Origin of the sequence: Caulobacter sp. UNC279MFTsu5.1 (assembly GCF_900114015.1) — a bacterium.
Classification (GTDB): Bacteria; Pseudomonadota; Alphaproteobacteria; order Caulobacterales; family Caulobacteraceae; genus Caulobacter.
Genome location: NZ_FORN01000007.1, coordinates 108,997 through 162,278, shown reverse-complemented (window position 1 = coordinate 162,278; position 53,282 = coordinate 108,997). Strand labels below are relative to the sequence as shown.

The 53,282-nt window shown below is 70.0% G+C and carries 63 protein-coding genes and 1 pseudogene (2 of these 64 only partly in view); 22 read left to right on the top strand and 42 right to left on the bottom strand.

All coding sequences use genetic code 11. From position 1 onward, the window contains the following. From tilS to BM066_RS06385, 14 genes are all read right to left on the bottom strand, one after another. Positions 1–1,010, bottom strand: the 5' portion of a protein-coding gene (gene tilS / locus BM066_RS06450; RefSeq protein ID WP_089925544.1) for a tRNA lysidine(34) synthetase TilS. Its footprint begins 391 nt before the window's first position; the window shows 1,010 of its 1,401 coding nt (coding positions 1–1,010); the start codon lies at positions 1,008–1,010; the stop codon falls past the left edge of the window. Between the two features lie 124 nt (positions 1,011–1,134). Continuing rightward, a complete protein-coding gene (gene ybgF, locus BM066_RS06445; RefSeq protein WP_089925541.1) occupies positions 1,135–1,980 on the bottom strand; it encodes a tol-pal system protein YbgF in 846 nt (281 codons plus the stop codon). Between the two features lie 239 nt (positions 1,981–2,219). After that, the gene (gene pal, locus BM066_RS06440) at positions 2,220–2,792 is read right to left on the bottom strand and encodes a peptidoglycan-associated lipoprotein Pal (RefSeq protein WP_089925588.1); all 573 of its coding nucleotides are present in this window, start codon (positions 2,790–2,792) and stop codon (positions 2,220–2,222) included. A gap of 189 nt (positions 2,793–2,981) precedes the next feature. Then, complete coding sequence (gene tolB, locus BM066_RS06435; RefSeq protein WP_369823228.1) at positions 2,982–4,238, bottom strand: Tol-Pal system beta propeller repeat protein TolB; 1,257 nt, start codon at positions 4,236–4,238, stop codon at positions 2,982–2,984. An 82-nt stretch (positions 4,239–4,320) separates the two neighbouring features. Then, the gene (locus BM066_RS06430; protein ID WP_089925536.1) at positions 4,321–5,130 is read right to left on the bottom strand and encodes a cell envelope biogenesis protein TolA; all 810 of its coding nucleotides are present in this window, start codon (positions 5,128–5,130) and stop codon (positions 4,321–4,323) included. A 170-nt stretch (positions 5,131–5,300) separates the two neighbouring features. Next, positions 5,301–5,822, bottom strand: coding sequence for an ExbD/TolR family protein (locus tag BM066_RS06425; protein WP_089925533.1), 522 nt, complete (start codon positions 5,820–5,822; stop codon positions 5,301–5,303). 4 nt (positions 5,823–5,826) lie between these two features. Then, a complete protein-coding gene (tolQ, locus tag BM066_RS06420; RefSeq protein WP_089925529.1) occupies positions 5,827–6,525 on the bottom strand; it encodes a protein TolQ in 699 nt (232 codons plus the stop codon). A gap of 453 nt (positions 6,526–6,978) precedes the next feature. Next, the gene (locus BM066_RS06415) at positions 6,979–7,422 is read right to left on the bottom strand and encodes a YbgC/FadM family acyl-CoA thioesterase (protein ID WP_089925586.1); all 444 of its coding nucleotides are present in this window, start codon (positions 7,420–7,422) and stop codon (positions 6,979–6,981) included. Positions 7,423–7,553: 131 nt separating this feature from the next. Beyond that, positions 7,554–8,600, bottom strand: a complete 1,047-nt coding sequence (gene ruvB / locus BM066_RS06410) for a Holliday junction branch migration DNA helicase RuvB (protein ID WP_089925526.1) — start codon at positions 8,598–8,600, stop codon at positions 7,554–7,556. 127 nt (positions 8,601–8,727) lie between these two features. Beyond that, the gene (gene ruvA, locus BM066_RS06405) at positions 8,728–9,342 is read right to left on the bottom strand and encodes a Holliday junction branch migration protein RuvA (protein ID WP_089925523.1); all 615 of its coding nucleotides are present in this window, start codon (positions 9,340–9,342) and stop codon (positions 8,728–8,730) included. Between the two features lie 13 nt (positions 9,343–9,355). Continuing rightward, positions 9,356–9,877, bottom strand: a complete 522-nt coding sequence (gene ruvC / locus BM066_RS06400) for a crossover junction endodeoxyribonuclease RuvC (protein WP_177218396.1) — start codon at positions 9,875–9,877, stop codon at positions 9,356–9,358. 256 nt (positions 9,878–10,133) lie between these two features. Then, on the bottom strand, positions 10,134–11,069 hold the full coding sequence (locus tag BM066_RS06395) for a nucleoside hydrolase (protein WP_089925516.1): 936 nt from the start codon (positions 11,067–11,069) through the stop codon (positions 10,134–10,136). A 124-nt stretch (positions 11,070–11,193) separates the two neighbouring features. Beyond that, positions 11,194–11,883, bottom strand: coding sequence for an MgtC/SapB family protein (locus BM066_RS06390; protein WP_089925513.1), 690 nt, complete (start codon positions 11,881–11,883; stop codon positions 11,194–11,196). 203 nt (positions 11,884–12,086) lie between these two features. Next, entirely contained in the window at positions 12,087–12,842 is a 756-nt protein-coding gene (locus BM066_RS06385) for a YebC/PmpR family DNA-binding transcriptional regulator (protein ID WP_089925510.1), read from the bottom strand. Between the two features lie 108 nt (positions 12,843–12,950). Here BM066_RS06385 and BM066_RS06380 point away from each other — a divergent pair, with 108 nt between their 5' ends. Beyond that, on the top strand, positions 12,951–13,262 hold the full coding sequence (locus BM066_RS06380) for a hypothetical protein (protein WP_089925508.1): 312 nt from the start codon (positions 12,951–12,953) through the stop codon (positions 13,260–13,262). A gap of 129 nt (positions 13,263–13,391) precedes the next feature. On the opposite strand, the gene BM066_RS06375 is transcribed toward BM066_RS06380, so the two are convergent. Then, on the bottom strand, positions 13,392–13,805 hold the full coding sequence (locus tag BM066_RS06375) for an organic hydroperoxide resistance protein (RefSeq protein ID WP_089925503.1): 414 nt from the start codon (positions 13,803–13,805) through the stop codon (positions 13,392–13,394). On the opposite strand from BM066_RS06375, the gene BM066_RS06370 reads away from it, so the two are divergent. Then, positions 13,792–14,304, top strand: coding sequence for a hypothetical protein (locus tag BM066_RS06370; RefSeq protein WP_143093665.1), 513 nt, complete (start codon positions 13,792–13,794; stop codon positions 14,302–14,304). The genes BM066_RS06375 and BM066_RS06370 overlap by 14 nt on opposite strands. Here BM066_RS06370 and BM066_RS06365 read toward each other — a convergent pair. From BM066_RS06365 to BM066_RS06355, 3 genes are all read right to left on the bottom strand, one after another. After that, positions 14,301–15,122, bottom strand: a complete 822-nt coding sequence (locus BM066_RS06365) for a TIGR00282 family metallophosphoesterase (protein ID WP_089925497.1) — start codon at positions 15,120–15,122, stop codon at positions 14,301–14,303. The genes BM066_RS06370 and BM066_RS06365 overlap by 4 nt on opposite strands. A 5-nt stretch (positions 15,123–15,127) precedes the next feature. Beyond that, a complete protein-coding gene (locus tag BM066_RS06360; RefSeq protein WP_089925494.1) occupies positions 15,128–15,751 on the bottom strand; it encodes a 5-formyltetrahydrofolate cyclo-ligase in 624 nt (207 codons plus the stop codon). 355 nt (positions 15,752–16,106) lie between these two features. Continuing rightward, positions 16,107–16,547 (bottom strand): MarR family winged helix-turn-helix transcriptional regulator, encoded by a 441-nt coding sequence (locus BM066_RS06355; RefSeq protein ID WP_089925491.1) that lies wholly within the window; start codon positions 16,545–16,547, stop codon positions 16,107–16,109. A gap of 72 nt (positions 16,548–16,619) precedes the next feature. Here BM066_RS06355 and BM066_RS06350 point away from each other — a divergent pair, with 72 nt between their 5' ends. Next, entirely contained in the window at positions 16,620–17,783 is a 1,164-nt protein-coding gene (locus BM066_RS06350) for an aminotransferase-like domain-containing protein (protein ID WP_089925488.1), read from the top strand. A 137-nt stretch (positions 17,784–17,920) separates the two neighbouring features. Further along, positions 17,921–18,262, top strand: coding sequence for an endonuclease domain-containing protein (locus tag BM066_RS06345; RefSeq protein ID WP_089925485.1), 342 nt, complete (start codon positions 17,921–17,923; stop codon positions 18,260–18,262). A gap of 66 nt (positions 18,263–18,328) precedes the next feature. Here BM066_RS06345 and BM066_RS06340 read toward each other — a convergent pair whose 3' ends face one another. Together BM066_RS06340 and BM066_RS06335 are read right to left on the bottom strand one after the other, a co-directional pair. Further along, on the bottom strand, positions 18,329–18,655 hold the full coding sequence (locus BM066_RS06340) for a cell division protein ZapA (protein WP_012284839.1): 327 nt from the start codon (positions 18,653–18,655) through the stop codon (positions 18,329–18,331). Between the two features lie 3 nt (positions 18,656–18,658). Further along, positions 18,659–19,111: a DUF4164 family protein gene (locus tag BM066_RS06335; protein ID WP_089925481.1), complete on the bottom strand. Its 453-nt coding sequence runs from the start codon at positions 19,109–19,111 to the stop codon at positions 18,659–18,661. Between the two features lie 229 nt (positions 19,112–19,340). On the opposite strand from BM066_RS06335, the gene gap reads away from it, so the two are divergent. From gap to fba, 4 genes are all read left to right on the top strand, one after another. After that, positions 19,341–20,348 (top strand): type I glyceraldehyde-3-phosphate dehydrogenase, encoded by a 1,008-nt coding sequence (gene gap / locus BM066_RS06330; protein WP_089925477.1) that lies wholly within the window; start codon positions 19,341–19,343, stop codon positions 20,346–20,348. Between the two features lie 34 nt (positions 20,349–20,382). Then, the gene (locus BM066_RS06325; RefSeq protein ID WP_089925474.1) at positions 20,383–20,661 is read left to right on the top strand and encodes a hypothetical protein; all 279 of its coding nucleotides are present in this window, start codon (positions 20,383–20,385) and stop codon (positions 20,659–20,661) included. Between the two features lie 38 nt (positions 20,662–20,699). Continuing rightward, entirely contained in the window at positions 20,700–21,890 is a 1,191-nt protein-coding gene (gene pgk, locus BM066_RS06320) for a phosphoglycerate kinase (protein ID WP_089925470.1), read from the top strand. Between the two features lie 222 nt (positions 21,891–22,112). After that, entirely contained in the window at positions 22,113–23,204 is a 1,092-nt protein-coding gene (gene fba, locus BM066_RS06315) for a class II fructose-bisphosphate aldolase (RefSeq protein ID WP_089925583.1), read from the top strand. A gap of 71 nt (positions 23,205–23,275) precedes the next feature. On the opposite strand, the gene BM066_RS06310 is transcribed toward fba, so the two are convergent. The 3 genes from BM066_RS06310 to BM066_RS06300 all read right to left on the bottom strand — a co-directional run bounded on the left by BM066_RS06310 (position 23,276) and on the right by BM066_RS06300 (position 28,094). After that, on the bottom strand, positions 23,276–26,413 hold the full coding sequence (locus BM066_RS06310; protein WP_089925467.1) for a PD40 domain-containing protein: 3,138 nt from the start codon (positions 26,411–26,413) through the stop codon (positions 23,276–23,278). Between the two features lie 158 nt (positions 26,414–26,571). After that, on the bottom strand, positions 26,572–27,621 hold the full coding sequence (locus tag BM066_RS06305) for a lysine-2,3-aminomutase-like protein (protein ID WP_089925465.1): 1,050 nt from the start codon (positions 27,619–27,621) through the stop codon (positions 26,572–26,574). Positions 27,622–27,668: 47 nt separating this feature from the next. After that, a complete protein-coding gene (locus BM066_RS06300; RefSeq protein ID WP_255367496.1) occupies positions 27,669–28,094 on the bottom strand; it encodes a helix-turn-helix domain-containing protein in 426 nt (141 codons plus the stop codon). A gap of 65 nt (positions 28,095–28,159) precedes the next feature. On the opposite strand from BM066_RS06300, the gene BM066_RS06295 reads away from it, so the two are divergent. After that, a complete protein-coding gene (locus tag BM066_RS06295; protein ID WP_089925461.1) occupies positions 28,160–29,002 on the top strand; it encodes a class I SAM-dependent methyltransferase in 843 nt (280 codons plus the stop codon). Here BM066_RS06295 and BM066_RS06290 read toward each other — a convergent pair. Further along, a complete protein-coding gene (locus tag BM066_RS06290; protein WP_143093664.1) occupies positions 28,999–29,556 on the bottom strand; it encodes a hypothetical protein in 558 nt (185 codons plus the stop codon). The genes BM066_RS06295 and BM066_RS06290 overlap by 4 nt on opposite strands. A gap of 146 nt (positions 29,557–29,702) precedes the next feature. Here BM066_RS06290 and BM066_RS06285 point away from each other — a divergent pair, with 146 nt between their 5' ends. Then, a complete protein-coding gene (locus BM066_RS06285; protein ID WP_089925455.1) occupies positions 29,703–30,806 on the top strand; it encodes a lactonase family protein in 1,104 nt (367 codons plus the stop codon). Between the two features lie 17 nt (positions 30,807–30,823). On the opposite strand, the gene epmA is transcribed toward BM066_RS06285, so the two are convergent. Continuing rightward, positions 30,824–31,873, bottom strand: coding sequence for an EF-P lysine aminoacylase EpmA (epmA, locus tag BM066_RS06280; RefSeq protein WP_089925452.1), 1,050 nt, complete (start codon positions 31,871–31,873; stop codon positions 30,824–30,826). A gap of 109 nt (positions 31,874–31,982) precedes the next feature. Here epmA and efp point away from each other — a divergent pair, with 109 nt between their 5' ends. After that, positions 31,983–32,552 carry an elongation factor P gene (gene efp, locus BM066_RS06275; protein WP_089925450.1) on the top strand — a complete coding sequence of 190 codons (570 nt, stop codon included), beginning with the start codon at positions 31,983–31,985 and terminating at the stop codon, positions 32,550–32,552. 157 nt (positions 32,553–32,709) lie between these two features. On the opposite strand, the gene BM066_RS06270 is transcribed toward efp, so the two are convergent. Both BM066_RS06270 and BM066_RS06265 read right to left on the bottom strand, forming a co-directional pair. After that, complete coding sequence (locus BM066_RS06270) at positions 32,710–33,351, bottom strand: NrsF family protein (protein WP_089925448.1); 642 nt, start codon at positions 33,349–33,351, stop codon at positions 32,710–32,712. Then, positions 33,338–33,880 (bottom strand): sigma-70 family RNA polymerase sigma factor, encoded by a 543-nt coding sequence (locus tag BM066_RS06265; RefSeq protein ID WP_089925445.1) that lies wholly within the window; start codon positions 33,878–33,880, stop codon positions 33,338–33,340. The genes BM066_RS06270 and BM066_RS06265 overlap by 14 nt, the downstream gene beginning before the upstream one ends. A 225-nt stretch (positions 33,881–34,105) precedes the next feature. Here BM066_RS06265 and BM066_RS06260 point away from each other — a divergent pair, with 225 nt between their 5' ends. The 4 genes from BM066_RS06260 (at position 34,106) to BM066_RS06245 (ending at position 36,608) form a co-directional block, all read left to right on the top strand. Beyond that, complete coding sequence (locus tag BM066_RS06260) at positions 34,106–34,384, top strand: BufA1 family periplasmic bufferin-type metallophore (RefSeq protein ID WP_089925440.1); 279 nt, start codon at positions 34,106–34,108, stop codon at positions 34,382–34,384. A 141-nt stretch (positions 34,385–34,525) separates the two neighbouring features. After that, positions 34,526–35,386, top strand: coding sequence for an MNIO family bufferin maturase (locus tag BM066_RS06255; protein WP_089925435.1), 861 nt, complete (start codon positions 34,526–34,528; stop codon positions 35,384–35,386). Next, a complete protein-coding gene (locus BM066_RS06250) occupies positions 35,383–36,165 on the top strand; it encodes an HvfC/BufC N-terminal domain-containing protein (protein ID WP_089925431.1) in 783 nt (260 codons plus the stop codon). Before BM066_RS06255 ends, BM066_RS06250 begins: the two co-directional genes overlap by 4 nt. Then, positions 36,162–36,608: a DoxX family protein gene (locus tag BM066_RS06245; protein ID WP_089925428.1), complete on the top strand. Its 447-nt coding sequence runs from the start codon at positions 36,162–36,164 to the stop codon at positions 36,606–36,608. Before BM066_RS06250 ends, BM066_RS06245 begins: the two co-directional genes overlap by 4 nt. A gap of 128 nt (positions 36,609–36,736) precedes the next feature. On the opposite strand, the gene BM066_RS06240 is transcribed toward BM066_RS06245, so the two are convergent. The 4 genes from BM066_RS06240 to BM066_RS06225 all read right to left on the bottom strand — a co-directional run bounded on the left by BM066_RS06240 (position 36,737) and on the right by BM066_RS06225 (position 39,140). Next, entirely contained in the window at positions 36,737–37,375 is a 639-nt protein-coding gene (locus BM066_RS06240; protein WP_089925426.1) for a DUF2799 domain-containing protein, read from the bottom strand. 88 nt (positions 37,376–37,463) lie between these two features. Then, a complete protein-coding gene (locus tag BM066_RS06235) occupies positions 37,464–38,054 on the bottom strand; it encodes a tryptophan-rich sensory protein (protein ID WP_089925421.1) in 591 nt (196 codons plus the stop codon). 265 nt (positions 38,055–38,319) lie between these two features. Beyond that, positions 38,320–38,799, bottom strand: a complete 480-nt coding sequence (gene bfr, locus BM066_RS06230) for a bacterioferritin (protein ID WP_089925417.1) — start codon at positions 38,797–38,799, stop codon at positions 38,320–38,322. A 155-nt stretch (positions 38,800–38,954) separates the two neighbouring features. Next, the gene (locus BM066_RS06225) at positions 38,955–39,140 is read right to left on the bottom strand and encodes a (2Fe-2S)-binding protein (protein ID WP_089925414.1); all 186 of its coding nucleotides are present in this window, start codon (positions 39,138–39,140) and stop codon (positions 38,955–38,957) included. 137 nt (positions 39,141–39,277) lie between these two features. On the opposite strand from BM066_RS06225, the gene thiE reads away from it, so the two are divergent. Together thiE and BM066_RS06215 are read left to right on the top strand one after the other, a co-directional pair. After that, entirely contained in the window at positions 39,278–39,937 is a 660-nt protein-coding gene (gene thiE, locus BM066_RS06220) for a thiamine phosphate synthase (protein ID WP_089925410.1), read from the top strand. Between the two features lie 77 nt (positions 39,938–40,014). Beyond that, a complete protein-coding gene (locus BM066_RS06215; protein ID WP_089925408.1) occupies positions 40,015–40,434 on the top strand; it encodes a hypothetical protein in 420 nt (139 codons plus the stop codon). 59 nt (positions 40,435–40,493) lie between these two features. On the opposite strand, the gene BM066_RS06210 is transcribed toward BM066_RS06215, so the two are convergent. From BM066_RS06210 to BM066_RS06200, 3 genes are all read right to left on the bottom strand, one after another. Next, positions 40,494–40,832 (bottom strand): endonuclease domain-containing protein, encoded by a 339-nt coding sequence (locus BM066_RS06210; protein WP_089925404.1) that lies wholly within the window; start codon positions 40,830–40,832, stop codon positions 40,494–40,496. A gap of 138 nt (positions 40,833–40,970) precedes the next feature. Beyond that, the gene (locus BM066_RS06205) at positions 40,971–41,825 is read right to left on the bottom strand and encodes a sigma-70 family RNA polymerase sigma factor (protein WP_089925401.1); all 855 of its coding nucleotides are present in this window, start codon (positions 41,823–41,825) and stop codon (positions 40,971–40,973) included. Continuing rightward, positions 41,822–42,214 carry a hypothetical protein gene (locus BM066_RS06200; protein ID WP_089925574.1) on the bottom strand — a complete coding sequence of 131 codons (393 nt, stop codon included), beginning with the start codon at positions 42,212–42,214 and terminating at the stop codon, positions 41,822–41,824. The genes BM066_RS06205 and BM066_RS06200 overlap by 4 nt, the downstream gene beginning before the upstream one ends. Positions 42,215–42,483: 269 nt before the next feature. Between BM066_RS06200 and BM066_RS06195 the strand changes: the two genes are divergently transcribed. After that, a complete protein-coding gene (locus tag BM066_RS06195) occupies positions 42,484–43,284 on the top strand; it encodes an inositol monophosphatase family protein (protein WP_177218392.1) in 801 nt (266 codons plus the stop codon). Between the two features lie 82 nt (positions 43,285–43,366). Here BM066_RS06195 and BM066_RS06190 read toward each other — a convergent pair whose 3' ends face one another. Continuing rightward, the gene (locus tag BM066_RS06190) at positions 43,367–43,786 is read right to left on the bottom strand and encodes a hypothetical protein (protein WP_089925398.1); all 420 of its coding nucleotides are present in this window, start codon (positions 43,784–43,786) and stop codon (positions 43,367–43,369) included. Positions 43,787–44,007: 221 nt separating this feature from the next. Between BM066_RS06190 and BM066_RS06185 the strand changes: the two genes are divergently transcribed. The 4 genes and pseudogenes from BM066_RS06185 (at position 44,008) to BM066_RS06175 (ending at position 46,958) form a co-directional block, all read left to right on the top strand. Continuing rightward, complete coding sequence (locus BM066_RS06185) at positions 44,008–44,478, top strand: chemotaxis protein CheW (RefSeq protein WP_089925395.1); 471 nt, start codon at positions 44,008–44,010, stop codon at positions 44,476–44,478. Positions 44,479–44,488: 10 nt separating this feature from the next. Further along, positions 44,489–44,577 (top strand): annotated as a pseudogene (locus tag BM066_RS27330) (hypothetical protein); the annotation flags it as partial. A 91-nt stretch (positions 44,578–44,668) separates the two neighbouring features. Further along, on the top strand, positions 44,669–45,766 hold the full coding sequence (locus BM066_RS06180) for a Zn-dependent alcohol dehydrogenase (protein WP_089925392.1): 1,098 nt from the start codon (positions 44,669–44,671) through the stop codon (positions 45,764–45,766). A gap of 172 nt (positions 45,767–45,938) precedes the next feature. Next, positions 45,939–46,958, top strand: a complete 1,020-nt coding sequence (locus tag BM066_RS06175) for a beta-eliminating lyase-related protein (RefSeq protein WP_089925389.1) — start codon at positions 45,939–45,941, stop codon at positions 46,956–46,958. A gap of 165 nt (positions 46,959–47,123) precedes the next feature. Here BM066_RS06175 and BM066_RS06170 read toward each other — a convergent pair whose 3' ends face one another. The 7 genes from BM066_RS06170 to BM066_RS06140 form a co-directional block, all read right to left on the bottom strand. Next, positions 47,124–47,672, bottom strand: a complete 549-nt coding sequence (locus BM066_RS06170) for a DUF1579 family protein (RefSeq protein WP_177218391.1) — start codon at positions 47,670–47,672, stop codon at positions 47,124–47,126. A gap of 92 nt (positions 47,673–47,764) precedes the next feature. Further along, positions 47,765–48,601, bottom strand: a complete 837-nt coding sequence (locus tag BM066_RS06165; RefSeq protein ID WP_089925384.1) for a helix-turn-helix domain-containing protein — start codon at positions 48,599–48,601, stop codon at positions 47,765–47,767. A gap of 11 nt (positions 48,602–48,612) precedes the next feature. Further along, positions 48,613–49,074, bottom strand: coding sequence for a recombinase family protein (locus tag BM066_RS06160; RefSeq protein WP_177218390.1), 462 nt, complete (start codon positions 49,072–49,074; stop codon positions 48,613–48,615). A gap of 168 nt (positions 49,075–49,242) precedes the next feature. Next, positions 49,243–51,462 (bottom strand): putative bifunctional diguanylate cyclase/phosphodiesterase, encoded by a 2,220-nt coding sequence (locus BM066_RS06155; RefSeq protein ID WP_089925377.1) that lies wholly within the window; start codon positions 51,460–51,462, stop codon positions 49,243–49,245. Positions 51,463–51,749: 287 nt separating this feature from the next. Beyond that, positions 51,750–52,184, bottom strand: coding sequence for a carboxymuconolactone decarboxylase family protein (locus BM066_RS06150; protein WP_089925374.1), 435 nt, complete (start codon positions 52,182–52,184; stop codon positions 51,750–51,752). A gap of 70 nt (positions 52,185–52,254) precedes the next feature. Beyond that, positions 52,255–52,464, bottom strand: a complete 210-nt coding sequence (locus BM066_RS06145; protein WP_089925371.1) for a hypothetical protein — start codon at positions 52,462–52,464, stop codon at positions 52,255–52,257. A gap of 2 nt (positions 52,465–52,466) precedes the next feature. Next, positions 52,467–53,282, bottom strand: the 3' portion of a protein-coding gene (locus BM066_RS06140; RefSeq protein ID WP_089925369.1) for an acetyl-CoA carboxylase carboxyltransferase subunit alpha. It continues 147 nt past the right edge of the window; the window shows 816 of its 963 coding nt (coding positions 148–963); the start codon falls outside the window, past its right edge; its stop codon occupies positions 52,467–52,469.

Sequence of the window (53,282 nt, the reverse complement as noted above, 5' to 3'; positions counted from 1 at the left end):
TCCCCCAGAGGGCGAGGATCTTTGCGCCGCGTCTCGCCGGGTTCGCGGAAGAAGCTCACCCCCTCGCCCGCCGCCTCGATTCGCGCGCCCGCCAGGGTGGCGGTGAAGGTCTCGCCGGCCCGGATCCGGTCCACCAGCCGCCGCAGCCGCTCGCCGCGCGGCGGCTGCGAGGTGCCGGCCGCGCACAGGCAGGCGGCGGCGACGTGGGCGGCGGGGGCGGTGCGGGGGAGGACGAGGTAGCCCTCTCCTCCCCCGTGGAACGGGGGAGGCGGCACGGCGCCGGCGGGCGACGTGACGGAGGGGGCGTCCGGCGCCGGCGGGACGCGGCTGGACGCCCCCTCCGTCGGCTTCGCCGCCTCCTCCCCCGTTCCGCTGCGCTTCCCGGGGGAGGAGAGCCGCGCCCGCGCCCTCGCCCGCGCCGACTTCGGATCGTCGTTGGCGGGATCGTCCAGCCAGGTCTCGCCCCGCGCCGCCAGCCAGTCCCGCAGCGCGCCGCGCCGCGCCGCCAGCAGCGGCCGCAGCACGAACAGGCCCCGGCCCTGCGGCCAGGCGGGCGAGGGCGACCAGTCGCGGGGGTCGGGCACGGTCGAGCCCCCGGCCCGCATCAGGGCGGCCTCGGCCAGGTCGTCGGCGGTGTGGCCCAGCAGCAGGACCCGCGCTCCAGCCTCCCGGGCGGCGTCGGCCAGCAGGGCGTGGCGGGCGGCGCGGGCGGCGGCCGACAGGCCCGAGCCGGGCTTGGGTCCGGTCCAGGCCAGGGCGCGGGCCTGGGCGCCCAGGGCGCGGGCCTTGGCGACCGCCTGGGCGGTCCAGGCGGCGCTGGCGGGGTTCAGCTGGTGGTCGACGGTCAGGGCGACCACGGCGCGGCCGTGGGCCCGGGCCCAGTCCAGGGTCAGGATCAGCAGGGCCAGGCTGTCGCCGCCGCCGGAGAAACCCACGGCCAAGGGCGCGGCGGCGGCGGGGCGCAGGCGGCGGTCGAGGGCGGCGGCGACGGCGGGGAAGGTTGTGATCATGCGGCTGCCGCCCTAGCCTCCTCCGGCCCTTCGGGCCACCTTCCCCAGAGGGGGAGGATCTGATCGCGCTAGTCGCTCCCCCCTTGGGGGAGCTGTCGCGGAGCGACCGAGGGGGCCTTCCGCCCTAGGCCGCGCACTTGGCCTGAACCCGCGTCGTCGCCGCCTTGGAGGTGATCGCCGACGGCGCCTTGGGATAGCGCCGGGCCAGTTCGTCCAGGGTCTTGCAGGCGTCGGCGGGCTTCTTCAGGGCCACCAGCGAGCGCGACAGCTTCAGCACCGCGTCGGGCGCCCAGCTGGTCTGCGGCCAGCCGCGCACCGCGCCCAGATAGTTGCCGGCGGCGTCGCCATAGGCCTCGCGCACGAACTGGGTCTCGGCCAGCCAGTAGCGGGCTTCCGGGGCCTTGGCGCTGTCGGGGAAGGTCGCGACATAGCCGGCGAAGGCCTGTTCGGCGCCGCCGTAGTCGCCGTCCAGCAGCATCTGGCGGGCCGACTTGAAGGCCGCGGCCGGGTCGGTCGGGGCCGGGGCGGCCGCGGCGGCGACCGGGGCGGCGGCGGCGGCCGCCGCCGCGGCGGCCTCCTGGTCGGCGAGGCGCTTTTCCAAGGCGGCCAGGCGCTGGTCCAGCGCGTCGGCCCGGGCCTTTTCGGCGTCGTTGGCCCGGCGCGCCTCGTCCAGGTCGTGGGTCAGGCCTTCGTTCTGGCCGTTCAGCTTGGTCAGGGTCTGTTCGAGGTCGCGCATCCGGTCGGACATCGCCGCGATCTGGGCGTCGGTCTCGGCCGCCTGGACGACGACCGGCTTGCCGGTGTCGCGGCCCTGGAAGACGATCGACCGCAGTTCGCGGACCACCTTCTCCATCTTGTCCAGCCGCTTGGCCGAGCGGTCGTCCAGCGGGTCGGGCATGGGAGTCTGGGCCACGGCCGGGACCGTGGTGAGCGCCAGGACGGAGGCGAGCAGAGCGGCTTTCAGCTTCATGTCGGCGATTATGCCCCGGTTGCGGACAAAAGTGCGGCCAAGAGCCAAGGCGTCACGATGAAACGCGCTGGCGGCCTCTCAAAACGTTGTCATCCCGGAAGCGCGCAGCGCTGTCCGGGACCCAGGGGAGCCGCACCACATCAGCCCGGTCACCTGGATCCCGGACCGCCTCTGCGAGGCTTCCGGGATGACACCTGGCATGGACTCCCCTCCCCCATCGAGGGGAAGGGAGCTTTCGATTACCGCGCGCCGTCGGTGATGGCGGTGCGGGCGTTGCGGTTCTTGGCCCAGGCGTCTTCGCCCGTGCCTGGATCGATCGGCCGTTCCTTGCCGTAGGACAGGGTCTCGATGCGCGAGCCCGAGACGCCCTGGCCGACCAGGAATTCGCGGACGGCGTTGGCGCGGCGGGCGCCCAGGGCCAGGTTGTACTCGCGGGTGCCGCGTTCGTCGGCGTTGCCCTCGATGCGCACGCGCACGGCCGGATAGCGGTTCAGCCACTGGGCCTGGGCGGTCAGGGTCGGCTGGGCGTCGCTGCGGATGTCGTACTGGTCGGTGTCGAAATAGACCCGCTCGCCGATGTTGATCACGAAATCCTGCACCGTGCCGGGCAGCGGACCTTGATTGACCGGCGACTCCGGCGTGGCCGGCGCCGTGTAGGGCGGGGCCGTGGGTTGCGAGGGCGCCGGGGTCGGGGCCTGCGGGCCCGCCGGCTTCGGCCGCGAAGCACAGGCGGCGAGCGAGGCGGCCGCCAGACCGATCATCGCCAGTCTAGCGACGCGTTGGGTGTCGAAGCTCATCCAGTTTCTCCTCAAGTCCACGGCCAAGGTTGATAGTTGTAGCGCGTGTAGCCTTCGTGGCGCCGCGCCAAATCGTACCTTGCACCTCACAATGGCGTCAGAATGTCGCACCATTCACCTGGTTTCACCCGCCGCGTGAACGCCGGATGAACGACTCCAGCGCAACGCGCCGTTACGGCGGAGGTTGCCTGAATCTGGTGTGGATCAATCCAGCAGCGGCGACCAGGCGGGGTCCGACGCGGCGCCCTGGTAGGCGGCCGGACGCAGGATCCGGCCGGTGATGTCCACCGTCCACAGCCGCGAATTGCCGTTGGCGCTCTCGCGCGAGAACATCAGCACCCGGCCGTTGGGCGCCCAGGTCGGGCCTTCGTCCAGGTAGCTGGTGGTCAGCAGCCGCTCGTCGCCGCCGTCGGCCCGCATGACGCCGATGTGGAACTCGCCGCCGGTCTGCTTGGTGAAGGCGATGAAGTCGCCGCGCGGGCTCCACACCGGGGTGGTGTAGCGGCCGCCGCCGTACGAGATGCGGCGCACGCCGCTGCCGTCGACGTTCATGATGTAGAGCTGGGCCTGGCCGCCGCGGTCGGAGTTGAACACGATCTTGCTGCCGTCCGGCGAGAACGAGGGCGAGGTGTCGATGGCCGGGTCGGTGGTGATCCGCGTCGACTGGCGGCTGCGCAGGTCCATCACATAGATGTCGGAATTGCCGCCCTTCTCGACCGAGAAGGCCACCTTGCTGCCGTCCGGCGAGAAGCGCGGGGCGAAGACCATGCCCGGGAACTTGCCGATGGTCTCGGTGCGGGCCGTCTCCAGGTTGGTCAGGTAGATGCTCGACCCCGTGGGCCGCAGCGCCATGTAGGTGATCTCCTGGCTGGTCGAGGAGAAGCGCGGGGTCATGACGATGTACGAGCCGTCGGTCAGGTACTGCGGGTTGGCGCCGTCCTGGTCCATGATCGCCAGCTTCTTGACCCGGGCCAGCTTGGAGCCGCTCTCGGCGACGAACACCACCCGGGTGTCGAAATAGCCCTTCTCGCCGGTCAGCCGCTCATAGACCGCGTCGCTGATCTTGTGGGCCACGCGCCGCCAGTTCTCGGCGGTCGAGGTGAACTGCAGACCCAGCAGCTGCTGCTGGCTGAAGGTGTCCCACAGGCGAAAGTCGACGCGCAGGGTGCCGTCGGCGCCGACCGTGACCTGGCCGTTGATCAGGGCCTGGGCCCCGGTGGCCTGCCAATCGGGAAAGCGCGGCTGGACGTTCACGTCGGTCAGCTTGTCGGCGACGTTGGCGACGTTCAGCGGCTGGAACAGGCCCGAGCGCTCGAGATTGCCGCTGATGACCTGCGAGATGTCGGCCCCGCGCCCGCCGCCCGAGAAGGCGGGGATGGCCACCGGCAGCGGCTTGACCGCGCCCTTGTCGATGTCGACCTCGATCTGGGCGCGGGCGACGGTCGGCGCGAAGGCGGCCATGGACAGGGCCAGGACGGCGGCGCCGGCCCAAGCGGCCAGGGGGCCTTTGAAGACGGACTTGAGGGTCATGCTGGGCGTCCTCCTATCGCGCCGCGCAAGCGTCGCGCGCCTTGAAGTTCAAATTGAGTTGCTGGCCGTAGTAGTCGGGCGGCAGGCCCTCGAAGGGCGCCGACTGGTAGACCGCGCGGATGGCCCGGTCGGCGGCGGCCTTGACCACCGGGTCGGCCGAACGCTCGGCGTCGCCGGCCGTCACCTGGCCGACGATGCGCCCGCCGGTGGCCAGCTTGAAGCTGACCTTGACCTGCACGGCCGCGCCGCCCTCGACCTCGCAGTTGGGGTTCCAGCGGCGCTGGATCTCGTCCTTCATGCCGTTGATCGCCGCAGCCTGCAGACCGGTCATCGCGCCGGCGCCCGGACGGGCCTGGGTGGCGGTCTCCGGACGGGTCGGCCCCTTGGGCGCGTTGGCGATCGGCTTGCCGGCGGCCTTGGGGGTCTTGGCCAGGGTCTTTTCCAGCGAGGCGAAGAAGTCGGGCTCGGGCTTGGCCGGGGCCGGCTTGGTCGGGGTCGGCTTGGGCGTCGGGGCCGGGGCGGCGGTCTTTGGCGGGGCGGGGGCCGGGGTCGGGACCGGGGCGGGCACGGGGGCCGGCGGCTGCGGCTGGGCCTCGGGCGTCGGCTCCTCGGTCTGGGCCGTCTGGTCGACGACGTCCTCGATGGCCGGGCGGACATTGGTCGGCCCCTCGGTGACGATGGTCACCGGCACGCTTTCGCCGATGATCACCGGCTTGGACGGCTTCCACGGCCCGATCAGGATCGCGGCGACCACCAGCACGTGGAGGCCGATCGACCCGACCAAGGCGGGCGAGAAGTTGGTGCGCTCGTCGCGGGGGGTCATGCGAGCCACCCCACGATCCGCTCATCCCGGCGAACGCCGGGACCCAGATGGAACGGCTTCGAGGCTGACGCCAGATAGCGCCGAGCTCCTCCAGTCATCCACACCGCCTTGGGATCTGGGTCCCGGCGTTCGCCGGGATGAGCGGACGTAAGGACCATGGGCGCCAACCGTCACTGCGCCGGACGCAGGGCGCCCGCGTCCGCGGCGCCCGCCGGCTTCGCCGCCGCGCCCGAGGACGGGCCGCCGGTGTCGGTCAGCAGGTTGATCTTGGCGAAGCCGGCGTTCGACAGCGCCGCCATCACCTGGGCCACGGTGGCGTAGTTGGCCTTGCCGTCGGCGCGCACGAAGATCGGCTTGTCGTAGCCCTCGCCGGCGATCGACGAGATGCGCGGAGCCAGCTCGTTGAAGGGCACCTCGCCCTCGCCGATGAACACCGCGCCGCCGGCCTTGATCGAGACGGTGATCGGCTCCTGCTGGTTCTGCAGGGCGGCGGCCTCGGTCTTGGGCAGCTCCAGCGGCACGCCGGCGGTCAGCAGCGGGGCGCTGATCATGAAGATGATCAGCAGCACCAGCATCACGTCGACCAGCGGGGTGACGTTGATCTCGGACAGGGCGCCCTTGCCCCGGCGTCGGCCGCGGCGACGGCCGCGACGGCCGCCGGTGGCGAAGGCGTCGTTGGCGGACATGGCCATGGGGTCAGACCCGCTCGCTGAGGCGGCGCTGGATGGCCGTCGACAGGTCGTCGGCGAAGTTCTCCAGCCGGCCGGCGTACTTGCCCGCGTCGGTCGAGAACTTGTTGTAGGCGATATAGGCCGGGATGGCGGCGATCAGGCCGACGGCGGTGGCGAACAGCGCCTCGGCGATCGACGGGGCCACCACGGCCAGCGAGGTGTTCTTCGAGATCGCGATGTTCTGGAAGGCGTGCATGATGCCCCAGACCGTGCCGAACAGGCCGATGAACGGCGAGGCGGTGGCGACGATGGCCAGGCTGCCCAGCCCGTCCTCGGCCTTGCTGCTCTCGCGGGCGATCAGGGTGTCCATCATCCGGTCGATGCGCTGGATCAGGAAGGCGGCCTGAGCCTCGCCGACCGGCCCCTTGGCCTTGGCGTCGCGCCACTCCTTCAGGGCGGCCTGCAGCATGCGCGGCAGCGGGTGGCGCGGATTGGGGCCGGCCTGGGCGGCCACCTCCTCCAGCCCCTGGCCCGAGCCGACCTGGTCCTCGAATCGGTTGGCGGCGCCGTTCAGCGCGGCGAAGCGGAACAGCTTGTCGATGATCACCGCCCACGAGCCCAGCGAGGCCAGGATCAGCCCGATCATCACCGCCTTGACCACCCAGTCGGCCTGGAGGAACAGCGAAATGAAGGAAAAGCTCTGGGGGCCTGCGGCGGCGTCCATGCGGGGTCCTGCTCCGTTGGGGCGTCAGTATCGTGGAAGGTGAATAGCGCACCTCCCGGGGTTCCGTTGCGCCTTACTGACATGAAGCGGGGCAATGGTGAAACTATGACGATCGGTTGAGAGGCGGGTTTTTGTGCGGCGCCCAATGCCCGTCATCCTCGGACCTGTTCCGCTCCCTGGACGGAAGAACCCCAAACTCCGCTCATCCCGACGAAAGTCGGGACCCAGATGGAATGGCGATGTGGCTGACGCCATGAGCGCTGAGCCCGTCCAATCCGCCGCCCAGCTATGGGATCTGGGTCCCGGCGTTCGCCGGGATGAGCGGATACAAGGGGGATAAACATCAAGGCCGTGCGTGGTCCTCGTCCTTCGCCAGGCTCAGGATGAGGACCATTGACAGGCTCGTCAGTCGAAAACCTCATCCTGAGCTCGTCGAAGGACGAGGTTTCCGCCCTATCCCTCCAGCCACGGCGCCAGCTGGGCCAGCATCTCCGCCGTCGGCTTGCGCGGGCGGCCGTCCAGGGTGATGCAGACCGCCTCGCCGGCCGCCTGGACGATCAGCTCGTCGCCGCGGGTGATCCGCTGGCTGACATAGAGGCGCGGGCCCTTGACCCGGTCGTAGGTGGTGCGCACCAGAAGGGCGTCGTCGATCCGGGCCGAGCGCTTGAAGTCCAGCTCCATGCGGATGATCGCGAACGCCGTGTCGGCCTTGTGCAGCTCGGTGTGCGAGATCCCGATCCTCCGGAAGAAGTCGCTCCGCCCCCGCTCGAAATAGCGCAGGTAGTTGGCGTGGTAGACGATGCCGGAGAAGTCGGTGTCCTCATAATAGATCCGCACGGGCAACTGGTGCTCGCGGCCGTCGAAGACGCCGGCGGTGGGGGTGGAAAGATCGGTCATCGGCTCGCTCATCGTCACTTGCCCCCTACTGGCCTTCGGCCGTCTTCCCCCATAGGGGGAAGAGCCGCGCCGTGAAGGCTCCGCCCCCTATGGGGGCGGACAGGCGGCGAAGCCGCCAGGTGGGGGCAAGCCTATTCATCCCCAAACAGCCCGCCCTGCACGATCTTCGGGGCCGAGACCGGCTCCGCCAGGCCCAGGTGCAGATAGGCCTTGCCGCAGGCCATCCGGCCGCGCGGCGTGCGCTGGATGAAGCCCTGCTGCATCAGGTAGGGCTCGATCACGTCCTCGACCGCGTCGCGGGCCTCGGCGATGGCGTAGGCGATGGTCTCCACGCCCACCGGGCCGCCGCCGTAGTTGTCGATCATGGCGCGCAGGTACCGGCGGTCCAGGCTGTCCAGCCCGCTCTCGTCGACCTCGAGCCGGGCCAGGGCCAGGCCGGCGGCCTTGCGGTCGATCACGGTCGCCCCGTCGGCGGCGGCGAAGTCGCGGACCCGGCGCAGCAGGCGGCCGGCGACGCGCGGCGTGCCCCGGGCCCGCTTGGCGATCTCGTCGGCCCCGTCGTCCGACAGCGGCGCGCCCATCTTGCGGGCGGCGTGCAGCAGCACGTGGCGCAGCTCGGCCGGGGTGTAGAACTCCAGGCGGATCGGGATGCCGAAGCGGTCACGCAGGGGCGTGGCCAGCATGCCCGCCCGGGTGGTGGCCGCCACCAGGGTGAAGGGGGCCAGGTCGATGCGGATCGAGCGCGCCGAGGGCCCCTCGCCGATCACCAGGTCCAGCACGTGGTCCTCCATGGCCGGATAGAGGATCTCCTCCACGGTCGACGGCAGGCGATGGATCTCGTCGATGAACAGGACGTCGTTGGCTTCCAGGTTTGTCAGGATCGCCGCCAGGTCGCCGGCCTTGTTCAGCACCGGGCCGGAGGTGGCGCGGAAGTTCACGCCCAGCTCGCGGGCGACGATCTGGGCCAGGGTGGTCTTGCCCAGGCCCGGCGGGCCGAACAGCAGCACATGGTCCAGGGCCTCGCCCCGGCCCTTGGCCGCCTCGATGAAGATCCGCAGGTTGCCCTTGGCCTGCTCCTGGCCGACGAACTCGGCCAGGGTCTGGGGGCGCAGGGCGCGGTCGGAGGCGGTGGGGACGGCCTCGCCGTGCTGGGCCTCGCCGGAGATGATGCGGGTCATGGGTGGAAGACCCCCTCAGTCGGCTTCGCCGACAGCTCCCCCGGAGGGGGAGCAGCTGCGCCGCGCTCCAAGATCCTCCCCCCTTGGGGGAGGTGGCCCGGAGGGCCGGAGGGGGTCCGCACGGCGCTCACCGTCCCAACTCCTGCAGACCCGCCTTGATCAACGCCTGCACCGTCGCCTCGTCGCCCAGCTTGGCGGCGGCGGCTTCGACCACCCGCCGCGCATTGACCTCGGCCACGCCCAGGCCCATCAGCGCCGCCACGGCGTCGCCGGTCGGGGCCGGCTTGGCGGGAGCCGCCGCGACGGCGGCCGGCGCGCCCAGGAACACCGGACCGTCGGTGATCGGCTTGTCCTTCAGCTCGGTGACGATCCGCAGCGCCAGCTTCGGCCCCACGCCCGAGGCCCGTCCGACGGCGGCCTTGTCCTCGCGGGCCACGGCGCTGGCCAGCTCGGCCGGCGACAGCACGTCCAGCACCGCCATGGCCGCCTTGGGGCCCACGCCCTGGATGGCCTGCAGCAGCACGAAGGCCTTGCGGTCCTCGCGCGTGCCGAAGCCGTAGAGGCGCAGGCCGGCGCTCTCGCTCCACTGGCTCTCGATATGCAGCAGGGCCTCCTCGCCCAGGGCCGGCAGGCGCTGCAGGGTCCGCGAGCCGCAGCGCACGACATAGCCGACGCCCATCACGTCGATCAGCGCCTCTTCCTCGCCGACCTCGGCGACGGCCCCGCGAAGACGACCGATCATAGTTTTTTGGCGATCATGCCACTCTCCGGTTGGCGACGCGCAGGTTGGCGTGGGTGACGGCGACGGCCAGGGCGTCGGCGCAATCGGCCGTGGTCTTGCCGGCCGTCGGCAGCAGGCGGGCGATCATGAAGCCGATCTGGGCCTTGTCGGCCGCCCCGGTGCCGACCACCGCCTTCTTGACCAGGCGAGTCGAATATTCGGCCACCAGCAGGCCGGCGCGGGCGGGGGCGATCAGGGCGGCGGCCCGGGCGTGGCCCAGCTTCAGGGTCGACTGGGCGTTGGTGTTGAGGAACACCTCCTCGACCGCCGCCTCGTCGGGCCGATGCTCGTCGATCACCGCGCAGATCCCCTCGAACAGGGTCAGCAGTCGGGCGGCGAAGTCGGCCTTCTCATCGGGCGCGATCACCCCGTGGGCGACGTGGCTCATGCGCGAGCCCTCGACGCTGAGCACGCCCCAGCCGGTGCGGCGCAGGCCGGGGTCGAGCCCCAGGATCCGGATCGGGATGCGATTCGCGTTCATCATGTGTTCTCGCACCATCGCCCGGTTCTCGTCGGAAGAAAAGGTGAAGGGCGCCATCCAGCAAAACACGCGACTTGCCTAACGAAAGCTTAAACTCGCCCTCCTCATCGCCGCTCATCCCGGCGAACGCCGGGACCCAGATCCTAAAGCGGGATGGCTGATTGGAAGGGCTCAACGCCCTTGGCGTCAGCCACACCGCCACGCCATCTGGGTCCCGGCATTCGCCGGGATGAGCGGATTTTGAAGGAGTTATAGAGCGAAAATCCGCGCGTTAAGCCACGTTCAAGGCCGGCGCGCGGAACAGCCGGGCCAGCAACAGGGCCTCGACGGCCCGCGCGTCGACCGACACGCAGAGCTCGGCGTTGGGCTCGCCCTCGATCCGCTCGATGCGGCCCAGGTGCTCGCCGTCGGTCAGCACCCGCAGGCGCACGGGCTCGAAGGCGAACAGCGCCGGGGTCACCAGGCTGGCGGCGACCACCGCGTCGTGCGGATGGCAGCCGGCCTCCACGCCCCAGGCCCGGCGATGGAAGGCCATATAGGGGCCCATCGCCTTGTTCAGCCGCACCGACAGGGGCGTGCCGCAGGCGGCCGAGCCCTCGGCCATGGCCTGGGCGGTCAGGGTGACCTGGGAACTGACGTCCAACGGCACGACGCGCGGCAGCACCCCGCGCTCCAGCACCCGGGCCAGGGCCTCGGCGTCGCTCCAGCTGTTGAAGTCGGCCCCGCCGCTGGCCTTGCCCTCGACGGCGAAGGCCCCGGCCATGATCGTCGGCCGCCAGCCGCGGAAGGCGCCGGGATCCTCCAGCAGCCCCTGGGCCAGGTTGGTCAGGGGTCCGAGGAACAGGCCCGCCACCTTGGCCCGGGCCCGGAAGGCCAAGAGGCTGCCGCCCTGGCCCCGGTCCAGCTCGGGCAGCTTCCAGCGCTGGGAGAAGCCCGCGCCGTTCAGGCCGTCGACGCCGTGGGCCGGGCGCATCCGCTCGACGCGCCGCTTGGCCACCCCCGAGCCGGCGCCGATATAGACCTCGGCCGGACAGCCAGCCAGGCGCAGCACGCCGCGGGCGTTGGCGGCGGCCTGGTCGACATAGGTGTTGCCGAACACCGCCGAGACCGAGACGATCTCCACCGCGTCGCGCGAACGCGCCAGCATGGCCAGGGCCAGGGCGTCGTCCACGCCGCAGTCGGTATCGATGTGCAGGCGCAACGGCATCGACGGCAGTATAGCGCGGCCGCCCGGTCGCCGGGAAGCGGATCCGCCCTGCCGGGCCTGGGATTTCAGCCCAGCTCAAGCGCAGAGGCGCCCTGGGCCGCGCCCAGGCGACACCCCGGGATCTTCAGTCCTTGCGCGGCCGGATGGTGAATTCCAGCACGCGCGAGTCGGCGCGCAGGGCGGCCGACAGCGCGTCCAGGCGCAGCGCGCCCCGGCCCGAGAACGGCCCCGACAGCTCGAACACCGCCCCGCCCTCGGCCAGGGCCTGGCAGACCCGGGCGCCTTCCAGGTCGAAGGCTTGCAGCATCCGCCGCAGCTCGGGCTCGTCGATCACCGCCTCGCGGCGCGAGCGCACGGTGATCTCGGCGAAGTTCTTCTGCGGCATGTGGCGGTCCAGCCAGCGGGCGGCGCTCAGCACCACCAGCGACAGCGCCGTCCCGCCGACCGCCAGCTCGTACAGGCCCACCCCGAACAGGGTGCCGATCGCCGAGGTGATCCACAGCGACGCCGCCGTCGTCAGGCCGTGCACCGAGGCCCCCTGCTGGAAGATCACCCCGCCGCACAGGAAGCCGACGCCAGTCAGGATGCCGTGGGCCATGCGGACCGGATCGATGCGCACCACCTCGTTCGGCGCGCCCTCCAGCCAGGTGATCTGGTGCACGGCCCCCAGCATCAGCAGGGCCGAGGCCAGGGCCACCAGCATGTGGGTGCGCAGTCCCGCCGGCCGGGCCCGATACTCCCGCTCGAACCCGATCGCCCCGCCGGCGGCCAGGGCGCCGAGGATCGGGAGGGCCAGCTGCAGGGGCGCGTCCATGGAGGGGTGAACGGATGAAGTTCCGTGGTGATCCCTCTCCCCTTGCGGAAGAGGGCGGCCTCGCGGAACGAGGTCGGGTGAGGGGCGATAAACGTAAACGCCGCGTCCAGCGGTCAGGCTGGGCGCGGCGTTCGATGTTTGAGAGACCCCTCATCCGTCGGCTTCGCCGACACCTTCTCCCGCAAGGGGAGAAGGAAAATGACCTAGCCCAGCTTCGCGGCGTCCTCGTCGCTGATCTCTTCGTTGGAATAGACGTCCTGGACGTCGTCGTCCTCGTTCAGGGCGTCGAGCAGCTTCATCAGGGTGGCCACGGCGTCGCCGGTGACCGGGACCTGGCTCTTGGGGCGCCAGGCGATCTTGGTGTTGGCGGCCGGGCCGAACTTGGCCTCCAGGGCGGCGGCCACCTCGTTGAGGTCCTCGAAGGCGGTGTAGACCGTGTGGCCCTCGCCCTCCTCGTCCATGTCCGACACCACGTCGTCGGCGCCGGCCTCGATGGCGGCCTCCATCATCGCGTCTTCCGACGCGGCCTTGGCCGGATAGCTGATCTGGCCGACGCGGTCGTAGTTGAAGGTCACCGAGCCGGTGGCCCCCATGTTGCCGCCCATCTTGGTGAAATAGGAGCGGACATTGGCGGCGGCGCGGTTCTTGTTGTCGGTCAGCACCTCGACGATGATCCCGACGCCGCCGGCCGCGACGCCCTCGTAGCGGATCTCGGTGTAGTCGGCCGCGTCGCCCATCTGCGACTTCTTGATCGCGCGGTCGATGACGTCCTTGGGCAGGCTCTCGGCCTTGGCGTTGTTGACGGCCAGGCGCAGGCGCGGGTTCATGTTCGGGTCGGGCAGGCCCGCCTTGGCCGCCACGGTGATCTCCCGCGACAGCTTGGAGAACAGCTTGGAGCGCGCGGCGTCGGCGCGGCCCTTGCGGTGCATGATGTTCTTGAATTTCGAGTGGCCGGCCATTCGGAGGCTCTTCTCTGGTCTGCGATGTGAAAGGTAGGGCGCGCTTCTAGCGCCTGGCGCCCCATATTGTCATCCTCCAAGCTTGGAAGACCGCGCTGGAGACGCTCGATGACCCCGTCCGATTTCCTGTCCGAACCGTTCGACCCGGCCCGCATCGGGGCGCTCGAAGCGCAGGACCAGGACGCGATCCATGCGGCCGGCAGGCCTCCCGCGATGGCGACGAGCGCCGCGACGGCCGGGGCGCTATCGACGGGCGCGGCCGCGCTGGGCGGCATGGCGGTGGGCGCTCTAGTGGTGGGAGCCTTGGCCATCGGCGCCCTGGCCATCGGGCGTCTGTCCGTCGGCAAGGCCCGCTTCCGCCGGCTGGAGATCGACGAGCTGATCGTCCATCGCGTGTCGGAGGGGAATCGGCGGCGCTAGGGAGCGCGGGAAAAACCTCGTCCTTCGACAAGCTCAGGATGAGGTTTTTCGACTGCCAGGTCCGGAAAATAGTCCTCGTCCTGAGCTTGTCGAAGGACGAGGACCACGCACGGCGTTGACCGCTAGGACTCAGGCCACCTTCAGCTCGACATCCACGTTGCCCCGCGTGGCCTTCGAGTATGGGCAGACCTCGTGGGCCGCGTGCAGCAGCTTCTCGGCCGTCTCACGGTCCAGCTCCGGGGCGTTCAGCGTCAGGCGCACGCCGATGTGGAAGCTGGTGTCGTCCTTGATCAGGTCGACCTCGCTGTCCAGGCTGTGCTCGCCCAGCTTGACGCCCTGGTTGCGGGCCACCAGCCCCAGGGCGCCCAGGAAGCAGGCGCTGTAGCCGGCCGCGAACAGCTGCTCGGGATTGGTCCCGTTCCCGTCGCCGCCCATCGACTTGGGGAAGGCCAGCTTGACGTCCAGATGGCCGTCGTCGGACTTGGCCGTGCCCTGGCGGCCGCCGACGGCGTGGGCGTGGGCGGTGTAGATGGCGTCGGTCATGGGAGGGCTCCTTCGGAACGATGAGATCATCGGCGTGAACCTTGCGACCCGATATGTGACAGGCGCAAGCGGCGAACATCTGCAGGTTGACCACGCGACCATGGCGTTCGAAGCTTGGCCGATGTTCGCGATCGACCAGCATGCCAACCCGATATGCCTTCGCGCGACGCTCATCGCCTTGGCGCTGACGACGGCCGGCTGCGCGTCGACCGGAACTTTCGCCTTGTCGGACCGACAATTGGCCGACGCCGAAAGCCGAGCTCAATTCCTGGAAAGCATGGCTCTAGAGGCCGAGGGAATTCACGGGACCTTCCTGCCGTCGCACTGGCGTGGCGGCCGCTGCCGTTGGAGCGACCAGCCCGACATCGCCGTCTGCGCCGTCCAGTACCGCCACTATCGCACGGGCCCATTGCTCCACGCCACAGTGCGCTATGAACGCGACGAGGACGGCGGCTGGCGGTGGCTCGGACCGGTTTCCGAGAAGACCCCCGTCCCCTAGACCTCCGGCACCGTCTCCTTCAGCCTTCCCCCCACGCGGATCGGCTCGACGCGGACCGCCAGGCCGGTGCGGTCGTCGGTCTCGACGAACACGCCGCAGACCGTGGCCGGGCCCGAGGCCGGCGTATAGCGGCCGCCGCTGATCTTGGTGGTGAAGCGGCGCAGGGGCTCGTCCTTCTGGTTGCCGATCACGCTGTCATAGTCGGCGCAGGCCCCGGCGTCGGTCTGGTAGGCGGTGCCGCCGGGCAGGATCTGGGCGTCGGCGGTCGGCACGTGGGTGTGGGTCCCCACGACGAGCGACGCGCGGCCGTCGCAATAGTGGCCCATGGCCATCTTCTCGGAGGTGGCCTCGCAGTGCATGTCGACCACCACCGCGTCGGCCACCTGGCCTAGCGGGGCCTTGTCCAGCTCGCGGTCGGCGGCGGCGAACGGGTCGTCCATGGCGTCCATGTGCACCCGGCCCAGCAGGTTGATGACCATGATGGTCCGGCCGCCCTCGGTCTGGAACAGGTGGCTGCCGCGGCCCGGGGCGTCCGACAGGATCGGATAGTTGGCCGGGCGGATCAGCCGCGGCTCGCGCACGATGTAGGTCAGGGCCTCGCGCTGGTCCCAGCTGTGGTTGCCCAGGGTCAGGCAGTCGGCCCCGGCCTCGAACAGCTCGCGGGCGGTGTTCTCGGTGATGCCGAAGCCGGCGGCGGCGTTCTCGGCGTTGATGATCACGAACTCCAGCTGGAGCTGGCGGCGCAGGGCGGGAAGGTGGTCGGCCAGGCCGTCGCGGCCCGACTTGCCCACGACGTCGCCGAAGAAAGCAAAACGCATGAATCTCAGTCCTCTTGGACGGCGATATACTCGCTTTCCGTCAGGATGGCGTCCAATCGTTGGTCATGCGGCTCATCGGGCAGGCCGTGTGTCTCCTGGCCCACATAGGCCAGGCCCAGCACGAAGACGCGCTTGCGGGCGCGCAGGGCCTCCAGCGCCCGGTCGTAATAGCCGCCGCCCTGGCCCAGGCGGCGGCCCTGACGGTCGAATCCCAGCAGCGGCGCGACCACCAGGTCGGGCTCGACGATCGGGTTTTCCGGGGCGGGAGCGATCAGGCCGATGGCGTCGCGGACCAGGGTCTCGCCGGGCCTCCAGCGGCGGAACACCATGCGGCCGGCGGGACCGTCGGGGTCATCGGGGTCGGCGCCCTCGACGCTGGGCAGGGCCAGGGTCCAGCCGGCCTCGGCCAGCCAGTCGGCCAGGGCCAGGGCGGAAAGCTCCGAGCCCAGGCCGTGATAGACGGCCGCGACCTTGCCGCGCGGATCGGGGAACCGCGCCGTCAGCGGCCCGCGGGCCACGTCGACGAGCTTCCAGTCCGCCTCGGGATGCTGGCGCGCCAGCTCCCGCCGGCGATTGCGGACCAACATCCGCAAGGCGGTCTTGGCGGCGGCGAGGTCTTTGAGGGCCATGACCGCTATATGGGGGAAAGGTGGCGGCGCCGTGAAGAACCGTGAAGACGTTTCAATCCGCTCGAACCTGTTTGATACAGGTGGGCTCCGTGTTCCCGCAGCCACGGCCACGGGAGGGAACAGATCCCGATAGAGAGATTAAGGTCCCTGGGAATAGAAATCTTCGACGAGGGCCACAGCTGACCCGCCGCTGAGGAAGATAGGCGTTCGAGGGCTCGGGCGCCAGTGGGGCGTTGTCGCACTTGCCCCTACGGGTCGCCGCGCGACCGTCTTCCCCCAGAGGGGGAAGAGCGCTCCGCCCCCTATGGGGGCGGACAGACCGCGCAGCGGTCAGGTGAGGGCAAGCGGGTGAGCCTCACCCCTTCACCATCTCCCCCATCACCGCGCTCCATCCCCGCTGGGCCTCGGCCCCCGCCCGGTCGAAGGCCGCGCGCAGGTGGCGGGTCTGGGCTTCGGTCAGTTCGGCTTCCAGCCGGCGGCCGGCGGGCGTCAGGCCCAGCCGCTTGACTCGGCGATCGTCCGGCGAGGCCTCGGCGCGGACCAGGCCCATCTCCATCAGCTGGCGCAGCGGCGCGTTCAGGGCCTGCTTGCTGACGGCCAGCAGGTCCAGCAGGCCGCGCACCGAAACGTCGGGCCGGCGGCCGATGAAATAGAGGATGCGGTGGTGCACGCGACCCAGGCCCCGCCGCTCCAGAATGCGGTCGGGCCGATCGGTAAAGCCGCGATAGGCGAAATAGAATTGCTCGATCGCGGCGTGCAGATCGTCCGACGGGGCAGGATCATCCAGGTCAACCATATTGACACAATAGGTCGGACGCGTTCATCGTGTCGATAGGTCAAGATCATTGACACTGTTGAGAGGTGAGCCATGGCGCGGCTGTCGATGCGCAGTTCGGACATCAAGCCCTCGCCGGTCCGCGAGATGCTGAACGTGTCGCAGCGCCCGGGCATGATCTCGTTCGCCGGCGGCCTGCCCTCGCCCGAGACCTTCGCCGGCCTGGACCTGCCCCCGCCGCCGCGCGATCTCTTGCAATACGGCCCCACCGAAGGCGAGCCGGCCCTGCGCGCCCGCATCGCCGAGGACCTGGCCGCCCTGGGCCTGGACACCGCGCCCGACCGGGTGATGGTGCTGTCGGGCTCGCAGCAGGGCATCGACCTGGCCGCCAAGCTGGTGGTCGACGCCGGCACGACCCTGGCCGTGGAGTCGCCGGCCTACCTGGCCGCCCTGCAGGTGTTCCGCTTCTACGGCGCGCGGTTCGAGATCATCGACCGGGGCGCCCCTGGGGCCGGCTGGGCCGACGCGCCGCCGTCGATGGCCCCGCCTTCAATGGCTTATGTCATCCCGACCTTCCAGAACCCCAGCGGCCATTGCTGGACCGCCGACGAGCGCGCGGCGATGGCGGCGGCCTGCCAGGCCCACGAGGTGATCCTGTTCGAGGACGATCCCTATCGCGACCTGGTCTACGAGCCCTGCGAGCGCCGGCCGGTCTGCGCCGGCCTGACGAGCGGCTCGTGGATCTACCAGGGCTCGTTCTCCAAGACCGTCGCCCCCGGCCTGCGCCTGGGCTACCTGACGGCCTCGCCGGACCTGTTCCCGCTGCTGGTCCAGCTGAAGCAGGCGGCCGACCTGCACACCAACCGGCTCAGCCAGTGGATGGTGCTGCAATATCTGAACGACCCTGGCCGCGCCGCGCGGATGGACCAGGTCGCGGCCCTCTATCGCACGAAGCGCGACGCGTTCGCCGACGCCCTGACCCGGCATCTGGGCAACAAGGCGTCCTGGGCGCTGCCGCCGGGCGGGCTGTTCTTCTGGCTGACCCTGGCCGACGGGGTCGACGTCGAGGCGTTGCTGAAGCGCTGCGTCGAGCGCGGCGTGCTGTTCACCCCTGGCAGCCACTTCCTGGCCGAGGGCGGGGCGAGTCCCACCATCCGCCTGAACTTCAGCCTGGCCGAACCGGAGGCGGCGGAGCGCGGGCTGGCGGTGATCGGAGAGGCGCTGGGGGAGATGGCGAGAGCCGATGAGCGGACGTAGCGACCACGACCCCTCTCTCTTGGAGAGAGGGAGGGGCCCGCCGCGAAGCGGTGGGAGGGTGAGAGGTTTCACCGCTGGCCGGAAAATCTCGATTCCTTCGGTTGCCCCGTCCCGAAGGGCGCGCTCAAGCTGACGCCATGGATGCGACCGCCAACGCTCGCCGCCTTCGCCAGAACCAGACCCTGGCCGAGAAGGCGCTCTGGAAATTGGTGCGCAATCGCCAGCTGGGCGGCTTCAAGTTCCTGCGGCAGGTCTCGATAGACCGCTACTTCGCCGACTTCGTCTGCGAGGCGGGCAAGCTGATCGTCGAGCTGGATGGCGCCGCCCATGAGGGGCGTGAGGACTATGACGAGCGCCGCACCCAGACGCTGGAGCTGTTCGGATACATGGTCCTAAGGTTTCCCAACGATCGGGTCCTGGCCGATCTCGGTGGAGTCGGCGACGACATCCTGACCGTGCTCCGTTCGGACAGGGTGTAACCTCTCACCCTCCCACCGCCTTCGGCGGCGGGCCCCTCCCTCTCTCTTAGAGAGAGGGATTCAACTCTACCCCTGGACCAGCGCCTCGATCTTCTCGGAGGCGGCGTCCAGGGCCTTTATGGCGCGGATCTCGACGCGGGTCTGTTCGGTCTGCAGGCGGGCCAGTTCCGACTGGGCGTGGGCCAGGCGCAGCTTCAGGTCCGACAGCTCGTCGGCCAGCAGCAGGGCCCCCATCAGGAACAGCCGCGTCTCGCCCAACTGGCCGACGTCCTGGCTGACCTGGCGGACCTGACGGTCGAACAGGCGGGCGATCTCCAAGAGGTGGGCCTCCTGCCCGTCCTCGCAGCCGACGGTGTAGGGCCGGCCGTTCACCTGGATGGTCAGTTGGGCCATGGCTCAGGCCTCCCTTTCCGTGACGCCGTCGTCGTCGTCGAGGCCGCCGAACAGGTCGCCGGCGTCAGCGCCCTCGTCCCCGCCGTCCTCGTCGTCGTCATGGACGCCTTCGGTGATCAGGCTCTCGTCTCCCAGGGCGGCGCGGATCTCGGCGATGGCGCGGCCCAGGGCCTCGGAGGCCTGCTCGCCGGCCTCCTCCAGCGCTTTCTCGCGAGCCCGGGCGGCCTCGAGGTCGAGGGCCAGGCGCGCGGCCTTGGACTCCGCCAGGGCCTGGGCGTCGGCGTCGAACAGGCCCGGGTCGTCGGACGCAGGCCCCGACGACGCCGCGGCGGCGGCGGCCGAAAACGCGGCCAGGCGCGCGGTGCGCTCGGCCGTGATCTTCTGCTCCAGCTGGCTGACGGCGCGCTCCAGGCGTCGCGCGGCCAGTTCGAGGGCGTTCCCTTCGCCCGGGGTCATCGGCATCGTCCAACGGTCATGCAGCGCAACATATAGACTGCGGCCTGCTTCGCCACCTGCCATGGCGACAATTGGGCGACGAAACCGCGCGGATAACAATAGGTCATCCAATGTGAGCGCTCGCACAGGTTTCTTGGGGTTGACTTCCCCGCCCCGCACCGCAAAACGCGCTGCAAAATCAAGGTAACGCCGGCTGCCTCGGCCGGACGCTCGTTAGGAGAAAGACCTCATGGCTCTTCGCGTCGCCATCAACGGCTTCGGCCGGATCGGACGTCTCGTCCTGCGTTCCATCGCCGAGCACGCGCGCCGCGACATCGAGGTCGTCGCCATCAACGACCTCGGGCCCGTCGAGACCAACGCCCACCTGCTGCGCTACGACAGCGTCCACGGCCGGTTCCCGGGCGTCGTCACCTCGGGCGAGGACTGGATCGACGTCGGCCTGGGCAAGATCAAGGTCACGGCCATCCGCAATCCGGAAGAGCTGCCGCACAAGGACCTGGGCGTCGACATCGCCTTCGAGTGCACCGGCATCTTCACCGCCCGCGACAAGGCCGCCCTGCACCTGAAGGCCGGCGCCAAGCGCGTGCTGGTCTCGGCCCCGGCCGACGGCGCCGACAAGACCATCGTCTACAAGGTCAACCACGAGACCCTGACCGCCGACGACATCGTCGTCTCCAACGGCTCGTGCACCACCAACGCCCTGGCCCCGGTGGCCAAGGTGCTGCACGACCTGGTCGGCATCGAGCGCGGCTACATGACCACGATCCACAGCTACACCGGCGACCAGCCGACGCTGGACACCATGCACAAGGACCTCTACCGCGCCCGCGCCGCGGCCCTGAGCATGATCCCGACCTCCACCGGCGCCGCCAAGGCCCTGGGCCTGGTGCTGCCGGCCCTGAAGGGCAAGCTGGACGGCAGCTCAATCCGCGTGCCGACCCCGAACGTCTCGGTCATCGACCTGAAGGTCGTGCCGTCGCGCGACACCACGGTCGACGAGGTCAACACCGCCCTGAAGGCCGCCGCCGACGGCGAGATGAACGGCGTGCTGTTCACCACCACCGACCCGCTGGTCTCCTCCGACCTGAACCACATCGCCGCCAGCTCGACGGCCGCCCTGCCCCAGACCCAGGTCATCGAGGGCAAGCTGGTCCGCGTGCTCAGCTGGTACGACAACGAATGGGGCTTCGCGACCCGCATGAGCGACACGGCTCTGGAAATGGCGAAGTTCCTCTAAAGCCGAAACGAACAGGAGGTCGCGAGCGCCCCGAATGCCCTGGTTCAAGTGCTTCATCGAAGGCGAGAACTTTCCGGGCGTTCTGCTCGACAGCGACACTCCAGTCGGCTTCTACGCAACGCGTTGGGTTGAGGCCTCGTCTTCGGACGAGGCCGAACTCGCCGCGCTTGACGCCTTGCGCCGCGAGCCCGTGTTCCAGGTCGCGGCCGACCAGAAATCCAAGGACGCCCGCGTCCATTTCACTGAAATCGTCGAAGTCAGCGCACCCGAGGGTCCCCATTCGGGCGCCTCTTGGTACGTGATGGGCACCTAGACGACCATCCAAGCAGCCCGGCTCAAGGACCTATCCGCATGCCCTTCCGCACCCTCGACACCGCCGATCTCGCCGGCAAGCGCGCCCTGGTCCGGGTGGACTTCAACGTGCCCGTCGACGGCGGGGCGATCACCGACGACACCCGGCTGCGCGCGGCCCTGCCGACCATCCGCTACCTGTCGACCAAGGGCGCCAAGGTCGTCCTGCTGGCCCACTTCGACCGCCCCAAGGGCAAGGTCGTGCCCGAGATGAGCCTGGCCTTCGTGGCCGAGCCGCTGGGCAAGCTCCTGGAACAGGAAGTGGCCTTCGCCAGCGACAGCGTCGGTCCAGCGGCCAAGGCGGTGGTCGACGGCCTGGAGAACGGCGGCGTGGCCCTGCTGGAGAATGTCCGCTTCCACGCCGGCGAGGAGAAGAACGACCCCGCCTTCGCCGCCCAGCTGGCCGAAAACGGCGACCTCTATGTCGACGACGCCTTCAGCGCCGCCCACCGCGCCCACGCCTCAACCGAGGGCCTGGCCCGGCTGCTGCCGGCCTATCCGGGCCTGGCCATGCAGCGCGAGCTGGACGCCCTGGACGCCGCCCTGGGCAACCCGAAGAAGCCGGTGCTGGGCATCGTCGGCGGCTCCAAGGTCTCGACCAAGCTGGACCTGCTCAACAACCTGGTGGCCAAGCTGGACCGGCTGGCGATCGGCGGCGGCATGGCCAACACCTTCCTGTTCGCCCAGGGCCACGACGTCGGCGGCAGCCTCTGCGAGAAGGACCTGGCCGACACCGCCCGCCAGATCATCGCCACGGCGGAAAAGAGCGGCTGCCAGCTGCTGCTGCCGATCGACGTGGTGGTGGCCAAGAAGGTCGCGCCGGGCGTCGACGCCGAGACCCGCGAACTGTCCGAAGTCCAGGCCGACGACCTGATCCTGGACGCCGGCCCCAAGAGCGCCCAGCGGCTGATCGAAGCCATGGATTCGAGCCAGACGCTGATCTGGAACGGCCCTTTGGGCGTTTTCGAGGTGCCGCCGTTCGACGAAGCGACCGTTTCGGCGGCAAAACACGCCGCCAAACTCGCGAAAGCGGGTAAGATCGTCGCGGTCGCCGGTGGAGGTGATACCGTGGCGGCCCTGAACCACGCCGGTGTCTCGGCGGACTTCACGTTCGTCTCGACCGCCGGCGGCGCGTTCCTGGAATGGATGGAGGGCAAGACGCTTCCGGGCGTCGCGGCCCTCGAGGTCTAGAAACGGGCTCCCCGGCGAAGGCCGGGGAAACCGGCATGGGAGACCGGAGCCAATCCGGCAAAACATCATTCGACCACCGGGGCCGAGGAAACCCGGGATAAGCTTCCACCGTTGGGACCGGAGGAAACCCGACGTGATCGACCGGGCAAAGAACGCAAAAGCGTCAAAGCCCCAAAAACAAGAAACCACCCCGACACTTCACGCTTGCAGGAGAACAATCACGTGGCGAGGATCACGCTAAGACAGTTGCTGGATCATGCGGCGGAGCATGACTATGCGCTGCCGGCCTTCAACATCAACAACATGGAACAGGGCCTGGCGATCATGGAGGCGGCGGAAGCCGTCAACTCCCCGGTCATCATCCAGGCCTCGCGCGGGGCGCGGAACTACGCCAACGACATCATGCTGGCCCGGATGATCGACGCCCTGGCCGAGATCTATCCCAACATCCCGGTGTGCATGCACCAGGACCACGGCAACGGCCCGGCCACCTGCGCCACGGCGATCCAGTACGGCTTCACCTCGGTGATGATGGATGGCTCGCTGATGGAGGACGCCAAGACCCCCGCCACCTACGAGTACAATGTCGAGGTCACCCGCAAGGTGGTCGAGATGGCCCACGCCTGCGGCGTGTCGGTCGAGGGCGAGCTGGGCGTGCTGGGCTCGCTGGAGAGCGGCATGGGCGAGGCCGAGGACGGCCACGGCTTCGAGGGCGTGCTCAGCCACGACGAGCTTCTGACCGACCCGGACCAGGCGGTCGAGTTCGTCGAGCGCACCGGCGTCGACGCCCTGGCCATCGCCATGGGCACCAGCCACGGGGCCTACAAGTTCACGCGCAAGCCGGACGGCGACGTCCTGGCCATGCACGTGATCGAGGAGATCCACCAGCGCCTGCCCAACACCCACCTGGTGATGCACGGCTCTTCGTCCGTGCCGCAGGAGCTGCAGGACATCATCAACCAGTACGGCGGCGCCATCCCGCAGACCTGGGGCGTGCCGGTCGAGGAGATCCAGCGCGGCATCAAGCACGGCGTGCGCAAGGTCAATGTCGACACCGACAACCGCCTGGCCATCACCGGCGCGATCCGCAAGATCCTGACCGAGAAGCCGCACGAGTTCGACCCCCGCGCCTATCTCAAGCCGGCCAAGGAGGCCATGCGCCAGGTCTGCCAGGATCGCTTCGTGCAGTTCGGCTCGGCCGGCCACGCCGACAAGATCAAGCCGCTGTCGACCGCGACTATGGCCAAGCGCTACGTGTCCGGCGAACTGAACGCCAAGTTCGGCGCCGCGGCGAAAAAGGCGGCGGCGGAGTAGGGCCGGCGATCTTCGCCGAGACCAGGCGAGACGAGGAAGGCCTCCCGGAAAGCCGGGAGGCCTTTTTTCATTCAGAAGATGAAGTCGGCGGCGGTCAGGCCCACGTGATAGCCGTCCAGCGTGATGGCGATATCGGCGCCCGGGCCGTCGTCGATGTAAGCGAGAATCCAGGTCGCCCCCGCCGCGTCATAAGAAATCTGGATATCGCCGGCGTGGCCGGTCTGGCCGTTCAGGTGGAAGGCCTGGCGGCCCTCCACCTTGGTGTTGGAGTCGATGGCCGACAGGTCGATCATGTCGTGCGCGGCGCCCGGCCCCGCAGCGCTGGCCTGCACGAAGTCGGTGATCCGGTCCGAGGGCCCATTGCGATAGGTGAAGACGAAGGTGTCGGCGCCGGCGCCGCCGGTGAGCACGTCGCCCAGCCCGTCGGGCGAGTACACGTCGCCGCCTCGCCCAGCGATGACGTCGTCGCCGCCGCCGCCGTCGATGCGGTTGGCGTCCAGGGTTCCGGTCAGGACATCGCCGAAGGCCGACCCGACCAGGTTCTCGATCGAGATCAGAGTGTCGGTTCCCGCGCCCCGGGTGTTCTGGTCCTCGACGATCCGCAGATCGACGACCACGCCGGACAGCGCCGTCAGATACGAGGCCGTGTCGTCGCCGGCTCCCCCGTCGATCGTGTCGTCGCCCATCCCGCCGTCCAGGACGTCGTCGCCCGCCCCGCCCCAGACGCTGTCGTGGCCGTCGCCCCCCGACAGCACGTCCGCGCCGTTCAGGCTCTGCAACCAGTCCTGGCCCGCGCCGCCGATCAGGCCGTTCTCCGTGCTGTCGCCCGTCAGGACGTCGTTCCAGGCCGATCCCTCGACCACCTCGATCGAGACCAGGGTGTCCACGCCCTGGCCGGTGTCCTGGGCGCCCGAAAGGCCCAGGGTCACGGTCACGCCGTCGGTCGCCGCGGCGTAGGAGGCGGTGTCGACATCCGCGCCGCCGTCCAGCAGGTCGTCGCCGGCCCCGCCGATCAAGGTGTCCATGCCGGCGGCGCCGTGCAGCACGTCGCTTGCGGCCCCGGCCCCGCCGTCGAGGACGTTGTCCGCGCCGTCGCCGGTCAGGATGTCGCCCGCCTGTCCGCCGATCACGTTCTCGACATTGCGCAAGGTGTCCTCGGCGGCCCCGCCCACCGTGACGGCGGCGTCGGTCGCGCCGTTCAGGGTCACCACCACCGCCTGGGCCTTGTCGCTGTAGACGGCGGTGTCGCGGCCCGCGCCGCCGTCGATCAGATCGGCGCCGCCGCCTCCGGTCAGGCGATCGTCGCCACTGTCTCCGCCCAGCAGATTGGCCAGGCCGTCGCCGATCAGCGTGTCGGCGCCCAGGCCGCCGGACACGCCCTCGATGTTGCGCAGCGTGTCCTCGGCCACGCCGCCGACATAAACGGTCGCGTCGCCCAAGCTGTTCAGGGCGACCAACACCGATTGGGTCTTGTCGCCATAGGCGGCGGTGTCCATCCCGGCCCCGCCATCCAGGAGGTCCGCGCCGCCCAGGCCCCAGATGAGGTCGTCGCCGGCGCCGAGGGTGATGATGTCGGCGCCCTGGCCGCCATGGAAGGTGATGCGCTCGACATTGGTCACGGACCCACTGGCCACGCCGCCGACCCAGATCGTGTTCACCGCCGCGGTGTCGCTGTTGTTGAAGACAACCGGCGCGGTGCGATCATTGTAGAGGAGGATGCCCCGGTCCTGGCCGGCCCCGCCGTCCAGCCGGTCGTTGCCGCCGTCCACATTGGCGTAGGGGCCTGTCGCCGCCACGCCGGCGTTCATCGCCCCCGCCGCCATGCCGGTCAGCAGGATGTCGTCTCCGACGCCGCCATCCAGGACGTCGTTCCCCCGGCCGCCGATCAGGACGTCATTGCCGTCGCCGCCATAAAGCCTGTCGTTGCCGTCCGGCGTGCCAAAGACGTTGTCGTCTCCCAGAATAAGGTCGTTGCCATCCTCACCGCGCAGTTCGTCGTCGCCCGACAGCCCCGTGATCTTGTCATGACCGCCGCCGCCGGTGATCAGGTCGTTGCCGCTGTTCAGGTCCTTCAGGTAGATCGTGTCGACCCCGGTCGGCGAGCTGGCCATGAAGGCCAGGTGCGTATTGTCTGGCGAAAAGATGGCCCAGAAGGCCGCGCCCTCCGAGACGCCGTTCATCGACCAGCCCGTCGCCCTGGCGACTCCCCCGGTCGCAAGGTCTTTCAGGAAGAAGCCGCCGCCAAGGCCGTCGGCGACCAGGTTGGTGGAATTGGTGTTGAACAGCACCTTCGCGCCATCCGACGAAAACCTCGCGTCCGTGGTGAAGTAGCCGTTGCCCTGGGCGCCCGTCGCGCTGGTCGAGACGCGTGTGACGGCGCCCGTGACCAGGTCCTTCAAGAAGATGTCCGAGCGCCCGTTGGTGTCGCCCGCGACCAGGTTGCTGGAGTCGCTTTCGAACAGCAGCTTCGTGCCGTCGGGCGAGAAGACGGGATTGCGGGCCTCCCTGTCGCCCGTGACCCCCGCCGCGCTGGTCGAAACCTGGGTGACGACACCCGTGCCCAGATCCTTAACATAGATCTGGGCGTAGCCGTTGTAGCCGGCGCCGAAGTCGGTCCAGCTGGCGAAAACGACCTTCGTGCTGTTCGGCGAGAACGAAGGAGTCAGGCTCTCGTCGGCCACCAGCGTGACCGCGCCAGTGACCAGATCCTTGATCTTGACCCTCTCGTGGCGCGGAGCGTCCGAGTCGGTGAACACGATCTTGGTCCCGTCGGGCGAGAACCGGGCCATGTCGACGTCGAGACGGGCGCCCAGGTCGATGGCGCTCACGACGCCCGTGGTCAGGTCCCGGACATAGAGCGGTCCCGCCGACGAGCCGCTGCTGTCCGCGGCGAGGAACAGCAGCCGCTTGCCGTCATGAGAGATTGAGGGACTGAAACTCCTCTGATCGGCGTTGAAGCCCGCGCCGGCCGTGGCGAGGCCGAGGACCCTCGTGGCGACGTCGAGGATATAGACGTCGGTGTTGTAGTTTTGGTCTTGGGGGATCAGGCCGATGGCGCCGGTCTGGAAGAAGATCTTCGTGCCGTCCGGCGACCACTGCGCGTTCATCTCCTCGAAGCCGATGCCCGGCAACGCCAACAGCGCGACGGCCGCAGCCAGGTCGGTTCCGGTCAGCACCTCGTCGCCCGCGCCGCCCACGATCGTTCTCATAGTTCCCCCGACGCCTTCACCACCGCGAGCCTGACGAAGGACAACGCCCGCGGGCGTTCATCCCCCCGCGCCGGCCCGTCCCCGAACGGCTAAGCTAGAGCGTGGTAAACGAAAAGCAACGCTTCCTGCAACTTCAGCGCAAGCGCGGCGAGGTTGATCTAATTGTCGGCGCGAAACGGCGGATACACGTGCGCCCCGCCGTTCGGGTCCTCGACCTCGCCGTCGACGGCCAGGTAGTCCGGGCCGATCGGGACCTTGCCGTGGCCGTCGGGGATGTCGAGCACGTAGGTCGGCTGGCAGAGCCCCGAGAACCGGCCACGGATGGCGCGCATCAGGGCGCGGCCTTCCGCCACCGTGGTCCGCAGGTGGGCGGTGCCCGGCGCGTGGTCGCCGTGGTGCAGATAGTAGGGCCGGATCCGGTTCTCGACGAAGCCGCGCATCAGGGCGCCCAGGGTTTCCGGATCGTCGTTGACGCCCTTCAGCAGCACGGTCTGGCTCAGCATCGGGATCCCGGCGTCGACGATCCGGGCGACGGCGGCCCGCGCCGCCGGCGTCAGCTCGCGGACGTGGTTGGCGTGCAGGGCGACATAGACCGTCTTGCCGCTGGCCTTCAGCGCCTGGACCATGGCGTCGTCGATCGCCGCCGGGTCGACCACCGGTACGCGGGTGTGGAAGCGCACGACCTTGACGTGGTCGATGGCCGCCAGCCGCTGGGAAAGGTCGCGCAGCCGGCGCGGCGACAGCACCAGCGGGTCGCCGCCGGTGACGATCACCTCCCAGATCTCCGGATGGGCCGCGATGTAGGCGAAGGCGGCGTCCAGCTTGTCGGGCGACAGGTTGGCCGCGCCGTCCGGCCCCACCACCTCGCGGCGGAAGCAGAACCGGCAATAGACCGCGCAGGTGTGGGTGGGCTTGAGCAGCACGCGGTCGGGATAGCGGTGGACGATCCCCTCGACCGGGCTGTGGACCGCGTCGCCGATCGGGTCGGCGACCTCGCCCGGGTTTTCCAGCAACTCGGCCGCGTCGGGCAGGAACTGGCGGGCGATCGGGTCGCTCTCGTTGGCCGGGTCGATCAGCTCGGCCATGGCCGGGGTGATCGCCACCGCATAGCGCGCGGCCACCGCCTCCAGCGCCGGCAGGCGCTCGGGGGCGATCAGGCCGGCCTGGGCCAGGGCGGCGGCGCTGCGAAGGGTGCGGGCGGCGGTCATGAGGCGCGGGATATGGCCGATTAGGCCGTCCGGGGCAATGCGGCGCCTCAGCCGAGGTCCTCGACAAACGTCCGCCGCCGGGTCTCGACCGCGCCCTTCAGCAGCCGCCGGAACGTCGGGCACTCCATGTGGCTGGGCGCGGGGCAGGCGGCGGCGTGGCGCAGGCCGTCGCGCAGCGCCCCCAGGCGGCGGATCGTCCGGTCCAGGTCGTCGGCCCTGGCCGCCAGCTGGGCGCGGTCCAGGCGCGGCCGGCCCGCCTCGTCGACCATGCCGGCGATCTCGTCCAGCGAGAAACCGGCCGTCTGGGCCAGGGCGATCAGCGACAGGCGCTCGATCACGTCGGGCTCGAACAGGCGCTTCAGCCCCCGCCGGCCGACCGAGGCGATCAGCCCCTTCTCCTCGTAGAAGCGCAGCCGCGAGGCCGCCATGCCGGTGGCGGCGGCGACCTGGGCGATGTCGAGCAGTTTCACCATTGACCTCAAGTGAACTTGAAGTCGTAGCTTCCTCCAAGCCCGACATCGAAGGCAAGGAGGATCGCGTGACGCAGCCGCAAGCCAACCAGGCCCAGGCCGAGCTCTGGAACAACCAGGCCGGCCAGAACTGGGTCGAGCAGAACGCCATGCTCGACCGCCTGCTCGCGCCGTTCGAGCAGCCGCTGGTCGAGGCGGTCCAGGGCGCGCGGGACGTGCTCGACGTCGGCTGCGGGGCCGGCGCGACCACCTTCGCCGTGGCGCGGAGCCTGGGTGGGCAAGGACGCTGCACCGGCCTGGACCTGTCGGTCCCATTGGTCGAACTGGCGCGGCGGCGGGCGGTCGAGATGGGCGCCGACAACACCGACTTCGTGGTCGCCGACGCTCAGTTGCACGCCTTCCAGCCCGCCCGCTTCGACGCGGTGATCTCGCGGTTCGGGGTGATGTTCTTCGACGACCCGGTCGCCGCCTTCGCCAACCTGCGCCGCGCCGCGCTGGACGACGCCCGGCTGGCGATGATCGCCTGGCGCGGCATGGCGGCGAACCCCTTCATGACCGCCGCCGAACGCGCCGCCGCCCCGCTGCTGCCCGAAGCGCCGCCGCGCGACCCCAACGCCCCCGGCCAGTTCGCCTTCGCCGACCCGGACCGGGTGGCCGGGATCCTGTCGGCGGCCGGCTGGCGGGACGTGGACCTCGCGCCGCTGGACCTCGCCTGCGTGGTCCCGGCGCAGGACCTGGAGATCTACGCCACCCGCATGGGGCCGGTCAGCCTGGTGCTGCCCAGCCTGGAGCCGGACCGCCGCCACGTGGTGATCGCGGCCGTGCGACGGGGGTTCGAGCCCTTCGTGTCCGACGGCGTGGCGCGATTCACAGCGGCGTGCTGGATGATCAAGGCCCGCAACAGCGATTAGGCTGATCGACGCTCGATCCGGACGATCTCGGGCGCCTGGGCGTCCATGAACATCAGGGCCCGGCCGAACAGCCCCATCTTCCCCCGATCGTCGAAGACGTTCTGTCCCTGAGGTGAAAGCATGACCTCGCCCCGGACCAGGCCGTCCTTGTGGCGCGCCTCGATCTCGGCCCAGTGCGCGCGCGCGACGGTCGTCAGCACCACGATGTTGAGCGCCGGTTGGCTGAATCGAACCATGACGTTGCCGTCGTCCATCCGCAGCGGATTCATGTCGGGGTGCGCGTGGAAGACTTCGCCCAGGATCGCGTTGGCGGCGGTCTTCGCCTCGGCGTCCGAAAGACCGGCCTCCAGCAGCGCGCAGGTTCCATTCCGGAACACCGCGAAGTCGCGCGCCTGATCGGTATAGTAGCGCATCCGGTCGATCACGGCGGCCAGAGGCTGGGCGAACGAGGGTCGCCACTTGGGCGTGGGCGGCCAGTCCTTCGGCCGGGCGCGCGCCTTGCCGCCCATCGCCGCCAGCACCGCGCCAAAGCCTAGCACCCTGCGTCTGTCCATGCTGATCCCCCTGCCCGGCCGCGACGCTAGCGCGTCTCCGGCACCGGCGTCCACAGCGCCTGGTCCACCCGCGACACCCGCCGAACGCGACCTGACCGATCACCGCAGAATCGCTGGATAAGCGTTTCCAAACGGAGCGCCCGACCATGAAACTGATCTCCACCCTGGTCTTCGCGGCGGCGGTGATGTTGGGCGGGGGCGCGGCCCTGGCCGAGACGCGATATCTGGTCGGGACCTACAGCGCCGATGGCCACAAAGGCATGTCGCTGCTGAAGTTCGACGCGGCGACCGACCGTTTCACCGCCGTGCGGACCTTCGCCGACGTCGAGAACGCCTCGTTCGCGCTGCACGACCCCAAGACCGGTCGGCTCTACGTCACCGACGAGATCGAGAGCGCCGGGCGGGTGGGCGCCTACCGACTGTCGCCGGACGGCCGGACGCTGAAGCCCCTGGCCGTCCAGCCGTCCGAAGCCGGCGCGCCCTGTTACCTGGCCCTCAGCCCCGACAAGAGCCGCCTGGCCGTGGCCAACTATTTCGGCGACGTGGTGGCGGTCTTCCGCCTCGACCCGGCCACCGGCGCGATCCAGCCCGGCCCCCAGGTGCTGCACGCGGCCGGCGAGCCGAAGACGGCGTTCGAGGCCGGCCACGCCCACTGGGTCCAGTGGTCGCCGGAGGGCGACCGCCTCTATGTCAGCGACCTGGGGCACGACGAGATCCGCGCCTATCCCTACGACGCCAGGTCCGGGACGGTCGGCGCCCCGACCGTCGCCGCCACCCTGCCCAAGGGGTCGGGACCGCGCCACATGGCTTTCCATCCCAAGGGCCGCTTCGCCTATGTGGTCACCGAATACGCCAACACCGTCGTCGCCTTCGCGCGCGCGCCGGACGGAACCCTGACCGCCCTGCAGACCGTCAGCACCCTGCCGGCCGATTTCGCCGGCAAGAGCCAGGCGGCGCATCTGACGATCAACGCCGCCGGCGACGTGCTCTACATGTCCAACCGCGGCCACAACTCGATCGCCAGTTTCCGCATCGGCGCGGACGGCCTGCTGACCCCCTTGCAGACGATCGCGACGGGGGGCGACTGGCCCCGGTTCTTCCTGCTGGACGAGGCGCGGAAGCGCCTGTTCGTGGCGCACCAGCGCAGCAACGACATCGCTGTGTTCCGCGTCGCGGCGGACGGCCGGCTGACGGCGACCGGGAAGCGGTTCGAGATGTCACGGCCGGTGATGCTGGTCCCGCTGCCGTAGGCCCGGCGCGGCGCCCCCTACCCCGCCACCGGCGTCCACAGCACCTGGTCCACCCGCGACGCGCCGGCCGCCAGCATCACCAGGCGGTCGAAGCCCAGGGCCGAGCCGGAGGCCTGCGGCATGATCTCCAACGCCGCCAGGAAGTCCTCGTCCAGCGGATAGCGTTCGCCATAGACCCGGGCCTTCTCGTCCATCTCGGCCTCGAAGCGGCGGCGCTGCTCGCCGGCGTCGGTCAGCTCGCCGAAGGCGTTGGCCAGCTCGACGCCGCAGGCATAGAGCTCGAACCGCTCGGCCACGCGCGGGTCGCCGGGCTTGGGCCGGGCCAGGGCCGCCTCGGCGGTCGGGTATTCGCAGAGGATCGTCGCCCGGCCGACGCCCAGGTTCGGTTCGACCTGCTCGACGATCACCCGGCTGAACACGTCGGCCCACGTGTCGTCGTCGGCGACGCGGATCCCGGCCGCCCGGGCCGAGGCCGCCAGGGCGTCGCGGTCGGTCTCGCCGCCGGCCCCGATCGAGGCCAGCAGGTCGACGCCAGCGTGCCGCGCGAAGGCCCGCGCCACCGTCACCCGCTCGGGCGCGGCGAACGGATCGCAGACGTGGCCGCGGAAGCGGAACTGGGGGGTTCCCGCCGTTTCCGCCGCCAGGGCCAGCAGGGCCGCGCAGTCGTCCATCAGGGCCTGGTAGGGCTCGCCGACCCGGTACCATTCCAGCATGGTGAACTCCGGATGGTGCAGCGCCCCGCGCTCGCGGTTGCGCCAGACCTTGCCGAAATCGAAGATCCGCCGCTCGCCCGCCGCCAGCAGCTTCTTGCACGAGAACTCCGGCGAGGTGTGCAGATAGAGCGGCGCGCTTTCCCCGGAAAGCGTCAGGGCGGCGGTCTCGAAGGCGTGCAGGTGCGCCTCGTTGCCAGGCGAGACCTGCAGGGCCGCGGTCTCGACCTCCAGGAAGCCGCGAGCCTCGAACCAGGACCGGAACGCGGCCTTGATCCGGTTGCGGACCAGCAGGAACGGCCGCCGGTCGGCGTGGTTTTCGGGTCGCCACCAGGGCGAGGATGAGGCTGTCGGCACGGGAAACGCTCTGGTCGGGCTGGCGAACTTGGCGAGGATCGCTATAGGAGGGCGATATCCAACGCAAATTCGCGCGGCCCCGGCCGCCGCGGGATCAAGGACGAACTAAGTGACTAAAGTCGCCGCCAGCTCGCTGAGGAAGGGTTCCGTCGTCGATATGGACGGCAAGCTCTACGTGGTCCTCAACGCCGAAAACATCCACCCCGGCAAGGGCACGCCGGTCACCCAGCTGAACATGCGCCGCATCTCGGACGGGGTGAAGGTGTCGGAACGCTACCGCACGACCGAGCAGGTCGAGCGCGCCTTCGTCGACCAGCGCAACCACACCTTCCTGTACCAGGACGGCGAGGGCTACCACTTCATGAACCCGGAAAGCTACGACCAGCTGGTGGCGAGCGAAGAGGTGGTCGGCGACCTGGGCGCCTACCTGCAGGAAGGCATGACCGTCCAGCTGTCGACGCACAACGAGGTGCCGATCGCCCTGGAGCTGCCGCGCACCGTGGTGCTGGAGATCGTCGACACCGAGCCGTCGGTGAAGGGCCAGACCGCCTCGTCCTCGTACAAGCCCGCCGTGCTCAGCAACGGCGTGCGCACCATGGTCCCGCCGTACATCGCGGCCGGCACCAAGGTGATCATCCTGACCGAGGACGGCTCGTACCAGGAACGGGCGAAGGACTAGGGTCCGCCCAGAGCTTTCAAAAGCCTGTCATCCCGGCCGCAGCGAAGCGGAGAGCCGGGACCGACGCCAGAGCTCAGCGCTTCGGCCCGGTCCCGGATCTTCGCGCTCCGCGCTTCGTCCGGGATGACAGGCTTTTTGTATTGGGATTGGGAAGCGCTCACCACCGCAGCGCCCACTTCCCCACCAGCGCGCCCAGCGCCCCGGTCCCCAGCACCCCCAGGGTGTACCAGGTCCCCACGAACACCATGGTGCTCTCGCCGCAGTGCAGGCCGTAGACCGTGGCCGCCACCCCGCCGGCGAAGGCGCCGGCCGCGAAGCCGGTCAGGGCCGGGCGGGTCGGGGCCATGCCGCGCAGCACCGCCAGCGTCGCCGCCAGCCCCGGCAGGGCCAGGGCCAGGATGTTGCGGGCGCAGACCTTCCAGGATCCGCCCATCATCATCAGCCGCCGGTGCTCCGGATCGGCGGCCAGCCATTGGCCGAAGCCCAGGCCGACGAACAACGCCAGCACCAGGGCTCCGAACAGCAGCGCCTTCCTCGCGACGCCCTCGGGCCGGGCCAGGCGCTCCAGGGCCCAGAAGCCCGCCACGCCGAGCAGGGCGGTGTAGGCGGCCTTCATCCAGAACATTCGGCCGGTCATCGCCTGGGCCAGGTCCTGCCGCGTTCCCAGCCAGGCCAGCACCAGGACCAGGGCCGCCAGGGCCCCGACCACGGCCACGCCGGCGAAGCGGCGCGGCACCGTCCCGGCCGGAACGGCGCGCGGGTCGGCCGCCAGTTGATCGATCAGATCATCCGTCCGCACGACCGCGCATCCTTTCTCCCAGGCTCTTCAGCGCCCGGTGCAGGGCGACCTTGGCCGCGCCTTCCGAGACGCCGGCCCGTTCGCCGGCCTGGGCCAGGCTCAGGCCCTCGATCTTGACGTCGCGCACCAGCCTGCGCTGGCGCTCGGGCAGGGTCTCCAGCGCCCGATCCAGGTCCATGGCCGACCCAGGCTCGGGGGCGTAGGCGGCTAGGACCTCGACATAGTCGTCGATCGGCACGGCCGCCCGCACCTTGCGGCGGCGCCAGTGGTCGATCAGCTTGTAGCGCGCCAGGGCGAAGGCCCAGGGGGTGAACGGCTGGGCGCGATCATAGGTCGCGCGCCGCGTATGCACCGCCATCAGGGTCTCCTGCACCAGATCCTCCACATCGCCGGGAGCGTCGCGCATGCGGCGCTCGAAATAGACGCGGAGCCGGCCGCCCAGCTGGGACAGCAGCAGCCGATAGGCCGGGGCGTCGCCGTCCAGGCCCAGCAGCATCAGCGCCTTCAGGGCGGCTTCGGTTTCCGTCACGCCTCCCCCTTGTTCGCGCGAGATCGGCCGATGGTTACACCGCGTCGCTCAAGGCGGGAAGCGGGGGAGGCGGGAACCGGTCCGGCGATTTTCGGCGCGCCGCGTTTTTGTTCGGATACCGGTGTAACCTTCCGCCGCCCCCGTCCGTAACTCCCCCTTGACCGCGCAGGACGGGCCGACGAACGGCGCCGGGCGCGGCCGGACCCAGACGAAGGAAACGTCCTCATGCACAAGACCCCCGCCCTCGCCCTCGCCGCCGTGTTCGCCCTGAGCGCCGGCGCGGCCATGGCCCGCGACGACATGAAGCCGGCCAAGGCCGAGATGGAAAAGTGCTACGGCGTGGCCAAGGCCGGCCAGAACGACTGCAAGGCCGGGGCCGGCACCAGCTGCGCGGGCACCTCCAAGGTCGACTATCAGGGCGACGCCTGGAAGAAGGTCGCCAAGGGCACCTGCACCAGCATCAAGACCCCGAACGGCACGGGCTCGCTGACGCCGAAGGCGTAAGCAAAGCCGCTCCAAAAAAACGTTGTCATCCCGGACGTAGCGTGCAGCGCGAAGATCCGGGACCGACCCAGAGCGCATGCGTTTCCGGCGGTCCCGGATCTGCGCTTCGCTTGTCCGGGATGACAGGTTTGGATTGAAAAGATGCCCCCCACCGCCGGCCTCGGCCTCAAGCCCCAGCACTACGCCGAAGCGCTCGTCAGCGACGCCGACGGCCTGTGGTTCGAGGTCCATCCCGAGAACTACATGGCCGCCGGCGGGCCGCGCCTGCGCGCGCTGGAGGCGATCCGCGAGCGGCGTCCGCTGTCGCTGCACGGGGTGGGCCTGTCCCTGGCGGCCGACGCCGATCCGGATCCCGGCCACCTGGCCGCCCTGAAGGCCCTGGCCGACCGGTTCGCGCCGTTCGTGGTCTCCGAGCACCTGGCCTGGAGCGCCTGGCGCGGCGTCCACCAGCCCGACCTGCTGCCCTTTCCCCGCACCCGCGCCGCCCTTGACCGCATCGCCGGCAACATCGGCCGCACCCAGGACGTCCTGGGACGGACGATCCTGGTCGAGAACCCGTCGCTGTACCTGCCGCTGGCCGGCCACGACCTCGACGAGACCGATTTCCTGATCGACCTGACCCGCCGCACCGGCTGCGGCCTGCTGGTCGACGTCAACAACGTGTTCGTCAGCGCCAGCAACCTGGGCTACGCGGCCGAGGCCTATCTGGACGCCCTGCCCGCCGAGGCGGTCGGCGAGATCCACCTGGCCGGCCACGGCCCGGATGAAGGCGGCTCGGCCCTGCTGATCGACACCCACGGCGCGCCGGTCGCCGAGCCCGTCTGGGTCCTGTACCGCCGCCTGGTCGACCGTATCGGCCCCCGCCCGACCCTGATCGAGCGCGACGACGACGTCCCCGCGTTCGCCGTGCTGATGGCCGAGCGGGACCGCGCGCACGGCATGCTGACGGGGACAGGCGCAGGCGCCCGTCCCCAGCCGCTCCCGGCCGCGTCGGGAGAATGACGATGCAAAGCGCCTTGAGCCAGTTCCAGGACGCCTTCGTCGCCGCCCTGGCCGAACGCACCGCCGCCCCCCTCGCCGCCTGGCTGCCGGACGGCGAGGCCGAACCCGCCGGCCTGTCGGTCTATCGCAACACCATCGCCAAGGGCTGCATCGACGCCCTAGCGGCCAATTTCCCGACCGTGGCCAGCCTGGTCGGCGACGACTGGTTCCGGGCCGCCGCCGCCCTGTTCGCCCGCGACAATCCGCCGGCCGGCGCGGCGTTGCTGGCCTATGGCGAGGGGTTCGCGGACTGGCTGGCGCGCTTTCCGCCGGCCGACGACCTGCCCTACCTGCCGGCCATGGCCCGGCTCGACCGGATGTGGACCACCGCCCTGTTCGCGCCGGAGGCCGAGCCTCTGGCCGCCGAGGCCTTCGCCCTGGCGCCGGACGTCCTGGCCGCCGCCCGGCCGCGCCTGCACCCCAGCCTGGCCTTCGCCTGGTTCGACCGCGGCCTGCCCGGCCTGTGGCTGGCGGCCCGCGCGCCCGAGCCGGGCGAGATGACGCTGGTCGACGACCCGCAAGGCGTGCTGGTCGTCCGTCCCGAGGACACGGTGCGCAGCCGCCAGCTCGACCTCGCCGGCTTCGCCTTCCTGGACGCCATAGCCCGCGACGGCGCCAGCCTTGGCCAGGCGATCACCGCCGCCGCCGAGGCCGACCCCGCCGCCGACCTTGCCGCCCTGTTCGCCGCCCTGATCGCCGACGGCGTGTTCAGCGGCCTCGCCCCTGGAGATCCCGCATGACCACCCTGCCCCTGAAGCGCCCGTTCGACGCCCTGGCCGCCCTGGCCCATCGCGCCCTGCCCGACGACATGCTGGCCCTGGTCGCCCGCCTGGGCGTCGCCTCGGTGTTCTTCCTGTCCGGCCGCACCAAGGTCGACGGGATCCTGCACATCACCGACGGGACCTATTCGCTGTTCGCCGACGACTACGCCCTGCCGCTGATCCCGCCGGACGTGGCCGCCCACCTGGCGACCTACAGCGAGCACCTGTTCTCGATCCTGCTGGTGCTGGGCCTGTTCACCCGGCTCTCGGCCCTGGCCTTCCTCGGCATGACCCTGGTGATCGAGGTGTTCGTCTATCCCGACGCCTGGAGCACCCACCTGTCGTGGGCGGCGATCCTGCTGTTCCTGGCGGCGAGGGGCGGGGGGCGGTGGAGTCTGGACCGGGTGGTGGGGATACGGTGACGGACGCCCCCTCCGTCGGGCTTCGCCCGCCACCTCCCCCGTTTCACGGGGGAGGAGAAGGTCAGCGCGACATCCTCCTCACCCGCGCAGCGGGGGGAGTGGCGCGCTGAGGGGGCGGCCGGCCGCGCTCACCATCCCCCATACCGCGCCCCGAACCGATGCCGCAGCTCGGCCACTTCCTGCGCGGCGTCGCGGGCGGCCCAGTCGGCGCGGCGGCCGTCCTCCACCGCCTGGCGGCGCTCGGCCCGCAGACGGTTCAGGCGATCGCGCAGCTCGTGCTTCTGCTCGTCATTGAGCTTGGGATTCCTCAGCTCGTCCTCGACGCCCTGCGCCTGGCGGTCGCGCTTCTCGGCGCGGTGGTCGGCGCTGTCGCGGTCCGATTCCGCCTGGTTGAGGCGCGAGACGGCGTCGTGGACCAGCTGGCCGTCGGCATAGCCGACCAGGAAGCCGCGCTCGGCCCCCTGCGGGCAGACTCCGGCATAGGAATTGCCGTTGCGCGCCTCGTCGAAGCCGCGGTCCTGGGTGCAATAGAGCTTCAGCCCCTGGTCTCGGGCCGCGAAATAGGGCGCGGCCTCGGGGATCACCCCGGCCTTGGCGCAGGCCTTGGCGTGCTCGTCCAGGCGGCTCTGCGGCCGCCCCGCCTGGCCGTCCTTGAAGCCGACGCCGGCCCAGTCGCCCTGCAGGCAGGCCTCCTGGCTCATGGTGGCGCAACCGGCCAGGGCGGCGGTCGCGACAGCGGCCCCCAGGATCCAGAGACGACGATTCATGTGAAAGCTCCCCCCTAAGCGCGGCTTTGAGGGAAGCTAAGGCGTGGCCGCCTGAACGGCCCCTGAACGACTGGGAACCGGTGTTATTTCAGTGGACGGTCACCCGGCGCGGGCGCTTCCACAGCTCCTCGGTCAGGGCGTTGGCGAAGCCCAGCCAGCCCAGGTAGGGGCTGTTGAAGCCCGAGGCCGGGCTCACCAGCTTGCGGGCCTGCAGCGCATAGGCGCCCGAGGCGGCCAGGGACGCGGTCGCGGCCGCAAGCTGACCCCCGACGCGCTTGGCGCCGAGGGCCAGCCAGAGGGCGTTGAAGCCCTGGACCAGGCTCCAGAGGGTGAGAGCCCGGGTGCGGGTGGGGCTGGACGGCGCGTTCCAGATGCGCAGGCCCGACAGGGTCATGGCGATGAACAGCGGCGGCAGGATCAGGCTGGTCAGGGCCTTGGGCTGATGGGCGACCGGCTCGTGCATCTCGGCGTAGCCGACCGCATATTCCTCGTCGTCGATCATCCGCTCGTGGCGGCGGCCCAGCAGGGTCGAGGCCAGGATCGCGCCGCCGGCCAGGGCCAGGCCCAAGACCAGTTGCGCGCCGGCCGTGCTGGCGGTGTCGGCCTTGACGTCCATCTCGAACGACTCGCGGCCGGCGTGAGCCCGCCTCCCGGGGGACCGGCCGTTCGGGATGTGCATGACGGAACTCCTCGCTAAACATGCTTGTAACCGTCTAGCTGGAGCTTGGTTCCCAGGCCACGAAGGGGTTTCGAGGGTTTCGAGGGTCGCGTTCCGCACTGCCCGCCGTCAGAGGGACGCCCCCTCCGTCACGCTGCGTATTCGCATCGCGCCACCTCCCCCGCTGCGCGGGTGAGGAAGATGCAGCATCTCTCTCCTCCCCCGTGAAACGGGGGAGGTGGCGGGCGAAGCCCGACGGAGGGGGCGTCCCTCCGTCGCCAGATCCCTAGGCCGGCAGTTCGCCCACGGCGCTCTGCAGGTAGTTCTGCTCGCCCAGCGACTTGACCAGGCCCAGCTGCATCTCGAGGAAGTCGATGTGCTCCTCGGTGTCGCTGAGAATCTCGCGCAGCAGTTCGCGGCTGACATAGTCGCGGGCCTGTTCGCACTGGATGATCCCGGGGATCAGGGTCTCGCGGCCGCCCAGCTCGACCGACAGGTCGCTGGCCAGGCATTCGGGCACGGTCTCGCCGATCTTCAGCTTGTGCAGGTCCTGCAGGTTGGGCAGGCCTTCCAGGAACAGGATGCGGTTGATCAGCTTGTCAGCGTGCTTCATCTCGCCGATCGACTCGTCGTAGGTGATCTTGCCCAGGCGCTTGAAGCCCCAGTTGTCGTACATCCGCGCGTGCAGGAAGTACTGGTTCACCGCCGTCAGCTCGTTGGTGAGCACCGCGTTCAAGAGCCGGATGATGCCGGGATCGCCTTGCATGGCGGCCTCCTCAGATTCGAAATTCCGGGGGACCCTGATCCATCGGCCAGATTGCATCAACCGCTATGTCTGCAAGTGTTTCTCAGCCTCACGGAAAAGCGTGAGACTGCTTCGCGTGAGCGGAAAACACCCTAAGATCCGCTCATCCCGGCCGATTATTCGGCGGCGAAGGCCAGGGCCTGGCGGTTGTCCTGGATCATCTGGCGCATCTCGCAGACGCACTTGGCGCACTGGGCCTGGCAGCCCTTGTGACGGAACACGTCGGCCGGGCGGGTGGCCCCGGCGTCGATGGCGGCGCGGACTTCCCGCTCGCGAATGCCGTTACAGTTGCAGACGTACAAGGAAACAGGTCCCGCCGAATGATTGTCATTCTCATGTAGCTGAGACGAAGGGCTTTTGCAACTGACTCGCAGTGCGACAAACCCACTCAGCGGGCGCCGCTCTCGCGCCTTCAGGCAAATCGGCGTAATCCCGGCCCATGACCGACTGCCGCCTCTACCTGATCACCCCGCCGGCCCTGGACGACCTGGCCGCCTTCGGCCGCGACTTGGCCGCCGCCCTGGACGGGGGCGACGTGGCCGCGCTGCAGATCCGCCTGAAGGACGCCCCCGACGACGTGATCGCCGCCGCCGTCCAGGTGCTGAGCCCCATCGCCCGGTCGCGCGACGTGGCGGTGATCCTCAACGACCGTCCCGACCTGGCCGCGCGCCTGGGCTGCGACGGCGTCCATGTCGGCCAGAGCGACACGCCCTACAAGGAGGCCCGCAAGATCATGGGGCCCAACGCGATGATCGGCGTCACCTGCCACGACAGCCGCCACCTGGCCATGGAGGCCGCCGAGGCCGGGGCCGACTACGTGGCCTTCGGGGCCTTCTTCCCGACCACCACCAAGGACGCCCCGACCACCGCCGACCCGGAGATCCTGTCGATCTGGCAGGAAACCATGGAGGTCCCATCGGTGGCGATCGGCGGGATCACCGCCGACAACGCCGCCGGCCTGGCCGCGGCGGGGGCCGACTTCCTGGCCGTCTCGGCCGGGGTCTGGAAGCACCCCGGCGGTCCGGCGGCCGGCGTCGCGGCGATCAACGCCGCCATCGCCCAGGGGCTGGAGGCGCGCCGGGCCGCGCGGGAGGGATAACGCCGTTCTGGGAACTTGCCGCCCAAGCTTGTCAGGCGTAGCCTGTTCCCAGCGATAAAATACGGGGAGGACGCCCAATGTGGCGGCTTGGTCTGTGTTTGCTTGGCGTGACCGTCCTGGGCCTGGCGACGGCGACGGTCGGCGCGGTTCGGGCCGAGAACTGGAAGCCCTCCCCCGGCGAGGCCAAGATCTTCTACGACGCCGATTTCATGCGGATGGACCAGACCTCCGGCCTGATCGTGATCCGCATCGCCGAGGGCCGGCCCAACGGCCCCTACAAGGGCTGGCCGGCCGACAAGGGCCCGATCATGGTGTTCGCCCTCGACTGCGCGACCGACAAGTGGATCGACCTGGGCATGGACTTCACCGGCGACCAGGGCCTGCCCAAGGGCTGGCGCACGGGCGAGAAGATCGAGGACATCAAGGGCGCCGCCGGCGGCGCCGGCCGCGTGGCCTGCGAAACCAAGGACACGCTGCCGAAGGTGGCTTTGCCCTGACCCCCCCTCTCCCGGAGGGGAGAGGGAGGGGCCCGCGCGAAGCGTGGGAGGGTGAGGGGTCACGCCCTTAGCCGGAGCGCCGCGCCGATGGCCTCGGCCACGCCGCCAGGGTCGGCCAGCACAAGCTCGTTGTCGAACCGCAGGACACGATATCCAGAACGTTCCAGAATCTCAGTCCGCGCCAAGTCATGAAGCTCTCGGTCCTCGTGCGACGGACCGTCCAGTTCCACGACGAGCTTCGCATCCCAGCAGGCGAAGTCCGCGAAATAACGATCGATCGGGACTTGGCGGCGAAACTTGCAGCCATTGAGCCGGCGACCTCGCACGATCGCCCAGAGCTTTTCCTCGGCCAAGGTCTGGCCGCGACGTAGACGGCGGGCGTTGGGGATCGGGTTCATGACGAGATGAACAGATCAAATCGGGAACGTGGCAAGCAAAGTAATCAGGGTTTCACTTTTAACGGCGTCACCCCTCACCCTCCCACCGCTGCGCGGCGGGCCCCTCCCTCTCCCCTCCGGGAGAGGGTGAAAAGCGCCCTACGAATTCAACCGCGCCAGCTTCTGCGGATTGCGCATCGTGTAAACCGCCGCGATGCGGCCGTCGGCGATCTCCAGGCCCATGGTCTGGAACACCACGCCGTCGTGGCTGAGCACGATGCCGGGGGCGCCGTTGATCCGCGCCAGGCGGGCGGTCGTGCCCTCGGGGGCCGGCCACTTCTTCTTGATGCCCATCAGCAGGCGCACGGCCTTCTCCAGGCCGGACACCGGGTTGAGATTGGCGCTGACCACGCCGCCGCCGTCGGCGTGCAGAACCACGTCCTGGGCCAGGATGCCGCGCAGCAGGCTCTCGTCGCCGCTCATCGTCGCGGCCAGGAAGGCGCCGGTCAGGCGCTGCTCCTCCTCGGGGCTAGGGCGGTAGCGCGGCTTGCCGGCCTTGACGTGCCCGCGGGCCCGGGCGGCCAGCTGGCGGCAGGCGGCCTCGCCGCGGCCCAGGGTCCTGGCCACCTCGGCGAACGGCAGGTCGAACACGTCGTGCAGCAGGAAGGCGGCGCGCTCCAGCGGGGTCAGGCGCTCCAGGGCCAGCAGGAAGGCCACAGACAGGTCCTCGCCCAGGCGCTCATGGTCGTCGTCGACCACCGGCTCGGGCAGCCACTCGCCGACATAGACCTCGCGCCGGGCGCGGGCCGACTTCAGCCGGTCCAGGCACAGACGGGTGACCACCTTGTTCAGGAAGCCGGCCGGATTGGCCACCTCGCCGGCCTCGACGCCGCGCCAGCGGATCCAGGCGTCCTGCACCACGTCCTCGGCGTCGGCCCGCGAGCCCAGCATGCGGTAGGCCAGGCCGGTCATCGCGCCGCGCCGTTCCTCGAAGATCGCGTCCTGGTCGCTCATGCGCTCACCTTCTGGCGCCGGATGCACGATCGCGCCACCAGCAGGCTGATGATCGCCGGCAGGAACACGCCCGGAAAGTCGCGCAGCAGCAAGGGCCACGGCAGGACCGTGCCGCAGAACGGGGTGACCAGGTGGATGGCGGCGTGCAGGGTCAGGAAGGCCGCCGCGGCGAGGGCCGCGCCCAAGCCGCGGACCGGATCCCTGACCGCCCAGCCCAGGGCCACGGCGCAGGCCAGGTAGGCCGCCCCGATGTCGCGCACGAAGTGGTCGTTCAGCGCCCCGGTCTCGATGACGCCCGGCACGCGCTGGTACCACCAGGCCGGAGCCAGCATCATCACCGCGCCGTTGATCGCCAGCAGCACCGGCAGGATCCATTTCACCCATCGCATGGTCATCGTCTCCGTGTTCGGGGACAGGACGAGATGGCGTCGGCGGATGTGACATGGCGCGTTGGATCCTCTCAAAATCCGCTCATCCCGGCGTTCGCCGGGATGAGCGGAGGTGGGGAAATGCGTTCAAAATCCCCTCGCCTTGCTTTCGCGCGCCTACGCGACTAGGTATCGCGCCCGCTTTCCCGATCTTTCTATCCGCCCGCATGCCTATCCCCCGCCGTCACGCTCATGACGCCGCGCAGGGGGACCTATGAGGAACATCCGCCTTGGCCACCGCTTCCGCCCTCCTGAACGTGATGATCGACGCCGCCCGCAAGGCCGCGCGCGGACTGGCCCGTGACTTCGGCGAGGTCACCGAGCTGCAGGTGTCCAAGAAGGGTCCCGCCGACTTCGTCACCGCCGCCGACCAGAAGGCCGAGCAGGTGATCTTCGAGATCCTGGAGAAGGCCCGGCCCGGCTACGGCTTCCTGGGCGAGGAGCGCGGCCTGGTCGAGGGCACCGACAAGACCCACACCTGGATCGTCGACCCGCTGGACGGCACCACCAACTTCCTGCACGGCATCCCCCACTTCGCGGTCAACATCGCCCTGCAGCGCGAGGGCGAGGTGGTGGCCGGCGTCACCTACAACCCCATCACCAACGACCTGTTCTGGGTCGAGAAGGGCAAGGGCGCGTTCCTGGGCGCCGAGAAGCGCCTGCGCGTCGCGGCCCGCCGCCACCTGGACGAAAGCATCCTGGCCACCGGCGTCCCGTTCCTGGGCAAGCCCGGCCACGCCCAGTTCCTCAAGGAGCTGCACCAGATCAGCCAAAAGGTCGCCGGCGTGCGCCGCTTCGGCGCGGCGGCTCTGGACCTGGCCTGGGTCGCGGCCGGCCGCTTCGACGGCTTCTGGGAGCGCAACCTCAAGCCCTGGGACGTGGCGGCCGGCGTGCTGATGGTCACCGAAAGCGGCGGCAAGGTCTCGACCATCGAGGAGCACGGCGACCCGGTCGGCGGCGCCTCGATCCTGGCCGCCAACCAGGAACTGCACCCGCAGGTGCTGGAGCGGCTGCGGGCGGCGGCGGGCTGACCTTCAAAACCCCGCTCGGCCCCCTAAACAAAAACGCCCCGGACGCGAGCCCGGGGCGTTTTCATATCGGGAGGAGCCGCCCTTACCGGCAGACGGTCCGTTCGTAGACCGAGCCGCTCCAGCTGTCGTAGTCGCGGGTGGTCCAGCAGTCGCGGCCGTAGCCTCGACCATAGCCCCGGCCATAGCCGTAACCGTAGGGACGGGCGTAGCCGTAGCCGTCGTAGTAGCGCGGCGGCGGGGGCGGCGGCGCGTAGCCGTAGCTGTACCCGCTGCGATAGTGGTTGTTGTTGTTGCCGGCGATCGCGGCGCCCAGGGCCAGGCCGACGATGCCGCCGGCGATGGCCACGCCCACGTCGTTGTCGCGGTGATGGTGGCGGCCGCCATAGTAACCGCCATGGCGATAATAGCCCTGGGCCGAAGCGGCGGTCGCGCCGGCGACCATGGCCAGGGCGGCGACGCCGGCGGTCGCATGGCCGATGAGGGTCTTCAGTTTACGGTTCATGGCGCTTTCGTCCTCTCCGGAGAGGCGTCCCGACGGGTCCGTCTCCATCTTGAGACTGATCCTCGGCCCCGGCGGCTGAACGCAGGCTGAACGGGGCGGTCAGCTTTGCCCCGCCGCTCAAATCCTTGAAACCAAGGCTGATTTATTCACCTTTCCGCGCCAGGATGCGGCCAAGACGGCGCCCAGAACGGGCGACGGCAAAGCTTGAAGGCGACCAGGCGATGTCCAGGAACGTGGCCTACGCGGCCGGCGAGGATCTGCAGATCCTGTCGTTCGAAGTCGGAACCCAGACCTATTGCGTGCCGGTGGGCGCTGTCCGCGAGATCCGCGGCGTGACCCCGGCCACCCCGCTGCCGGACGCCCCGCCCTATGTGCGCGGCGTGATCAACCTGCGCGGCCAGGTGATGCCGGTCATCGACCTGTCCGAACGCCTGGGCAAGGGCGTGGCCGCCGACAGCGCCCGCCAGGTGATTATCGTGGTCGAGCACCATGACGACGCCGCCGGCCTGCTGGTCGACGCGGTCTGCGACAGCTTCATCGTCGCGGCCGGCGCCATCAGCCCGCCCCCGCCGCTGGGCGAGGACGCCGCCTCGCCCCTGGTCTCGGCGGTGATCACCACCGAGGCGGCGATGATCGTGCTGCTGGCGGTGGACGCCATCCTGCCCGAACGCAAGGTGGCGATCGCGGCCTAGGCCCTGCCATATCCTCGTCCTTCGACAAGCTCAGGATGAGGATGAATTGGAACGCCGCCTGTCCATCGTCCTCATCCTGAGCCTGTCGAAGGGCGAGGATGACGTACGGTCGAACATTTGTTCGAACACCCTCTTCCTTCCGCCCCCGCCCTCCCGCTAGGGTCTCCCGCAACAACCAGGGAGATCGCCGATGAAGGCCGCCGTACTGCGCGAAGTGGGCCAGCCGCTCCAGATCGAGGAGGTGTCGATCGGCAAGCCGGGTCCGCGCGAGGTGCTGATCCGCACCAAGGCCGCCGGGGTCTGCCATTCCGACCTGCACTTCGTCGAGGGCTCCTACCCCCATCCCCTGCCCGCCGTGCTGGGCCACGAGAGCGCCGGGATCGTCGAGGCGGTCGGGTCCGAGGTCCGCACCGTCAAGGTCGGCGACCACGTGATCACCTGCCTGTCGGCCTATTGCGGCCACTGCGAGGTCTGCCTGACCGGCCATATGAGCCTCTGCGTCAGTCCGGAGACCAAGCGCGCCAAGGGCGAGGAACCGCGGCTGTTCCGCGAGGACCTGTCCGGCTCCGGCGACACCAAGATGGCCCAGTTCCTGAATCTGTCGTCGTTCGCCGAGCAGATGCTGGTGCACGAGCACGCCTGCGTCGCCATCCGCCGCGACATGCCGTTCGACCGCGCCGCCCTGATCGGCTGCTCGGTGATGACCGGCGTGGGCGCGGTGATCCACACATCCGGAGTCCGTCCCGGCGAGACCGTGGCGGTGATCGGCTGCGGCGGGGTGGGGCTGGCGACGATCAATGGCGCGGCCATGGCCGGCGCCGGCCGGATCATCGCCATCGACCGCATCCCCTCCAAGCTGGAGCTGGCCAGGCAGTTCGGGGCCACCGACGTGATCGACGCCTCGGAGGATCCGGTGAAGCAGGTTCAGGAGCTGACCGGCGGCGGCGTCCACCACAGCTTCGAGGCCATCGGCCTGAAGGTCACCGCCGAGCAGGCGTTCAAGATGCTGCGCCGGGGCGGCACGGCCAACATCATCGGCATGATTCCGGTCGGCACGATGATCGAGCTGCACGGCCCCGACTTCCTGGGCGAGAAGAAGATCCAGGGCAGCTTCATGGGCTCCAACCGCTTCCCGGTCGACATGCCCCGCCTGGTCGACGCCTACATGGCCGGCAAGTTGAAGCTGGACGAGCTGATCTCGCGCCGGATCCGGCTGGAGGAGGTCAATTCGGCGTTCGACGAGCTGAAGCGCGGCGAGCTGGCGCGGTCGGTGATCGTGTTCGACTGAGGTCCACGACAGGGTGACGACCCTTCCCATTGTCATCCCGGAAAGCGCGCAGCGCTTGTCCGGGATGACAACAGTTTGGGGCGACGGGTGCGTGTCCCCGTTCGCATCCCCTGGACGCGCCGGCCATCGCCATGGCATCGGAACGACCCCGAAACCCCCACCGAGACCGCCCATGGCCCGCTACGACTTCGCCTCCGACAACGTCGCCGGCGCCATGCCGGAAGTGATCGAGGCGATCGTCGCCGCCAACGCCGGGACGGCGTCGGGCTATGGGACCGACCACGTCAGCGCCGCCGCCGCCGACCGCATCCGCGCCCTGCTGGACGCCGACGCCGAGGTGCGGTTCACCGCCTCGGGCACGGCGGCCAACGCCTTCGCCCTGACCTGCCTGGCCCGGCCGCACGAGGCGGTGCTGGCCCACGAGCACGCCCACATCTGCACCGACGAGACCGGCGCGCCGGGCTTCTTCGGCCAGGGCGTGGGCCTGATCGGCCTGCCCGGCGCCTCGGGCAGGATCGCCCTGCCGGGGCTGGAGCTGGCCCTGAACGAGCCCGACGTCTCGTACCGCCAGCCGGCCGCCGCCCTGTCCCTGACCAACGCCACCGAATACGGCACCGTCTACAGCGCCGACGACCTGGCCGCTCTGATCGCCCCGGCCAAGGCCAAGGGCTGCGGCGTGCACCTGGACGGCGCCCGCCTGGCCAACGCCGTGGCGGCGGGGTTCGACCTGCGACGGGTGGCGAAGATCGGCGTCGACATCCTGGTGATCGGCGGGACCAAGGCCGGCTCGACCCCGACCGAGGCCGTGGTGTTCCTGGACAAGACCCTGGCCCGGCGCCTGGACGCCCGCCTCAAGCACGCCGGCCAGCTGGTCTCCAAGGGCCGGTTCCTCAGCGCGCCGTGGCTGGGCCTGCTGGGCGAAGAAAACGACGGCGGGCCCTGGGCGGCGCGTGCGGCGCACGCCAACGCCATGGCCCGCAAGCTGGCCGGCCTGATGCCCTTCCCGCTGCGGCACCCCGTGGAAGCCAACGGCCTGTTCGTCGACATGGACGACGCGGCCTTGGAACGGCTGCGCGAGCGGGGCTGGTTCGTCTACCGCTTCCTGGACGGCACGGCCCGCTTCATGTGCTCGTGGGCCACGACGCCGGAGATGGTCGAGGAACTGGGCGAGGCGCTGAAGGCGGTGGCGTAGGCTTCATTTAATCTCCCCCACGGCTGTCATCCCGGACAAGCCGAGCGCAGATCCGGGAACGCCGGAAGCGCCGCGTTCACGCGCCGGTCCCGGATCTTCGCGCTGCGCGCTCGTCCGGGATGACAACCGTGGAGGGCTGGTCCGCCATCAGCTCCCCAGCAGTGACTACCGCGCCCGCGTATATTCCAGCCGCACCGCCTGCGCTTCCCGTCCGTCGCGCGTCTCGTAATAGGCGTAGGTGAAGTGGTCGTCGTCCTGGCGGGTCAGCACCTCGCGCAGCGGGATCGTCCGGCCCGGATGGTCGAAGTCGGGCGTTTCGCCGACGAAGGTGTAGCGTCCGGCCGCGGCGTCATAGTCGCCCCTGGCGATGATCAGGCCGGTGAAATTGACATCCATCCAGGCGCTGAAGAAGGTCTTGGCGGCCGTGTCGTAGCCGATATAGCCCAGGCCCTGGAACGGCTTGTCCTTGGCGGCGATCCGCAGCTCCTGGCGCAGGTGGCGGCCGTCCAGCACCATGGTCAGGTCGGCCTTGCCCTGGTCGACGACGGGCGGCTTGTCGGGACTGATCCAGTAGCTCTGCTTCACCGTCCAGTGGCCGGCGAAGCGGGCCAGGGCCGCGTGCTCGGCGTCCGGGGGCGCGGCGTGGACGCCCGTTGCGATCGCCGTCCCGATCATCGCCGCCAGAGCCAGCGCCGCCTTCAATCCCATCCGCATGATCGGCTCCTCCCGACTGAACATGGGGGAGAGGTGCGCGGTCAGGCGGGCGCTCGCAACTACCTCGCAGGTCAGTGACGTTACCTGGCGGGTCAGCGCAGGTCGCCGGCCGCCAGCCTGGCGCAGACCTCGGCCGTGCGCGCGTCGGCCGGGAAGGCGCAGTCGATGCGCAGTTCGTCCAGCGTCACGTCGCGCGGGGCGGCGAAGGTGGTGATCGTCTCGAAGAACCGCAGGGGTCCGGCGCGGCTGTTGAAGACCATGGTCAGCACCGGCTCGGGCTCGGCGCCCAGCTCGCGCAGCCGCCAGGCGGCCGGGACGTCGGGATAGCGCAGGATGTCCTCGAGCAGGCGGCGGATCTCCAGGTCGGCCGGCGAGGCCGTCAGCTCGTCCTGCAGGCGGCGGACGAACTTGGCCGCCACCTCGGACCAGTTGGCGATCACGGGACGGAAGTCGTCGGGGTCGAAGATCTGGTGCAGCAGGTTGGTGTGCGGGCTGGCCCGCCCCTCCATCAGGAACGCGTTGACCCGCATGGCCGCGTCGTTGGCGGCCAGCACCTCGAAGCGGCGGCTGATGACGAAGGCGGGATAGGGCTCCTGGTGGCGCAGGATCAGGTCGATCGCCTGGCTGAGCGGCCCCATCGCGGGACTGGCCAGCTCGCGCTCGCCATATTGCGGGGCGTAGCCGGCCGCCAGCAGCAGGGCGTTGTGCTCGCGCAGCGGCAGGCCCAGCGCGTCGGCCAGGCGCGAGATCACCTCCCGGCTGGGCTGGGCCTTGCCGATCTCGACGAAGCCGAGGTGGCGGGACGAGACGCCGGACTCGTGGGCCAGGTCCAGTTGGCTCATCCGCCGCAACCCGCGCTGCTCGCGCAGCAGCACGCCGACGGCCGGACGCCCGTCCCCGGGACGCTTCAGTGCGGGCGCGGGGGCCATGGCCGTTCTCCTCAGGGCGCGTCGGGATCGAGATCTGGGATCGGCTCGGAAGCTTGTCCAGTCTGGACCGGCCGTCGGCCGCCCTCGCGCACGATCTTCTCCTCCGCCGTCCGCACCATGCGGCGCTGGTCGTGGAACAGGGCCAACTGGGCGCAGGCGATGAAGAAGCCGCCGGGCTGGCGGGTGTCGATCCCCTCGGCCAGGGTCAGCAGGTGGACCCGCGCCGCCTCCAGCCGCGCCAGGACCTCCAGCAGGTCGACCAGGTGGGCGGCGAAGGCGTGCAGGTTGATCACCGCCAGCACGTCGCCGGGCTTCATCGCCGCCAGGGCCTGGTCCAGTCCCGGCTTGTGCACGGCCAGGCCGTAGCAGCGGTCGTGGAACAGCTGGTCGCAGCCGGCCTCGAACAGCCGCTGCGACTGCGGCCCGTCGATCACCACGCCCCTGACGGGCGGAACCCTGAGATAGCCGACCATGCGCATGGCCGCTGTGTGGCGAAGATCGCGACGCGAGGCTAGGGGCGACGGGCGGAAAGGCCGGGGATAATTCCTCTCCCGCCCACCGAGACCCTCTCCCAATGGAAGAGGGAGGGGCCCGCGCCGCAGGCGTGGGAGGGAGAGGGGTTACGCCGTCACCGGTTTCACTCAGACGCCCCGCCGGCGCGCCGTCAGGCTCGGAATCCCCTCATCCTCCCACGCCTGCGGCGCGGGCCCCGCCTTCTCCCCCTGGGAGAAGGTGAGGATGGAGCCGCCCTGCGGCGCCACCGTCACCCCCAGCATCGCCGCGATCTCGGCGGCCGGCTTGGGGCGGCTGATGAAGTAGCCCTGGATCTCGCCACAGCCCTGGCGGCGCAGCTCGTCCAGCTGCTCCGCCGATTCCACGCCCTCGGCCGTGGTGGTGATGCCCAGGCTGGCGCCCAGGTCGAGCACGGCCTTGATGATCGCCAGGGCGTCGGCGTCGTCGAGGATGTCGCGCACGAAGGTCTGGTCGATCTTGATCTTGTCGAACGGAAAGCTGCGCAGGTAGCTGAGACTGGAATAGCCGGTGCCGAAATCGTCCATCGAGATCCGCACGCCCAAGGCCTTCAGGTCGTGCAGGATCGACATGTTGCCGGCGGTGTCCTGCAGCAGCACCGACTCGGTGATCTCCAGCTCCAGCCGCTGGGCGGCCAGGCCCGAGGCCGCCAGGGCCGAGACCACGGTGGTCACCAGGTGCTTGTCGCGGAACTGGGCCGGCGACAGGTTGACGGCCAGGCGCACGTGCTCGGGCCAGCCGGCCGCCTCGCGGCAGGCCTCGCGCAGCACCCACTCGCCCAACGGGTTGATCAGGCCGATCTCCTCGGCCAGCGGGATGAAGTCGGCCGGCGAGACCATGCCCCGCGCCGGATGGCGCCAGCGCAGCAGGGCCTCGCAGCCCATCACCTTGTCGGCGCCCAGGCTGTAGAGCGGCTGGTAGTGCAGTTCGAACTGTCCCTCGGCCAGGGCCAGGCGCAGGTCCAGCTCCAGGGCCCGGCGGGCTTGCAGCGCCTCGTCCATGGCCCGCTCGAAGAAGTGGAAGGCCCCGCGGCCGTCGGCCTTGGCGCGGTAGAGGGCCATGTCGGCCTTCTTCAGCAGTTCGTCGCTGTCGGCGCCGTCATTGGGCGACACGGCCACCCCGACGCTGCCGCCGATCATCACCTGATGACCCTGCAGCGCGAAGGTCTCGGCCAGGGCCTCGACGATGCGGCCGGCCAGGCGGGTGGCCCCGGACAGGTCGGTCAGGCCGCACTGGACCACCGCGAACTCGTCGCCGCCCAGGCGCGCGACGGTGTCGCCTTCGCGCACGCAGGCCCGCAGGCGCTCGGCGGCGGTCTTCAGCAGGGCGTCGCCGACCGGATGACCCAGGGTGTCGTTGACGGTCTTGAAGCGGTCCAGGTCGATGCAGTGCACCGCCACCAGGTCCTCGCGCCGCGCCGCCCGACCCAGCGCCGCCGCCAGGTCCTTCTGGAACAGCAGGCGGTTAGGAAGATCCGTCAGCGGATCATAGTGGGCCAGGCGGGCGATCTGGGCCTCGGCCCGCTTGCGCTCGGCGATGTCCTCGGAGACGCCCAGCAGGTATTCGGCCGCGCCGTCGGGACCGGGGATGGCGATCTTCTTGGTGCGCAGCAGGGCGACCGAACCGTCCCGGCGCGGCACGTGGTCCTCCTCGATCACCCGCACCTCGCCCGACGAGATCACCTCGGCGTCGCGCTCGCGATAGATCGCCGCCTGCTCGGCCGGGTAGAAGTCGGCGTCGGTGCGGCCGATCATGTCGGCGCGGGCGTGGCCCAGGATCTTCTCGCCGGCCCGGTTCAGCAGCACGTAGGAATGGTCGTCGGCCCGCTTGACGAACACCATCGACGGAATGGCCTCGACCACCGCGGTCATGAAGGTGTGCGCCTGATCGGCGCTGGCCTTGGCCTCGGCCAGGGCCTCGACGCCCCGGCGGTTGGTCTCGTTGGCGGCCTGCAGCAGGCCCAGCACCGTGCCCACGCCCAGATAGCGGCCGTTGTCGGTGACGATGAAGCCGCGCAGCAGGTCGCTGGCCCGGTACGACAGGCTGTCGCTGGTGAAGGCCGCCAGCTCGACGTCGGCCTCGACCACCAGCGGGTCTGAGTCCATCAGCACCGAGATCGGCCGCAGGGCGTAGAGGGCGCGGCCGTATTCGGCGGCCATGCGCAGGAAGAAGGCGTTGCGCTCGACCAGGCCGATGGGACGATCGTCCGCATCCAGAACCGGCACGATCAGGGTGTCCGGCTCCTCGCGGAACCGCTCGTACAGCGTCTTGCCCAGGGTGTCGGCGCGGGCCGGAGCCAGGGACGACACGGTGTCTCGCAGGGTGAACATGCTACGCCTCCACACGCGGCTGGAGGGACCATTTCTGACCTAACGACTGGCTAATCCGGGGTCGGAAGCGCTGCTATTTCACGAAAACTTCGCGGGGTCGTCACAGTGTTTGCGGGGGCGTTTACCGTGAGGTCGCCGCTGTCGACGCCCCTCTCCGTCACGCTGCGTATCCGCAGCGCGCCACCTCCCCCGCGTTGCGGGTGAGGAGCATGCGGCGCCGATCCTCTCCTCCCCCGTGAAAACGGGGGAGGTGGCCGCGAAGCGGACGGAGGGGGCGTTCAAGGCGCTCAGTGCACCGACACGCCCAGCCGGTTCCACAGGTTGATCATGGCGATCACGCTGGTCAGGGCGCTGGCCTCGACATCGGTGAAGTGCTCGCGCAGCGTGGCGCGCAGCGGGGCCAGGTCCCTGTGGGTCGGCAACTGGGTCAAGGCCTCGGCCCAGGCGAAGGCCGCCTTCTCCCTGGCGGTGAAGTCGCTGACATGGTCCCAGACCACCAGGCGGTCCAGCCGCTCGTTGGTCTCGCCATCGTCGCGGGCCTCCTTGGAATGCATCTTCACGCAAAAGGCGCAGCCGTTCAGCTGCGAGACCCGGAGTTTCAGGAGGTGCAGCAGGTGTTTGTCGATCCCCGAGGCCACCACCGCCGCCTCGGCGGCGATGAAAGCCTTGTAGATTTCCGGAACATTGAGGTCGTGGCGGAAGGGGGCGGTTTCAGCGCTCATGGTCTTGTCCTCGATTTGGCCCAGCGTTGGGCTTCGGGAGCAAGACGAGACGGCCGGGGCCGGCGTGACATCAACCGCGAATTTTCTTGCCGTCGTAATGAGCGAAGGTTTTCCAGGCCAGAAAGCCCAGGACGCTCAAGCCGGCGACCGCTCCGACGATGATCGCCACCGGCGGCGCTTCGGCCAGGGCCGCAAAGCCCGCTTCGACGCCGACCTCCGCGCCGCCGCCGACGACTTCGCCAAGGAATTCATCGCGCTTGCGGCGGCGTTCTTCGCCCACGCCTACTGCAGCCCCTCGCGGCCGATCGCGTAGAAGCGCTCGGCCCGCTGCTTCTTCAACTCGGCGGGCGACAGGCGCATCAGCTTCTTCAGCTCGTCCTCGACCGCGTCGCCGACGGCCTCGATGGCGGCGGCCGGGTCGGAATGGGCCCCGCCGGCCGGCTCGTCGACGATGCGGTCGACGATCTTCAGCTGGATCAGGTCCTGGGCGGTGATCTTCATGTTGCTGGCCGCGTCCTTGGCCCGGGCGCCGTCGCGCCACAGGATCGAGGCCGCGCCTTCCGGCGAGATCACCGAATAGATCGAGTGCTCGAGGATCAGCACCTTGTTGGCCCCGGCCAGGGCGATGGCCCCGCCCGAGCCGCCCTCGCCGACGATGGTGGCGACCATCGGGGTCTCCAGCACCAGGCCCCGCTCGGTCGAGCGGGCGATGGCCTCGGCCTGGCCGCGCTCCTCGGCCCCCAGGCCCGGATAGGCGCCGGCGGTGTCGACGAAGGTGATGACCGGCAGGTTGAAGCGCTCGGCCATGTCCATCAGGCGCACGGCCTTGCGATAGCCCTCGGGCCGGGCCATGCCGAAATTGTGCTTCAGCCGGGTGGTGGTGTCGTGGCCCTTCTCGTGGCCCATGACCACGACCGGCAAGCCGCGGAACCGGCCCAGGCCGCCGACGATCGCCTGGTCGTCGGCGAACTTGCGGTCGCCGCGCAGCTCGACGAACTCGTCGATCAGGCCGGCCACGTAGTCCTTCAGGTGCGGACGCTCGGGATGGCGGGCGACCATGGTCTTCTGCCAGGCGTCCAGGCCCGCATAGGCTTCCTT

Bases quoted from the DNA above. Each gene is read 5' to 3' on its own strand.
- BM066_RS06180 (WP_089925392.1), top strand. From the start codon at position 44,669: ATGAAGGCCGCCGTACTGCGCGAAGTGGGCCAGCCGCTCCAGATCGAG.
- BM066_RS06370 (WP_143093665.1), top strand. From the start codon at position 13,792: ATGGCGTCGGTCATGGGAGGGCTCCTTCGGAACGATGAGATCATCGGC.
- BM066_RS06345 (WP_089925485.1), top strand. From the start codon at position 17,921: ATGGATGCGACCGCCAACGCTCGCCGCCTTCGCCAGAACCAGACCCTG.
- BM066_RS06360 (WP_089925494.1), bottom strand. From the start codon at position 15,751: ATGGCCCTCAAAGACCTCGCCGCCGCCAAGACCGCCTTGCGGATGTTG.
- BM066_RS06300 (WP_255367496.1), bottom strand. From the start codon at position 28,094: ATGGTGAAACTGCTCGACATCGCCCAGGTCGCCGCCGCCACCGGCATG.
- BM066_RS06175 (WP_089925389.1), top strand. From the start codon at position 45,939: ATGGCCCGCTACGACTTCGCCTCCGACAACGTCGCCGGCGCCATGCCG.
- BM066_RS06255 (WP_089925435.1), top strand. From the start codon at position 34,526: ATGCCCCCCACCGCCGGCCTCGGCCTCAAGCCCCAGCACTACGCCGAA.
- tolQ (WP_089925529.1), bottom strand. From the start codon at position 6,525: ATGGACGCCGCCGCAGGCCCCCAGAGCTTTTCCTTCATTTCGCTGTTC.
- ruvB (WP_089925526.1), bottom strand. From the start codon at position 8,600: ATGACCCGCATCATCTCCGGCGAGGCCCAGCACGGCGAGGCCGTCCCC.
- BM066_RS06285 (WP_089925455.1), top strand. From the start codon at position 29,703: ATGAAACTGATCTCCACCCTGGTCTTCGCGGCGGCGGTGATGTTGGGC.
- BM066_RS06160 (WP_177218390.1), bottom strand. From the start codon at position 49,074: ATGGTCGGCTATCTCAGGGTTCCGCCCGTCAGGGGCGTGGTGATCGAC.
- gap (WP_089925477.1), top strand. From the start codon at position 19,341: ATGGCTCTTCGCGTCGCCATCAACGGCTTCGGCCGGATCGGACGTCTC.
- BM066_RS06170 (WP_177218391.1), bottom strand. From the start codon at position 47,672: ATGCGGATGGGATTGAAGGCGGCGCTGGCTCTGGCGGCGATGATCGGG.
- BM066_RS06325 (WP_089925474.1), top strand. From the start codon at position 20,383: ATGCCCTGGTTCAAGTGCTTCATCGAAGGCGAGAACTTTCCGGGCGTT.
- BM066_RS06340 (WP_012284839.1), bottom strand. From the start codon at position 18,655: ATGGCCCAACTGACCATCCAGGTGAACGGCCGGCCCTACACCGTCGGC.
- BM066_RS06425 (WP_089925533.1), bottom strand. From the start codon at position 5,822: ATGGCCATGTCCGCCAACGACGCCTTCGCCACCGGCGGCCGTCGCGGC.
- BM066_RS06385 (WP_089925510.1), bottom strand. From the start codon at position 12,842: ATGGCCGGCCACTCGAAATTCAAGAACATCATGCACCGCAAGGGCCGC.
- BM066_RS06205 (WP_089925401.1), bottom strand. From the start codon at position 41,825: ATGAGCGACCAGGACGCGATCTTCGAGGAACGGCGCGGCGCGATGACC.
- BM066_RS06155 (WP_089925377.1), bottom strand. From the start codon at position 51,462: ATGTTCACCCTGCGAGACACCGTGTCGTCCCTGGCTCCGGCCCGCGCC.
- BM066_RS06290 (WP_143093664.1), bottom strand. From the start codon at position 29,556: ATGGACAGACGCAGGGTGCTAGGCTTTGGCGCGGTGCTGGCGGCGATG.
- BM066_RS06250 (WP_089925431.1), top strand. From the start codon at position 35,383: ATGACGATGCAAAGCGCCTTGAGCCAGTTCCAGGACGCCTTCGTCGCC.
- BM066_RS06305 (WP_089925465.1), bottom strand. From the start codon at position 27,621: ATGACCGCCGCCCGCACCCTTCGCAGCGCCGCCGCCCTGGCCCAGGCC.
- ybgF (WP_089925541.1), bottom strand. From the start codon at position 1,980: ATGAAGCTGAAAGCCGCTCTGCTCGCCTCCGTCCTGGCGCTCACCACG.
- BM066_RS06200 (WP_089925574.1), bottom strand. From the start codon at position 42,214: ATGCGATGGGTGAAATGGATCCTGCCGGTGCTGCTGGCGATCAACGGC.
- BM066_RS06260 (WP_089925440.1), top strand. From the start codon at position 34,106: ATGCACAAGACCCCCGCCCTCGCCCTCGCCGCCGTGTTCGCCCTGAGC.
- BM066_RS06185 (WP_089925395.1), top strand. From the start codon at position 44,008: ATGTCCAGGAACGTGGCCTACGCGGCCGGCGAGGATCTGCAGATCCTG.
- BM066_RS06395 (WP_089925516.1), bottom strand. From the start codon at position 11,069: ATGCCGTTGCGCCTGCACATCGATACCGACTGCGGCGTGGACGACGCC.
- BM066_RS06350 (WP_089925488.1), top strand. From the start codon at position 16,620: ATGGCGCGGCTGTCGATGCGCAGTTCGGACATCAAGCCCTCGCCGGTC.
- BM066_RS06215 (WP_089925408.1), top strand. From the start codon at position 40,015: ATGTGGCGGCTTGGTCTGTGTTTGCTTGGCGTGACCGTCCTGGGCCTG.
- BM066_RS06415 (WP_089925586.1), bottom strand. From the start codon at position 7,422: ATGACCGATCTTTCCACCCCCACCGCCGGCGTCTTCGACGGCCGCGAG.
- BM066_RS06390 (WP_089925513.1), bottom strand. From the start codon at position 11,883: ATGGACGCGCCCCTGCAGCTGGCCCTCCCGATCCTCGGCGCCCTGGCC.
- BM066_RS06310 (WP_089925467.1), bottom strand. From the start codon at position 26,413: ATGAGAACGATCGTGGGCGGCGCGGGCGACGAGGTGCTGACCGGAACC.
- BM066_RS06375 (WP_089925503.1), bottom strand. From the start codon at position 13,805: ATGACCGACGCCATCTACACCGCCCACGCCCACGCCGTCGGCGGCCGC.
- ruvA (WP_089925523.1), bottom strand. From the start codon at position 9,342: ATGATCGGTCGTCTTCGCGGGGCCGTCGCCGAGGTCGGCGAGGAAGAG.
- BM066_RS06150 (WP_089925374.1), bottom strand. From the start codon at position 52,184: ATGAGCGCTGAAACCGCCCCCTTCCGCCACGACCTCAATGTTCCGGAA.
- bfr (WP_089925417.1), bottom strand. From the start codon at position 38,799: ATGCAAGGCGATCCCGGCATCATCCGGCTCTTGAACGCGGTGCTCACC.
- tolB (WP_369823228.1), bottom strand. From the start codon at position 4,238: ATGGCCGCCTTCGCGCCGACCGTCGCCCGCGCCCAGATCGAGGTCGAC.
- BM066_RS06190 (WP_089925398.1), bottom strand. From the start codon at position 43,786: ATGAACCGTAAACTGAAGACCCTCATCGGCCATGCGACCGCCGGCGTC.
- BM066_RS06380 (WP_089925508.1), top strand. From the start codon at position 12,951: ATGACCCCGTCCGATTTCCTGTCCGAACCGTTCGACCCGGCCCGCATC.
- BM066_RS06355 (WP_089925491.1), bottom strand. From the start codon at position 16,547: ATGGTTGACCTGGATGATCCTGCCCCGTCGGACGATCTGCACGCCGCG.
- BM066_RS06245 (WP_089925428.1), top strand. From the start codon at position 36,162: ATGACCACCCTGCCCCTGAAGCGCCCGTTCGACGCCCTGGCCGCCCTG.
- thiE (WP_089925410.1), top strand. From the start codon at position 39,278: ATGACCGACTGCCGCCTCTACCTGATCACCCCGCCGGCCCTGGACGAC.
- pgk (WP_089925470.1), top strand. From the start codon at position 20,700: ATGCCCTTCCGCACCCTCGACACCGCCGATCTCGCCGGCAAGCGCGCC.
- BM066_RS06235 (WP_089925421.1), bottom strand. From the start codon at position 38,054: ATGCACATCCCGAACGGCCGGTCCCCCGGGAGGCGGGCTCACGCCGGC.
- BM066_RS06365 (WP_089925497.1), bottom strand. From the start codon at position 15,122: ATGCGTTTTGCTTTCTTCGGCGACGTCGTGGGCAAGTCGGGCCGCGAC.
- BM066_RS06335 (WP_089925481.1), bottom strand. From the start codon at position 19,111: ATGACCCCGGGCGAAGGGAACGCCCTCGAACTGGCCGCGCGACGCCTG.
- BM066_RS06210 (WP_089925404.1), bottom strand. From the start codon at position 40,832: ATGAACCCGATCCCCAACGCCCGCCGTCTACGTCGCGGCCAGACCTTG.
- BM066_RS06165 (WP_089925384.1), bottom strand. From the start codon at position 48,601: ATGGCCCCCGCGCCCGCACTGAAGCGTCCCGGGGACGGGCGTCCGGCC.
- BM066_RS06430 (WP_089925536.1), bottom strand. From the start codon at position 5,130: ATGACCCCCCGCGACGAGCGCACCAACTTCTCGCCCGCCTTGGTCGGG.
- BM066_RS06240 (WP_089925426.1), bottom strand. From the start codon at position 37,375: ATGAATCGTCGTCTCTGGATCCTGGGGGCCGCTGTCGCGACCGCCGCC.